This window comes from Novosphingobium indicum, assembly GCF_014645195.1.
Classification (GTDB): domain Bacteria; phylum Pseudomonadota; class Alphaproteobacteria; order Sphingomonadales; family Sphingomonadaceae; genus Novosphingobium; species Novosphingobium indicum.
On record NZ_BMLK01000024.1, the window covers coordinates 1 to 50,725 of the forward strand.

Annotated in this window: 58 protein-coding genes, 1 tRNA gene and 1 pseudogene; 30 read left to right on the forward strand and 30 right to left on the reverse strand. The window is 60.3% G+C overall.

The features are described 5' to 3' along the window. Positions 1-343: 343 nt before the first annotated feature. The 7 genes and pseudogenes from IEX64_RS19455 to IEX64_RS19485 all read right to left on the reverse strand — a co-directional run. A pseudogene (locus tag IEX64_RS19455) lies at positions 344-460 on the reverse strand (DUF736 family protein); the annotation flags it as partial. A gap of 31 nt (positions 461-491) precedes the next feature. After that, positions 492-1,544 carry an NAD(P)H-dependent flavin oxidoreductase gene (locus IEX64_RS19460; RefSeq protein WP_188822396.1) on the reverse strand — a complete coding sequence of 351 codons (1,053 nt, stop codon included), beginning with the start codon at positions 1,542-1,544 and terminating at the stop codon, positions 492-494. Positions 1,545-1,702: 158 nt separating this feature from the next. Then, positions 1,703-2,371 (reverse strand): HPP family protein, encoded by a 669-nt coding sequence (locus tag IEX64_RS19465; protein ID WP_188822398.1) that lies wholly within the window; start codon positions 2,369-2,371, stop codon positions 1,703-1,705. A gap of 104 nt (positions 2,372-2,475) precedes the next feature. Next, on the reverse strand, positions 2,476-2,940 hold the full coding sequence (locus tag IEX64_RS19470; RefSeq protein ID WP_188822400.1) for a hypothetical protein: 465 nt from the start codon (positions 2,938-2,940) through the stop codon (positions 2,476-2,478). Positions 2,941-2,951: 11 nt separating this feature from the next. Continuing rightward, positions 2,952-4,163, reverse strand: coding sequence for an NO-inducible flavohemoprotein (hmpA, locus tag IEX64_RS19475; RefSeq protein ID WP_188822403.1), 1,212 nt, complete (start codon positions 4,161-4,163; stop codon positions 2,952-2,954). A 45-nt stretch (positions 4,164-4,208) separates the two neighbouring features. After that, positions 4,209-4,487, reverse strand: coding sequence for a TehB family protein (locus tag IEX64_RS19480; protein WP_188822494.1), 279 nt, complete (start codon positions 4,485-4,487; stop codon positions 4,209-4,211). 2 nt (positions 4,488-4,489) lie between these two features. Continuing rightward, complete coding sequence (locus IEX64_RS19485; RefSeq protein WP_188822404.1) at positions 4,490-4,894, reverse strand: group III truncated hemoglobin; 405 nt, start codon at positions 4,892-4,894, stop codon at positions 4,490-4,492. A gap of 103 nt (positions 4,895-4,997) precedes the next feature. Between IEX64_RS19485 and IEX64_RS19490 the strand changes: the two genes are divergently transcribed. Beyond that, positions 4,998-5,462 (forward strand): RrF2 family transcriptional regulator, encoded by a 465-nt coding sequence (locus IEX64_RS19490; protein ID WP_188822406.1) that lies wholly within the window; start codon positions 4,998-5,000, stop codon positions 5,460-5,462. A 175-nt stretch (positions 5,463-5,637) separates the two neighbouring features. Here IEX64_RS19490 and IEX64_RS19495 read toward each other — a convergent pair whose 3' ends face one another. Genes IEX64_RS19495 through IEX64_RS19515 form a run of 5 tightly spaced genes read right to left on the reverse strand, consistent with a single transcriptional unit; the run spans position 5,638 to position 8,395 of the window. After that, entirely contained in the window at positions 5,638-6,225 is a 588-nt protein-coding gene (locus IEX64_RS19495; RefSeq protein WP_188822408.1) for an ATPase, read from the reverse strand. Further along, complete coding sequence (locus IEX64_RS19500; RefSeq protein WP_188822410.1) at positions 6,222-6,578, reverse strand: ParD-like family protein; 357 nt, start codon at positions 6,576-6,578, stop codon at positions 6,222-6,224. The genes IEX64_RS19495 and IEX64_RS19500 overlap by 4 nt, the downstream gene beginning before the upstream one ends. A 43-nt stretch (positions 6,579-6,621) precedes the next feature. Further along, positions 6,622-7,167, reverse strand: a complete 546-nt coding sequence (locus tag IEX64_RS19505; protein WP_229710586.1) for an AAA family ATPase — start codon at positions 7,165-7,167, stop codon at positions 6,622-6,624. 8 nt (positions 7,168-7,175) lie between these two features. Next, complete coding sequence (locus IEX64_RS19510) at positions 7,176-7,892, reverse strand: 2OG-Fe dioxygenase family protein (protein WP_188822414.1); 717 nt, start codon at positions 7,890-7,892, stop codon at positions 7,176-7,178. Then, complete coding sequence (locus IEX64_RS19515) at positions 7,889-8,395, reverse strand: cupin domain-containing protein (protein ID WP_188822416.1); 507 nt, start codon at positions 8,393-8,395, stop codon at positions 7,889-7,891. Before IEX64_RS19515 ends, IEX64_RS19510 begins: the two co-directional genes overlap by 4 nt. Before the next feature lie 73 nt (positions 8,396-8,468). On the opposite strand from IEX64_RS19515, the gene IEX64_RS19520 reads away from it, so the two are divergent. Genes IEX64_RS19520 through IEX64_RS19540 form a run of 5 tightly spaced genes read left to right on the forward strand, consistent with a single transcriptional unit; the run spans position 8,469 to position 11,387 of the window. Further along, positions 8,469-9,116 carry a 2-hydroxychromene-2-carboxylate isomerase gene (locus IEX64_RS19520; protein ID WP_188822418.1) on the forward strand — a complete coding sequence of 216 codons (648 nt, stop codon included), beginning with the start codon at positions 8,469-8,471 and terminating at the stop codon, positions 9,114-9,116. Next, complete coding sequence (locus IEX64_RS19525) at positions 9,113-9,553, forward strand: PaaI family thioesterase (RefSeq protein ID WP_188822420.1); 441 nt, start codon at positions 9,113-9,115, stop codon at positions 9,551-9,553. The genes IEX64_RS19520 and IEX64_RS19525 overlap by 4 nt, the downstream gene beginning before the upstream one ends. After that, a complete protein-coding gene (locus IEX64_RS19530) occupies positions 9,550-10,101 on the forward strand; it encodes an RBBP9/YdeN family alpha/beta hydrolase (RefSeq protein WP_188822423.1) in 552 nt (183 codons plus the stop codon). The genes IEX64_RS19525 and IEX64_RS19530 overlap by 4 nt, the downstream gene beginning before the upstream one ends. Then, entirely contained in the window at positions 10,098-10,745 is a 648-nt protein-coding gene (locus tag IEX64_RS19535) for a LysE family translocator (RefSeq protein ID WP_188822425.1), read from the forward strand. Before IEX64_RS19530 ends, IEX64_RS19535 begins: the two co-directional genes overlap by 4 nt. 24 nt (positions 10,746-10,769) lie before the next feature. Then, positions 10,770-11,387, forward strand: coding sequence for a DJ-1/PfpI family protein (locus IEX64_RS19540; protein WP_188822427.1), 618 nt, complete (start codon positions 10,770-10,772; stop codon positions 11,385-11,387). 9 nt (positions 11,388-11,396) lie between these two features. Here IEX64_RS19540 and IEX64_RS19545 read toward each other — a convergent pair whose 3' ends face one another. From IEX64_RS19545 to IEX64_RS19555, 3 genes are read right to left on the reverse strand one after another with little or no spacing between them, the layout of a single operon-like run. After that, on the reverse strand, positions 11,397-11,708 hold the full coding sequence (locus IEX64_RS19545) for a cupin domain-containing protein (protein WP_107125562.1): 312 nt from the start codon (positions 11,706-11,708) through the stop codon (positions 11,397-11,399). Between the two features lie 42 nt (positions 11,709-11,750). Further along, entirely contained in the window at positions 11,751-12,134 is a 384-nt protein-coding gene (locus tag IEX64_RS19550; RefSeq protein WP_229710587.1) for a nuclear transport factor 2 family protein, read from the reverse strand. 11 nt (positions 12,135-12,145) lie between these two features. Continuing rightward, on the reverse strand, positions 12,146-12,739 hold the full coding sequence (locus IEX64_RS19555) for a LysE family translocator (RefSeq protein WP_188822429.1): 594 nt from the start codon (positions 12,737-12,739) through the stop codon (positions 12,146-12,148). An 87-nt stretch (positions 12,740-12,826) separates the two neighbouring features. Between IEX64_RS19555 and IEX64_RS19560 the strand changes: the two genes are divergently transcribed. Next, the gene (locus IEX64_RS19560; RefSeq protein WP_188822431.1) at positions 12,827-14,215 is read left to right on the forward strand and encodes an aminotransferase-like domain-containing protein; all 1,389 of its coding nucleotides are present in this window, start codon (positions 12,827-12,829) and stop codon (positions 14,213-14,215) included. 21 nt (positions 14,216-14,236) lie between these two features. After that, the gene (locus tag IEX64_RS19565) at positions 14,237-15,178 is read left to right on the forward strand and encodes a DMT family transporter (protein WP_188822498.1); all 942 of its coding nucleotides are present in this window, start codon (positions 14,237-14,239) and stop codon (positions 15,176-15,178) included. 148 nt (positions 15,179-15,326) lie between these two features. Here the strand turns inward: IEX64_RS19565 and IEX64_RS19570 are convergent, their stop codons facing one another. After that, positions 15,327-15,944, reverse strand: a complete 618-nt coding sequence (locus tag IEX64_RS19570; RefSeq protein WP_188822433.1) for a LysE family translocator — start codon at positions 15,942-15,944, stop codon at positions 15,327-15,329. Positions 15,945-16,285: 341 nt separating this feature from the next. After that, complete coding sequence (locus IEX64_RS19575) at positions 16,286-17,062, reverse strand: helix-turn-helix transcriptional regulator (RefSeq protein WP_229710588.1); 777 nt, start codon at positions 17,060-17,062, stop codon at positions 16,286-16,288. 80 nt (positions 17,063-17,142) lie between these two features. Between IEX64_RS19575 and IEX64_RS19580 the strand changes: the two genes are divergently transcribed. The 3 genes from IEX64_RS19580 (at position 17,143) to IEX64_RS19590 (ending at position 19,740) form a co-directional block, all read left to right on the forward strand. After that, positions 17,143-17,922, forward strand: a complete 780-nt coding sequence (locus IEX64_RS19580; protein ID WP_188822438.1) for a class I SAM-dependent methyltransferase — start codon at positions 17,143-17,145, stop codon at positions 17,920-17,922. Between the two features lie 274 nt (positions 17,923-18,196). Beyond that, the gene (locus IEX64_RS19585; protein ID WP_229710589.1) at positions 18,197-18,694 is read left to right on the forward strand and encodes a sigma-70 family RNA polymerase sigma factor; all 498 of its coding nucleotides are present in this window, start codon (positions 18,197-18,199) and stop codon (positions 18,692-18,694) included. Further along, on the forward strand, positions 18,691-19,740 hold the full coding sequence (locus IEX64_RS19590) for a FecR family protein (protein WP_188822442.1): 1,050 nt from the start codon (positions 18,691-18,693) through the stop codon (positions 19,738-19,740). Before IEX64_RS19585 ends, IEX64_RS19590 begins: the two co-directional genes overlap by 4 nt. Before the next feature lie 601 nt (positions 19,741-20,341). On the opposite strand, the gene IEX64_RS19595 is transcribed toward IEX64_RS19590, so the two are convergent. The 4 genes from IEX64_RS19595 to IEX64_RS19610 all read right to left on the reverse strand — a co-directional run bounded on the left by IEX64_RS19595 (position 20,342) and on the right by IEX64_RS19610 (position 22,452). Beyond that, positions 20,342-20,512, reverse strand: a complete 171-nt coding sequence (locus IEX64_RS19595) for a hypothetical protein (RefSeq protein ID WP_188822444.1) — start codon at positions 20,510-20,512, stop codon at positions 20,342-20,344. An 80-nt stretch (positions 20,513-20,592) separates the two neighbouring features. Further along, positions 20,593-20,820 (reverse strand): helix-turn-helix transcriptional regulator, encoded by a 228-nt coding sequence (locus tag IEX64_RS24795; RefSeq protein ID WP_188822446.1) that lies wholly within the window; start codon positions 20,818-20,820, stop codon positions 20,593-20,595. Between the two features lie 53 nt (positions 20,821-20,873). Continuing rightward, positions 20,874-22,151, reverse strand: coding sequence for a tyrosine-type recombinase/integrase (locus tag IEX64_RS19605; protein ID WP_188822447.1), 1,278 nt, complete (start codon positions 22,149-22,151; stop codon positions 20,874-20,876). A 219-nt stretch (positions 22,152-22,370) separates the two neighbouring features. Further along, a tRNA-OTHER gene (locus tag IEX64_RS19610) sits at positions 22,371-22,452 on the reverse strand. A 94-nt stretch (positions 22,453-22,546) separates the two neighbouring features. On the opposite strand from IEX64_RS19610, the gene IEX64_RS19615 reads away from it, so the two are divergent. Continuing rightward, positions 22,547-23,821: a tyrosine-type recombinase/integrase gene (locus IEX64_RS19615; protein WP_099185751.1), complete on the forward strand. Its 1,275-nt coding sequence runs from the start codon at positions 22,547-22,549 to the stop codon at positions 23,819-23,821. On the opposite strand, the gene IEX64_RS19620 is transcribed toward IEX64_RS19615, so the two are convergent. Both IEX64_RS19620 and IEX64_RS19625 read right to left on the reverse strand, forming a co-directional pair. After that, the gene (locus IEX64_RS19620) at positions 23,809-24,018 is read right to left on the reverse strand and encodes a DUF5818 domain-containing protein (protein WP_308422618.1); all 210 of its coding nucleotides are present in this window, start codon (positions 24,016-24,018) and stop codon (positions 23,809-23,811) included. The two genes, IEX64_RS19615 and IEX64_RS19620, sit on opposite strands and share 13 nt — an antisense overlap. Before the next feature lie 12 nt (positions 24,019-24,030). Then, entirely contained in the window at positions 24,031-24,600 is a 570-nt protein-coding gene (locus tag IEX64_RS19625; RefSeq protein WP_229710590.1) for a lytic transglycosylase domain-containing protein, read from the reverse strand. Between the two features lie 216 nt (positions 24,601-24,816). Between IEX64_RS19625 and IEX64_RS19630 the strand changes: the two genes are divergently transcribed. From IEX64_RS19630 to IEX64_RS19645, 4 genes are all read left to right on the forward strand, one after another. After that, entirely contained in the window at positions 24,817-25,725 is a 909-nt protein-coding gene (locus tag IEX64_RS19630; RefSeq protein WP_013832719.1) for a DUF7146 domain-containing protein, read from the forward strand. Positions 25,726-25,828: 103 nt separating this feature from the next. Continuing rightward, positions 25,829-30,061 (forward strand): strawberry notch family protein, encoded by a 4,233-nt coding sequence (locus tag IEX64_RS19635; RefSeq protein ID WP_188822452.1) that lies wholly within the window; start codon positions 25,829-25,831, stop codon positions 30,059-30,061. A 61-nt stretch (positions 30,062-30,122) separates the two neighbouring features. Next, entirely contained in the window at positions 30,123-30,536 is a 414-nt protein-coding gene (locus IEX64_RS19640) for an MbcA/ParS/Xre antitoxin family protein (protein ID WP_188822454.1), read from the forward strand. Beyond that, a complete protein-coding gene (locus tag IEX64_RS19645; protein ID WP_188822456.1) occupies positions 30,533-31,252 on the forward strand; it encodes an RES family NAD+ phosphorylase in 720 nt (239 codons plus the stop codon). The genes IEX64_RS19640 and IEX64_RS19645 overlap by 4 nt, the downstream gene beginning before the upstream one ends. Before the next feature lie 39 nt (positions 31,253-31,291). On the opposite strand, the gene IEX64_RS19650 is transcribed toward IEX64_RS19645, so the two are convergent. After that, a complete protein-coding gene (locus IEX64_RS19650) occupies positions 31,292-31,777 on the reverse strand; it encodes a hypothetical protein (RefSeq protein ID WP_188822459.1) in 486 nt (161 codons plus the stop codon). 167 nt (positions 31,778-31,944) lie between these two features. On the opposite strand from IEX64_RS19650, the gene IEX64_RS19655 reads away from it, so the two are divergent. The 7 genes from IEX64_RS19655 to IEX64_RS19685 all read left to right on the forward strand — a co-directional run bounded on the left by IEX64_RS19655 (position 31,945) and on the right by IEX64_RS19685 (position 38,401). Next, on the forward strand, positions 31,945-33,933 hold the full coding sequence (locus IEX64_RS19655) for a ParB/RepB/Spo0J family partition protein (protein ID WP_188822461.1): 1,989 nt from the start codon (positions 31,945-31,947) through the stop codon (positions 33,931-33,933). 155 nt (positions 33,934-34,088) lie between these two features. After that, a complete protein-coding gene (locus IEX64_RS19660) occupies positions 34,089-35,030 on the forward strand; it encodes an ArdC family protein (protein ID WP_188822463.1) in 942 nt (313 codons plus the stop codon). An 11-nt stretch (positions 35,031-35,041) separates the two neighbouring features. Next, positions 35,042-35,464 carry a hypothetical protein gene (locus IEX64_RS19665; protein ID WP_188822465.1) on the forward strand — a complete coding sequence of 141 codons (423 nt, stop codon included), beginning with the start codon at positions 35,042-35,044 and terminating at the stop codon, positions 35,462-35,464. 301 nt (positions 35,465-35,765) lie between these two features. Continuing rightward, positions 35,766-36,719 (forward strand): DUF2493 domain-containing protein, encoded by a 954-nt coding sequence (locus tag IEX64_RS19670; protein WP_188822467.1) that lies wholly within the window; start codon positions 35,766-35,768, stop codon positions 36,717-36,719. A 117-nt stretch (positions 36,720-36,836) separates the two neighbouring features. Next, positions 36,837-37,274: a DUF6878 family protein gene (locus tag IEX64_RS19675; protein WP_188822469.1), complete on the forward strand. Its 438-nt coding sequence runs from the start codon at positions 36,837-36,839 to the stop codon at positions 37,272-37,274. A gap of 10 nt (positions 37,275-37,284) precedes the next feature. Then, positions 37,285-37,713, forward strand: a complete 429-nt coding sequence (locus IEX64_RS19680; RefSeq protein WP_188822471.1) for a DUF6915 family protein — start codon at positions 37,285-37,287, stop codon at positions 37,711-37,713. A 298-nt stretch (positions 37,714-38,011) separates the two neighbouring features. Beyond that, on the forward strand, positions 38,012-38,401 hold the full coding sequence (locus tag IEX64_RS19685) for a single-stranded DNA-binding protein (protein ID WP_054529553.1): 390 nt from the start codon (positions 38,012-38,014) through the stop codon (positions 38,399-38,401). A 116-nt stretch (positions 38,402-38,517) separates the two neighbouring features. Here IEX64_RS19685 and IEX64_RS19690 read toward each other — a convergent pair whose 3' ends face one another. Beyond that, complete coding sequence (locus IEX64_RS19690; RefSeq protein WP_095389254.1) at positions 38,518-38,748, reverse strand: DUF6437 family protein; 231 nt, start codon at positions 38,746-38,748, stop codon at positions 38,518-38,520. Positions 38,749-39,074: 326 nt separating this feature from the next. Here IEX64_RS19690 and IEX64_RS19695 point away from each other — a divergent pair, with 326 nt between their 5' ends. After that, on the forward strand, positions 39,075-39,311 hold the full coding sequence (locus IEX64_RS19695; RefSeq protein WP_188822473.1) for a hypothetical protein: 237 nt from the start codon (positions 39,075-39,077) through the stop codon (positions 39,309-39,311). A gap of 102 nt (positions 39,312-39,413) precedes the next feature. Here the strand turns inward: IEX64_RS19695 and IEX64_RS24800 are convergent, their stop codons facing one another. Further along, positions 39,414-39,947, reverse strand: a complete 534-nt coding sequence (locus tag IEX64_RS24800) for a hypothetical protein (RefSeq protein WP_229710591.1) — start codon at positions 39,945-39,947, stop codon at positions 39,414-39,416. Between the two features lie 102 nt (positions 39,948-40,049). On the opposite strand from IEX64_RS24800, the gene IEX64_RS19705 reads away from it, so the two are divergent. The 4 genes from IEX64_RS19705 to IEX64_RS19720 all read left to right on the forward strand — a co-directional run bounded on the left by IEX64_RS19705 (position 40,050) and on the right by IEX64_RS19720 (position 46,063). Then, positions 40,050-40,382 (forward strand): ribbon-helix-helix protein, CopG family, encoded by a 333-nt coding sequence (locus IEX64_RS19705; RefSeq protein WP_188822475.1) that lies wholly within the window; start codon positions 40,050-40,052, stop codon positions 40,380-40,382. Next, entirely contained in the window at positions 40,372-42,756 is a 2,385-nt protein-coding gene (locus IEX64_RS19710) for a type IV secretion system DNA-binding domain-containing protein (protein ID WP_188822478.1), read from the forward strand. Before IEX64_RS19705 ends, IEX64_RS19710 begins: the two co-directional genes overlap by 11 nt. 37 nt (positions 42,757-42,793) lie before the next feature. Next, on the forward strand, positions 42,794-45,730 hold the full coding sequence (gene mobF, locus IEX64_RS19715; protein ID WP_188822480.1) for a MobF family relaxase: 2,937 nt from the start codon (positions 42,794-42,796) through the stop codon (positions 45,728-45,730). Between the two features lie 72 nt (positions 45,731-45,802). Next, complete coding sequence (locus IEX64_RS19720; protein WP_188822482.1) at positions 45,803-46,063, forward strand: hypothetical protein; 261 nt, start codon at positions 45,803-45,805, stop codon at positions 46,061-46,063. Between the two features lie 12 nt (positions 46,064-46,075). Here IEX64_RS19720 and IEX64_RS19725 read toward each other — a convergent pair whose 3' ends face one another. From IEX64_RS19725 to IEX64_RS19740, 4 genes are read right to left on the reverse strand one after another with little or no spacing between them, the layout of a single operon-like run. After that, entirely contained in the window at positions 46,076-46,273 is a 198-nt protein-coding gene (locus tag IEX64_RS19725) for a DUF6961 family protein (RefSeq protein WP_188822484.1), read from the reverse strand. Then, entirely contained in the window at positions 46,273-46,581 is a 309-nt protein-coding gene (locus IEX64_RS19730; RefSeq protein WP_188822502.1) for a DUF5818 domain-containing protein, read from the reverse strand. Before IEX64_RS19730 ends, IEX64_RS19725 begins: the two co-directional genes overlap by 1 nt. Next, complete coding sequence (locus IEX64_RS19735) at positions 46,572-46,997, reverse strand: thermonuclease family protein (protein WP_188822486.1); 426 nt, start codon at positions 46,995-46,997, stop codon at positions 46,572-46,574. Before IEX64_RS19735 ends, IEX64_RS19730 begins: the two co-directional genes overlap by 10 nt. Before the next feature lie 11 nt (positions 46,998-47,008). Then, complete coding sequence (locus IEX64_RS19740; RefSeq protein WP_007011047.1) at positions 47,009-47,653, reverse strand: S24 family peptidase; 645 nt, start codon at positions 47,651-47,653, stop codon at positions 47,009-47,011. Positions 47,654-48,027: 374 nt separating this feature from the next. On the opposite strand from IEX64_RS19740, the gene IEX64_RS19745 reads away from it, so the two are divergent. Further along, positions 48,028-48,819, forward strand: coding sequence for a hypothetical protein (locus tag IEX64_RS19745; RefSeq protein ID WP_188822488.1), 792 nt, complete (start codon positions 48,028-48,030; stop codon positions 48,817-48,819). 388 nt (positions 48,820-49,207) lie between these two features. Then, positions 49,208-50,707: a helicase HerA-like domain-containing protein gene (locus tag IEX64_RS19750; RefSeq protein ID WP_188822490.1), complete on the forward strand. Its 1,500-nt coding sequence runs from the start codon at positions 49,208-49,210 to the stop codon at positions 50,705-50,707. Positions 50,708-50,725: the final 18 nt, after the last annotated feature.

Genomic DNA, 50,725 nt, shown 5'->3' on the forward strand with positions numbered 1-50,725 from the left:
CCCACGAATGCGCCAACTACTTCAAATCATGCGGGTACGAACCAGAATGATCGAAAACCGCTCTAGAGAGACAGGGCTGGACGGACTGACCTGTATCGCGCGCATCCCGCCAACACCGCGCCGCCTCAACAAGCAATGTACGAGGCGCGGCATCGTCAAGGTGTAGTGGCGGGAAATGACGGGTCAACAATCGGTCCTTTCTGCGCTTCCCCCTCATACCACTTATTGCGATTCACTCGCAAGTGATAACTGCCGATGATAACGACCGCAAGCCGCGAGAGAATCGATTCCTCCGATAACCGATGCGTCCCGCCCAAGGGGGGCCATTCGGCTGTCAACGCGATCAGATGAGGGCATATCCGTCGGTGCCATCGGCTTTGAACACCGTGGCATAGACCGGAGCCGGGAAGTTTAGATCATCCAGCTTCACTGAGATATAATAGCGGTCTTCAAGATTGGTCTTCTTCCATGTAGTTGAAGTTTGCCGCTATTCAATTCCGAGACCGCAATTCCGCATCTAGCAGAGCGATGAATTCGGCGGCCGGCATGGGGCGAGACAATGGCGCACCTTGTCCTGCCCATTGGGCGGCGTAGCCGGTTTCACCTGCTGCCTTCGCCGCCGCGATCAGGGCCTTACCCGCGTCATAAGTCATAGGATAGCCGGGATGCGGCAAGCCGACGAGGTCGCCCCATTGCGTAAAGCGATTAGGCAGCCCCCGTGCGGGCCGTCCAGAAATCGCGGAGGTCATAACCGTGCTCAACGCGGCCGGGCCGGCAAGTGCCTCACGATAGGCGGCATCGGCATTACTTTCGGGACAGGCGACAAATGCAGTGCCCATCTGGGCAGCCATGGCGCCAAGATCGAGAGCGGCGCGGATGCCCCGGCCATCCATGATGCCGCCCGCCGCGATGACCGGCAAACCACATCGCTGCGCCAGCAATCGGGTCAGCGCCAATGTACCAAGGCGACTGTCAGGTGCATCCGGATCGAAGATGCCGCGATGGCCGCCCGCTTCCCATCCCTGAGCCACCACAGCATCGATCCCTGCTTTTGTCGCGGCGAGCGCTTCGTTGAGATTTGTGGCGGTCGCCAGCAGCATGCAACCGGCATCCTTGAGCGCGGTGATCCGTACGGCATCAGGCAGGCCGAAGTGAAAGCTGACAACGGCTGGCGCAGTATCGATCAGCATCGCCAGCATTTCGTCGTCCTCGATGAAGCTTTTGTATATCGGACGAAGCGCTGTCGGAGGCTGAGCACCGTATCTATCGAACAGTGGCACCATCGCCGAGAGCCACGCCTTTTCGCGGGCGACATTCTGCTGCATCGGCTGATGAACGAAGACGTTGACGTTGAACGGCCGGGTACTGAGCGCACGCACGCCGGCGATCATCACCCGTGCGCCGGCAGCATCGGTGGCGGCAACGCCTATCGAACCCAGAGCACCCGCGTTGCTGACGGCAGCGGCCAATTCCGGGGTGGACACGCCCGCCATAGGCGCCTGTATGATTGGGAGCCGAACTCCAAGCTCTTCCAGCAGCGACATTTTTTCTCCTTAGCAGGGTATCCGGTAATTTCGAACGGAAGCAAAAAGGTGATGCTGGCGTCTTCACATGAACCAACGTCGCGTATTGACTCGGGGTGCCGGCAGCTAACAGGTCAGCGATGTTTGCAACATCGAACTCCGCGTGCGATCATCCGAGGTTAGGCCGAGCCCTGGCGCTGGGCCGCGTGATGCTCGGCGCGCGAAAGCAGAGCTTCGAGATCCTCCCTCGTAATGTCGAAGCTCTCGTGCATGTCCTCGAGCGCGGCATCGATGTCCTGCAACTGTACGCCGGTTGTGGGCATTGGAACCGGAGCGATGAGCCGGTGGGGATAGCTGTGGCCGGACATCCGGTGAAACAGCATCGCCGCTACGACCAAAGTGATCGAATTCAGCCCTATGGGTACGAAGGCGAACATGTAACCGGCCATGTGAATGTGCTGACTTCCGATCACGGCGGTGAGCGCGGCTGCTCCACCGGGCGGATGGAGGCAGCCGAGTATCGACATCGCCAATATCGCCGCCCCCACCGCTACACCGGCGGCGATCGTCAAATTGGGAATCGCCTGAAAGACGGCCACGCCAATCAGCGTGGATATGATGTTGCCTCCAATGACAGGCCATGGCTGCGCCAGAGGGCTGGAAGGCACGGCAAAAGCCAGAACCGCCGATGCGCCAAGCGGCGCAACGATGATCGGGAGATCCGCGATCTCGTGCGGAATGCTCGCGCAGACCATCACAGTCACTATGATACCGAGTATCGCGCCGATGCATGCAAGAATTCGATCTTTGCGGTGCGCGCCTGCCAGAATGGGCTTAAAAAACTTCACGTATGAATGGTCCAGATTCTATCGGTGCCGCCCGGAAGGGCGCGACCAATGCTAGTTGTGATTGAGAAACGAGCCTGCGCGGAGCGGTTCGATCCGTTTTGCGATCAGAACAGGCCGTGGCTGCCCGCAGTGGCGCCAAGCACCGTAACCCCCGCGATCAACAGAAGAATGCGGTGCAGCCGCTCCATGCGCCTGAAGTCCTTTGCCGGGTCGGACGAATTCTGCATGCGCCGGAGGAGAAACAGCGGCTCGACCAGGAACAGCATGGCAAAGAAGATCGCCCACAACCCGATCATCGCATGCATCCACCAGAACTGCGGATAGGCAAACCGATCCCACATTTGCGCGCGATGGATCATCCAGAAGCCGCTGGCACCGGCGAGCACAACCCAGACCCGGGCTTGCGGCGCAAAGCACCCCTCGATCCGGTGGAATGCGGCAAGCCTGTCATCCGGGGCGGTTGAGCCGCGAATGGACGGCATCACCACAAGCGTGACGAACGCTACGCCTCCGATCCAGAAGAGGACCGAAAGAATGTGTATGGCGCGTGCTATGATGATGTCGTCCATCTGCCTCTCCTTCAGGCGGCGAGCAGTTCGTCGGCAGGGCCGAAGAATTCGTAATGGATGCGGTCAGACGGGACGCCCGCGAGCGACAGGGTGGAGACGGCGTGGCGCAAAAACGGCCGCGGTCCGCAGATATAATAATCCGCCTCTGCGACAGGCGTATTGGCGGCAAGCCACTCGTCCGTGATGATGCCGGCTTTGTCATAGTCGCGGCCTTCCACTTCGCCGGCAAGCGGGGTTTGATGGAAGTCGGTCACCTGAACCGCTCTGCCTTTTGCCGCAAGGTCGCGAATATGATCGCGCATCGCATGGGTGTCGCGATTATGGGTGCCATGGACATAGTGAACCGGCACATCAGCCTCGGCTTTGACCAGTGCCTCCAGCATCGCGACCAGTGGCGTGAGGCCGACGCCGCCGGACAGTAGCACGACCGGCCTTTCGGCATGTTCACCGAGGAAGAACTCGCCGGCAGGCGCGGCCACTTTCAGGATGGTTCCGGCCTTCACCTCGTCATGCAGCCATCCCGACGCGAGCCCCTGTGGTTCGCGTTTGACCGAAATGCGGTAGCTCTCACCGTTTGGTGCCGAGGAGATGGAATAGTTGCGCTTGACCGGAGGATGGCCCGGAATCTCGAACCAGAAGGTCAGATATTGCCCCGGCTTGTGGTCCATCACCGGTCCACCATCGGCGGGGCGCAGGACGAAGGAACTGATGACGCTGCTTTCGCGCGTTACCTCTTCCACCCGGAAGTCACGCCAACCGTTCCAGCCTCCGGTTGTTTCCTTCTGTTCGGTGTAGATGCGGCCTTCGCGGGCGATGAGGATATTGGCGAGGAACCAGTAGGCTTCGCCCCAGGCTTCCAGAATCTCATCTGTCGCGGCATCACCCAGCACGGCCTTGATCGCACCGAGCAGGGCTTCGCCGACATAGGGATAGTGATCGGGCAGAATCTGCAAGCCGACATGCTTCTGCGCAATCCGCTCGACCGCAGGCGCCAGTGCGCCGAGATTGTCGATATTGCCGGCATAGGCCAGAATGGCACCGGTCAGCGCGCGCGGCTGCGAGCCGGCATCGCCATGATGCGACTGGTTGAACAGGTCGCGGATTTCCGGGTTCTGGAACATGCGCGAATACATCTCGTGCACAATGTCGAGGCCGTGGGCTTCGAGGGCCGGAACGGTCGCCTTGACGAGCGCAATGGTGTGATCGCAGAGAGGCTGCGACATCGAAATCTCCTTTGATTGAATAGGAACGGGAAGCGAGACCGCGCTTCAGCCGTCAGGCGGCGGCTGATCGTAGAAATCGACCTGCATCTTCATCGGGCCGAGCGGGGTCACGAAATGCGACTGTTGCGGAAGGATCAAGCCGGGGTTGCCGGGCGTCAGCACGACTTCCGAGGGCGGTTCGAGATACGTAAGCTTGAGTTCGCCTTCGATGACGCGGATCAGGCCCCAGACGCCCGCCTTGGTATCGTGGCGCGCGCGCAAGGCAGCCGGAAGCGTGTCCTGATCGAACACGGGCGTGGAACGATAGGGTCGGATGTCGGCCATCGTCATGCGACCGCGCGCCCGGCACTTGCGGGCCGACGATCCAGCCGGAAGAACATCGCGAGTTGCAGGCTTTCGGCGATGCGCGCGGCCTTGCCCTTCAGAGCGATGACCGCGTGCGGCGCCATCAGCTCCTCGGTGGTCTGCCTCCACAGGCCAAGCCAGCGGTCGAACAGTTCGGGTGTGATCCTGTCCTTGTGCTTCATATGCGCGGGAACAGGCTGTCCCTTGTAGCGCCCGCTGGTGAGCATGACAGAGGACCAGAAGGCTGTGAGTTTTTCGAGATGGTGGGGCCAATCCTCAATCGCATCGTTGAAGATGGGGCCGAGTTCGGCGTCCGCTCGAACCCGCGCGTAGAACGCTTCTACCAGCGTTTCCAATCCCGCATCGTCCAGTTTCAAGCCGGCCATTGCCGCGACTCCAAATCATGTATCATCAATGCATCTATACGGGCGCGGTAAAACATGCAAGATTATTACATCTTTTGAGGCCGAGGTTTTTGGAGATCAGGCGATGCGCCTCACGCGCTACACCGATTATGCGATGCGGGTGCTGCTCTATCTGGGCCGCCAGCCCAACCGGCTATGTTCCATTGCCGAGATCGCTCAAGCCTATGCGATCTCGCAAAATCATCTGATGAAGATCGTCAACGACCTGGTGAACGCCGGCTATCTGGAAAGCGTGCGCGGGCGCAATGGCGGTATTCGGCTTGCGCGCTCCGCAGAAGAAATCAATGTCGGCGCTCTCATTCGGCATACGGAAGACGATTTCGATCTTGTCGAGTGCGGCTCATGCCTGATCGCGCCAGCCTGCGGTCTGACCAGCGTGCTGGACGAGGCACTTCAGGCTTTCCTCAACATCCTCGATGGATATTCGCTCGCAGATGTGCTGGCAAGACGCGGAGATTTCGCGCATCTGCTCAATCCCACATCTGGTCATCAAGCAACAACCAGTCATGCAAGCCAAGGGCAAAGCTGAACCGATCGAGCGAAGCTGTTTGTTCCTCAAGCGAGACGGTCAAGCAGACGGTTTGGAAACGGATGAATCAACGACAGTTATAGGACGCTGATTCCGACAAATAAAAGTTCGCCCTTGTCGGCCTCATTTCCACCTTTGCCTTGTTGAGCGGGCCGACCATCATTCGCGTATGTCTTTAGATCCCAAGGTCTGTTTCATAAACCGATCTAACCCAGTCAGGGAGCCGCGGTAGTGCGAAGACGAGGCACCCGTTCGCGAATGTCAGGCAATGACTTGGCGGCTGGTTGAGGCGGGAATTGTCGAAGACCATGCCGCGATCTGCTTTGAGGATTGCGGCGCGGATGAACGGCCCGCCACGCACATAGCGGGCACGGATCTTGTCCTCGGGGACGATATGTCCGCCTTCCTCGACGCGCGTACCGACACGCGCGACAGAGAGGGCTGGCGTATCGACGCCGACATGCATCACGATGATCGTGAAACCTTTGGTGCGGGCTTCGTCGATCAGTTCAAGCTTGGAGGGATGGGAGAAGACCGTTTCGGTCACGAAGTCCCGACGACGGGCGAGATAGTCGGCCCGGCGCGAAGAAGCGATCCTGGCCGCTTCATAAGACGCGGCTGGAGAGAGATCGCACAGTTCGTCGCGCTGAATGATGTCGGCGTTGATGAATGGTCCCGCGAAACCTGGCGCGATGCGGGTTTCGTAGAGCGTGGACTTGCCGGCACCGTTCGGCCCGGCAAGCACGACCATCGTCGGCGTCATGCCTTGCGCGTGGCCTTCTCACGTACGAGGTTGCCGGCCGCATCAAGACCGACACCTAGCCCAAGCCGCCGCCGCCGGACAAAGAAAGCGTCTTCCTCTGATCCCGGCTGCGTCATGTTCTCGACAAAGCTGTCGAGCCAGACATCCTTTTCCTCATCAGTGAGGTCGGTAGTCTCAATGTCGCCAGCGAGCGCGGCGGTGATGCGGGCATGATCGAAATTGCCCGATTTCTCGATGGCGCGACCGATGCGCACCCAATGGGCGATTTGGCCAGCAATTGAGCGGCTCTGTAACTCAGACTCACGACGCACGATTTTCATAATGTCGTCAGCAAGTTTGATGGACTGGGCCATGAGACACCTCCAGAGTACGAGGTAGCATTTTGCTACCCGTTTTTCAAGTCCCGAGCTTAGCCATCCAGTGCTGCACGAACGCGGCGCGCTCATTGGGCGCCACACGAGATAGAGATACAAGAGTGTATCCCAGTTGCTGATAGACACGCGCCATCACGTCATAGGTCGCCACCGCCTCGTCCCAGTCCTGCTTGCGCTCGGTATCCTGGGCGTAGATCTCGGCCCAAGGCGGCGCGATGAAGACATGCCGATTGTACCGGTTGCTCTCCGCCGCGCGTGTGAGGTCGCCGGGTATGCCCAGCCCGCACAAGGAGCGGTAGCTGATGATGTCGGGAATGCCTCGGTCGAAGAACAGGACGCCCTCTTTCGTCCGTGCCTCCTCATAAGAGCTGAGGTCATGCGCCAGCATCCTGTCGGCAAAGGCGTCGCGGTCATCCCATGGTAGAGCGGTTCCGCCGGCGGCCACCTCGTCGCGGATCACCGCTCGTCCGGCCTCGGGCATATGCGGCAAGCCTTTTTCGGCCAGCGCCGCGAGGAGCGTGCTTTTGCCTGATCCCGGTCCGCCGGTTACGACGAAGAAGCGATCCATCCCGTCCCTCAACTTTCCCGTGCTTGCGCGAAAGTGAGAACCAGCGTGTCCCGCCATGCGGGGGCGCCCGGTATCGCGGACTCGATCGGCGTTGTGCCATGCCGGACGGTACGGTCATCCAGCAGCAGCGCTTCGCCGGGACGGGTTAGCCGATGTTCGAGGACGCAAGCGCCGGAAGCATCCTCGACGCGACTTTCACCGCCGGCGTATCCGCTGTCGCCGACGAGCAGGATCAGCACCCAGTCGCGCCCGTCATGATGCATGCCCTCCGGCGTTGGGAGGCCGGGCTGTCCCGACAGAGCTGCGATGCGAAATTGATGCGCCTCGACCGCCCAGGAGTTCGGACCTTGTGGGCTTGTATTCGCGATAAGGGAGGCGGTGCCCAGCACCAGCGCCTGAAACAGCGGCGCTCCGCTTTGACCTTCGGCCATCGGCGCGAACCAGCGTTCGACGCCGCCATTCAAGGGATTGTGATCGCGCTCCTGGTAATGTGGGCGATGCGGCAAACGCGTGCATTTCGTGCCTGCCACCTCAAAGGCGGCGTAGCGTCTGCGGCGATAGGTGCCGCCGTCGGCCATCCATGTGTCGCGCGGCAGATCATCCCAACTTCGCGCAAATGCTGTCCATTCGGATCTGTCAGGATCAACCAGCTTGCCCGGTGGCAGGAGCAGGGCGGGCGGCGAGGCGAAGCATTCGCTGGAGGCGATGGCGAGCCGCCCGGTCATGTCTCGCCGTCCCAGTAGCCGACCGCATCGGCATAGCGCCCGACATGGTCCACCGACCGGCTCGCCTTGTCGCCGCCGGGCGCGGCGCCTGCCATGACCGCGAACTTGCCGCTGTCGGGATAGTCGATCACGTCGGGCTCGTTCATCGTGCTGATGGCGAGATAGCGAAGGTCCGTGTCGCCGATGTTGATGATCTGGTGCGCACTTGCCGCGCCATTGGCCGGGCACAGCGCGACATCGCCCGCCCGCAACGCATGATCGCCATCAGCATAGCGCAGGCGGCCGCTGCCGGAGAGGATTACGAACAGTTCCTCATTCGCGTGATGGCCGTGGAACGGCCACGCCCGTTTGCCCGGCGGCACCACGACCAGCCTTCCGCCCAGCATGTGCGCACCCAGCGACGAAGCGAAAGAGGCCATACGCGCTTCGTAGAGTTCGCCGTGCGCCTGTGTTTGCAGGTCGAGGGTATCGAGATGAAGAACGGGGGGTGTGGTTACGGCCATGATTGAACCAATACAATGTATGATTTGATCGACTCATGATTTGATACAATGATGAGGCCCAAGGAGCAACCAGATGAGCACGAAGACCCCGGCCGATTTCTATTTCGATCCCGTCTCGCCCTTCGCCTTCCTGATGTGGAAGCGCCTGCGGGAAGACGATTTCGGACTGGAGATACGCCCGGTCCCGGTGCTTCTGGGCGCGCTGCTAAATCACTGGGGGCTGGTCGGCCCGGCGGAAGTGCCGCCCAAACGGGCGCAGACCTATCGCATGTGCCAATGGCTAGCCGACAGGAACGGTATCGCGCTGCGCTTTCCCGATACGCATCCGTTTCGTTCGGTCGAGGCCCTGCGACTGCTGATTGCGCTCGATGCCCGCGCAAATGCCGTCGATGCCGTGTTCGAGGCGGTTTTTACGCAAGGCCGGGATCTGACCGATGCCGCCGAACTGGAGAGGCTTGGATGCGAACTCGGCCTCTCCAACGTGCAGGACAGGATCGCAAGCGCGGATATAAAGGACGGGCTCCGAGTCAACACCGAGACGGCGATCGCGCGCGGCGTGTTTGGCGTGCCCAGTCTCGCGATCGGGGAGGAACTATTCTGGGGCTTCGATACGCTGGACATGGTGCGCGATTATCTGGCCGATCCCAAAATGTTCCAGACGGCTGAGATGCAACGACTCGGCACTCTCGATTATGGCGTGCCCCGGAGGGCAGGATCATGAGCGAGGCCAATGACCCGCTTCTGCTCGAGCGCGTTCGCGAGAGCTTCTCGCGTCAGAGCTTCATGGGGTTGATCGGGGCTGAGGTGATCCACGCCAGCCATGGCAAGGTGGTTCTCGATCTGCCGTTCCGGGCTGATCTTTGCCAGCAGAACGGCTTCCTTCATGGCGGCGTGGTTGGTGCGATTGCCGACGTGGCGGGCGGCTATGCGGCCTATTCGGTCTTCGGGGATGGCGAGGATGTCCTGACGGTCGAATACAAGCTCAACCTGATCCGCCCGGCGGCGGGAGAACGCCTGCGCGCCACGGGCGAGGTGCTGCGCGCCGGCCGCGCGCTGACAGTCTGCGATCTCAAGGTCCATGCGATACGCGAGGGAGAGGAGGTCCTGTGTGCGTCCGGCCAGCAGACACTCATGCGCATGGAAGCGACACGGCCATGACACTTCCAATCCTTTTGCTTCCCGGCATAGGCGGTTCGGGACCGGACCATTGGCAAAGCCATTGGGGGCGGACCGATCCCGACATGACCCGCTTCGCACCGTCCCATTGGGACCGGCCGGAACTTGCCGACTGGTGCGAGGCGCTGGATCGGGCGGTGGAGGCCCTGGACCGCCCGCCCGTTCTGGTCGCGCATAGCCTGGCCTGCCTGCTGGTGGCGCATTGGGCCGCCGCGCGCGGAGCGCCGGTAGCCGGCGCGATGCTGGTCGCCGTGCCCGACCCGTGCGGACAGGCGTTTCCGGATGAAGCGCGGTCTTTCGCGCAAGTGCCGGAGCAGCCCCTGCCGTTTCCCAGCCTGATCGTCGCCAGCGCGGACGATCCTTATGGGACGGTCGATTACAGCAAACGACGCGCCCGGCAGTGGGGTTCGCGGCTGATCGCGCTGGGTCCGCTCGGCCATATCAACGCGGGCAGCAATCTGGGCGATTGGCCGGAGGGCCGGGATGTCCTCACTTCATTTCTCGCTGAAATCGAAGGGAAAGGCGCATGACCATCTGGACTGCGCTTGCCGGGTTCACGCTGGCCGCCGGGCTTCTTGTCGTCACGCCCGGCCTCGACATGGCACTGGTCCTGCGCACACTCGCCGTCGAAGGGCCGCGTCAGGCTCTCGCGGCGGCGGCAGGCGTGGTTGCGGGCGTTCTTGCCTGGGGGCTGATTGTGGCGCTGGGGCTTGGAGCGCTGCTCGCGCTGTCAGGCACGCTCTACACGATCCTGCAATATGCAGGCGCCGCCTATTTGCTATGGCTGGGGCTGGGCATGGTTCGTGCGGCTCTCAAATCGGGTGCGCCCTCCGATGCAGCAAGTCCGGCATTGCCATCCGCTCCATCACGATCGGGCAACTGGTTCATGAAGGGCCTGCTCACCAATCTGCTCAATCCCAAGATGGGGGTCTTCTATGTGAGCTTCCTGCCGCAGTTCATTCCGGCGGGAGCGTCGGTAATGGGCTTCAGCCTGTTGCTGGCGGCGCTTCACGCCAAGCTCGGCATGGCCTGGTTTGCGCTCTTGATCCTTGGCAGCCGTCCGCTGCGGCACTGGTTCGCGCAAGGGGCCGTAGCGCGCTGGCTCGATGGCCTGACCGGCGGCGTGCTCATCGCGCTGGGCCTGCGCATCGCCTTCCATCCGGCGCACCGATAGCGCCGTTTCCATATCGAGAGAGGCATGCAGATAGCCGTTCTGACTTTCGACGGGTTCAACGAACTGGATTCGTTCATCGCGTCGACGATCCTCAATCGCCTCAGGCCGCTGGGCTGGAATGCCTGGATCACGTCGCCTGCGGACGAAGTGACGTCGATGAACGGTGTCACGATCCGCTGTCAGCGTCCCCTCGAATTTTCGGAAGAAGCAGACGCCGTCCTGATCGGCAGCGGTATCCGCACGCGCGACGTGGCTCGCGATGACGCGCTGCTGGCGCGGCTTGGGCTCGACCCCGAGCGCCAGCTGATCGGTGCGCAGTGCTCAGGCACGCTGCTGCTGGCGAAGCTTGGTTTGACTGGCGATCTGCCTGCCTGCACCGACCTGACGACAAAGCCATGGGTCATCGAGGCTGGCGTGAATGTGATCGACGCGCCTTTCGTCGCGCATGGCAATGTCGCCACAGCGGGCGGCTGCCTGGCCTCGCATTATCTCGCGGCCTGGATGATCGCGCGCGGTGGTTCAGTGGAGCAGGCGCGCGAAGCGATCCACTATGTCGCGCCGGTCGGCGAAAAGGACATGTACGTCGAACGGGCGATGGCTGTCATTGCGCCGTCTTTGGCCGAGGCGGCTGCACCCGCCTGATCCGTCGCCTCAATCGCTTCCCGACCGTTCGATCACCATAATGCGCGCTTCGCCAAGGGGGTGGGCGACATGTTCATCGCCCGGTTCGGCGTGAAAGATGTCCCCTGTTTCAAGATGCAGAACCTGTTCGCCGCCAGCGGTCCGGACATGCATGTCGACACGCCCGTCAAGGACAGCGAAGACTTCCGGGCCATCGTTGATGTGCCAGCGGTAGGGCTGGTCGGTCCAGTGCAGCCGCACCGTCGCGTTGTCGATCCTCTCGATCGACAGCGCGTCCCAGGCTGATCTGCCGGTGAAGTCGCGGGCGCGGATAACCTGCATTTCTATCCTCTTGCTCACCGCTGTTGTGACGGAGATTTGGGATCAGTCACCAGGCGACGTTTCCTGCGCGCTGTAGAAGCTCTCGCCTTCGACCTGCCGGTCGTCCACGAAGCGCATCGTTTCGAGCGCCCGCCTGGCCTTGCCGTTGCGCCGGGCGACATAGTGGACGCCGAGCACCTGGCGTTCGATATCGCAGACCGCAGCGATCAGGGCAAAATGCAGTTCAGACGAAGCCTCCAGCGCCTTTGACCAATAGGCGCGCAAACTGGCCTTGCCTTCGATGATCGGAGAGCCCGTCAGTTCCGCGGCCAATGGGCTGATGAAGCGCGCGTCTTCGGCAAAGTGCGCCAGAATGGCGTCGAGATCGCGCGCGTTCCAGTTGGCGATCCAGTTCGCCGCAAACATCTCCATGTCTTCCCGGTTCATTGCGTTGTCCTTCAGATCAGAAACAGCAGGGCAGTGAGCGCGGTCATAACCGCCATCACGCGCACGAAGACGATCATGCCCTTGCGGCTTTCGAGCAGTTCGCGGGCCCCCGCGCCCATCGCCGCCCAGGTTGCGATGGAAGGCAGGCCGACCAGCACGAAGGCTGCGACGATAACGCCGAGCTGCAGGGCGAACGGTCGGCCGGGCACAGTGAAGCTGGCGATGGCGGGCATGGTGATCGCCCAGGCCTTGGGATTGACGAATTGGAAGGCCGCCGCCTGAAAGAAAGTCAGCGGATGCGCGCCCTCGCGGCGTTCGACGCCTTCCGATTGCCACAGCTTGACCGCCAGCCAGGCGAGATAGACAGCACCGAAGATCCGCATTGCCCAGCGCAGCACCGGCCACGCTTCAAACAGCGCCCCCAGACCCAGCCCACTGAGGACCAGCATGAGGGCGCAACCGAAATTGATCCCGAAGATGTGCGGGATGGTCCGGCGGAATCCGAACACCAGCCCCGACGAGGCGAGCATGATGTTGTTGGGGCCGGGCGTGGCGGTGCAGACGAAACTGTACAGCGCAAGCGGGGCAAGCAGACTCGTATCCATGATGTTCTCCTGCGAAGCTGGATGATCATCATTGAACTATGAGTCAAATGTGATATTGAACCGGTTCAATATAGCGCAAGGATCGTAATGAAGGACTGGCAGCCGGATATCTCGAAGGGCAGTGCGCCGGTGTACGAGCGTCTCGTGACCGCGCTGGAGGACGATGTGCGCGATGGCCGCCTGGCGCCCGGCGACCGTTTGCCACCGCAGCGCGATCTGGCGCACCGCCTGTCCCTGAGTGTCGGCACGGTCAGCCGGGCCTATGTCGAGGCGGAGCGGCGGGGGTTCATTTCCAGCCATGTAGGCCGGGGTTCGTTCGTCGCCGACCGGGCAAGACCGCATGCCGCACCACATGACACCGGCCCGCTCGACATGGCGCATAATGTGCCGCCGCTCGATCCTGCCGAGCGCTGGATCGGGGAGGGGCTGTCCCGCGTGCGCCAGCGCGCGGATCTTGGCACAGCGGTGAACTATGCGCCGCCCGAAGGCCTGGCCTCGATCCGCGAGGCCGGGGCATCCTGGCTCAAGCGCCGTCATGGCGTGACGCGCGCGACGGCGGAGCAGGTTATTCAGTGCAATGGCGGGCAGCATGGCCTTGCACTTGCCTTTGCGGCGCTGGCGCGGCCCGGCGATACGATTCTATGCGAAGCCGCGACTTATCCCGGCATCCGGACATTGGCCGACCACGCTGGCTACCGCCTGCAGGGCGTTGCCATGGATGCACGCGGCATCGATCCCGAAGCGCTAGCGCGCTGTGCCCGCGAAACTGACGCCAAGGTGTTGGTCATAATCCCGACCTTGCAGAACCCGACCACGATCAGCCTCGATGCCGCGCGCCGCGCTGAAATCATCGAGGTCGCCCGTGCCCATGATCTGATGATCGTGGAGGACGATGCCTATCGCGTCTTCGCCGATGCCGGGGCGGCGGACTGCTTTGCGGATCTCGCGCCGGAACGGACGTTGATGGTCGCGGGCGTTTCCAAGGCGGTCGCACCCGGTTTGCGGCTCGGTTTCCTGTTGCCGCCTGATAATGAAGATATTCGCGATCGACTGCTGCTGGGCATCCGGGCCTTTGGCTACAGCCCACCCTCGCTGGGTGGTCTGGTCTTCAGCCAGTGGGAACAGGACGGAACGGCCGACAGGATCGCCGACGAAGTGATCGTGGAAAGCGAGGCGAGGACGCAGTTGGCGTCGTCGATCCTCGGCAAGGCGATGGCAGTGCCGGGGGCAGGGCGCAGCCTCCACGTCTGGATGCCGATGCCCATGCTCGATGCCGAACGGCTGAGTGCCCGCGCCTTGCGCGCCTCCATCGCGCTGACGCCGCCTGACGGGCCGATTGTCGATGCCGTGGCGCCCTCTGGGGTTCGCCTGTGCCTTGGTGGCCTGCGCTCGCGTGATGCTCTTGAACAGGCGCTTCGCGATATCGCTGCCATGCTGACGACTGCCGGGGGCAGCGCCGCACGCGGTCTGGTCTGACATGCGGGGCCAGCCATGCATATGAATCGGTCTCCGGCGAGTAGTACGGATCTCTGGTCTTACGCCACGCTCTGCATCGTGATCCTGTTCTGGTCGGGCAATTTCATTGTCGGGCGCGCAGTGAACGGTGTCATTCCGCCATTCACCCTGGCGCTGGTCAGGTGGAGTGGCGCGCTTGCGATCCTCCTGCCTTTTGCCTGGCGGCATTTGCGCGCCGATCGACAACAGCTCCTGTCGCACTGGAAGGCGGTCCTGCTGCTTGGCCTGACGGGCGTGGCGGCCTTCAATGCCTTCATCTATTCGGGCCTGCAGTTCACCACCGCCAGCAACGGGCTTTTGCTTCAGGCGGCGATCCCGGCACTCGTCCTCCTGTTCAATCGCCTCTTTTTCGGCGACCGGGCGTCGGCTTTGCAGATCGTCGGCGTGACCCTCTCCATGCTGGGCGTGGCGGTCATCGTGCTGCGCGGCGACTTTGCGGCACTGGCGCGGCTGACACTCAATTTCGGGGATTTTCTCGTGCTATGCGGGGTCGTCTGCTGGGCGCTTTACACCGCGTTGCTGCGCCTTCGCCCCGATTGTCATCCGGCCAGTTTCCTGACGGCGACATTTCTTATTGGCGCCGCAGCGGTGGCGCCGTTCGCCGCGATGGAAATGGCTGGCGGTGCCAGCATCCCGCTGCGTGCCGATGTGCTGGGCGCGTTTGCCTACGTTGCTCTCTTCCCGTCCCTGGTCGCCTATGTGCTTTACAACGCGGCTGTGAAAAATCTCGGAGCGGCACCCGCAGGCCAGATGATTACACTGATGCCTTTGTTCGGAGCCGGTCTCGCCGCCCTGCTATTGGGCGAGGCTTTATTCAGGTTTCACATCATCGGAATGGTGCTGATCCTCGGCGGTATCGTTCTGGGCGCGGTGGGCGTGCAGCGCCAACTGCGGCGGATTAATGATTTAAACGCGACTGCCTGAGGCACGTCCGAGAGTCTCGACCCCCATCATCGTCTCGGTAATCAATTCTGCTCGGGGGGGCTGCTCGTGGAAACGCGGCAACAGTATTGCCAGCCCGGTACCATCTCCCCGCGATCGGCATTGAGGAAGACCGTGTGCTTGTCAGCCATTACCCTTTGACCATCAACCAGGAACCTGCGCCGATCATCATACCGCCACCAGCAATGCGAGCGGGCTTGCTTAGCCGAGTTCCGCTCATCCGCTCGGCAATGGCTTGGGCCGCACCCGCATAGACGATCTTGACGCCACCCACGGACAGAAGCGTGATGACCGCGATCAGGGTCAGGTCGGTCACAGTGAGCGCCCGCATATTGACGAGGTTCGGAAACAGCGCTGCGTAGAATATGATCGCCTTCACATCGCTCAGGGTGAGGGCAACCCCGGTGAGAAAGCTCACTGCCATGCCGCCCTTGCGTGGTGCACCGGCCCATACCTGGATCGAGGAACCTTGTCGCAGTAGACTGGCACCAAGCCAAATGAGATAAGCTGCGCCGACATAGCGCAGCAACGCGAACAGTGTGCCGATCAATTCGGATAAGACCGTAAGACCGCCTATCGCAAGGGCGACAAAGATGAGATCGCCCGCGGCGATTCCCAGAGCGGCGGCAACGCCGCTGCGAAAGCCGCGCGCCTTAGATTGGACCACGACCAGCGCGACGCTGGCACTCGGCATGGCCGCCAGGGCGGCCATCATGAGAAAAAGTGAGAGTGTGGCGGTGACGCTCAAGAATGGTTCCTACGGACCGCAAGATGGCTGTCCTAACTTGAGTCTGCCAACTTGTGTAGATCGATCTCGATCGCAACAGAATCGATATGCGTTTGGGCTAGCCTCCAATCTGGGTTTGTGAGAACGCGAAGGCGCCTGACTGGATTGGCAATCCATGCGGCAATATGCGAGAGCGCAGCGCAATTTGCATATCCTCTTCTTAAGCAAATTGACCAAGCCCACGAATTCCGCGATCATCTGATCTATGTCATGCCGGCGAATGTCGTGAGAGCCTTGGTCCTGACTGCGCGCGCGGCCATGAGTATCGGTACTGGACTTGAGTAATACACACGTGATTGACGTCATCCCTCGTTCGGCATCAATGCGACAACTTTGAATTCTGGTCGTTCCGCCGGGGCGAAGGTGTGCTGCATATAGCTGATCATGCCATCTGCTGGGTGCCGGAAAGTTCTTTCGCCACCTTCTCGCGCCATGACCGTCTGCATATCCCATTCCTCAGCGAAGAGATCTGACTCGTCGCGCAACGATTCGATCAATTCATCCAGCGCGATATCATCCAGCATCCGCGCGCTGGCAGCACGAAATTCCGCCAGCAGGCGCCTTGCGCGCTGTTCCCAGTCCGGCAGCAATATTCGCGCTTGGGATGAGGTAAAGGTGTAGCGTAACAGATTGCGCTGCTCGCTATTTCCGAGCCAGCCCGCGAAGAGATGTGCTGCCGGTTCGTTCCAGCAGCAGGCATTCCACAGAGGGTCGAGCCCGTAGGCCGGGCAGGGGAGCGCCTGAACGATGGCGGATACACCCTCCGGCGCCTCGGATGTCGGAAAACCTTGCGGAGCGTCGGGGTCACGCCGACCGGCCAATTCGAACATATAAGCGCGCTCGGCCGGAGTAAGCGCAAGAGCTCTCGCAAGCCGGCCGAGCGCATCAGGCGAAACGCTGATCTCCCGTCCCTGTTCGATCCAGGCGCACCATGTGACGCCGATCCCGGCCCGTGCCGCCAGTTCCTCGCGCCGCAAGCCGGGTGTCCGGCGGCGACGGACAACTGTGTCCGGTTTCGTGCGCTCGCGGTGCGAACGGACGAAATGGCCCAACATCTTGCGTCTCTCATCGCTGTTCATAGGCCATTTTATAACAGGATAATTGGACATCTTGTAACAGGGTATGAAAACTTCTTCAGAGGTCGTGAAGGAGAACAACCATGACCCGTTCACACAATACCGTCGTCGACGAACAATATGGCGCCAAAGCCAGGGACTATGTCGAAAGCGCCGTTCACGCCGGCGGTGACGATCTCGATGCCCTGGAGATGATTGCCGAGCGCGAGCGGCCGGACCGGGCTGCCGATCTCGGAGCGGGCGGCGGTCACGTAGCCTATAGGCTGGCTCGCCGTTCCGGCACCGTCACCGCCATCGATCTTTCCGCAGCGATGCTCGACGCGGTCCGTGAAGCGGGAGCGCAACGCGGCATCTCGAACTTGGAGACCTGCGTTGCGTCAGTTGAGGCTCTGCCGTTCGACGATGGCTGTTTCGATATGTTGGCCTGCCGCTTTTCCGCGCACCACTGGGGCGACTTCGAAAGCGGAATCCGGGAGGCACGACGTGTACTGGCACCCGGTGCAACTGCTGTATTCATCGACGTCATCTCGCCGGGGCATGCTCTGTTCGACACCCATTTGCAGGCGATCGAACTGCTGCGCGATCCATCCCACGTGCGCAATTATAGCGAAGCCGAATGGACATCAGCGCTGGCGCGCAGCGGCTTCCGCGTGCGCGCCACGCAGAAACGCCGGTTGCGGATGGAATGGGAATCATGGGTCGACCGGATGCAGACGCCTGAAACACACCGCGAAGCCATGCGTTCACTTCAAGATCGGGCATCCGCTGAAACGAGAACCTATTTTGCTATTGAGCCCGACGGGTCGTTCACGATCGATACGTTGCAGATTGAGGCCACGGCTTGCCGCACACGTTCATTTTGATGACTGGTGTCAATCTCAGTCAAGTGCCGAGCACTCTGGAGTAGACGCTTCAAAAGCCGCTCTTTCCAAATCAACCCCCTTGGGAATTGTCGTCCGGCGAAAGCCCAGCGTCGTGAACGAGGCAGAATTGCCAATAAAATCTTCGATAGATCAGACTGCAATAATTGATAATCGTTCGCAACAAAGCTAGCTTGCTGTTTTGGTAACAACTCGCTGGCGTCGTCATGGCGCATAGACCGGAACGGATATGGGATCGGAGCAGCACAGCCGAAAATTGAACCTTTATCTGCGTCACCGCGCGGAATTGATCGACTATGCCACACCGATCGTAGGCGACCGGGCGCTCGCCGAGGACGTGGTTCAGGATGCCTGGTTGCGCTTCTCCGAAGCCGGTTCGCATGATTCCAAAACGCGCCTGATCCGACAGCCGGTTGGTTATCTCTACCGTATCGTCCGCAACCTGGCCCTCGACATCTCTCGCCGTAAGATTGCGGAGAACTTGGCGGACGAAGCGCGCTTGCCAGAGGTGCCGGATCTTGCGGTGGACGCTGGCCGCGCGATGGAGGGTCGCGAAAAGCTGAAGGCTCTTCATCGCGCTCTGGCCGAACTGCCCGAGCGCGAGCGCTTGGTTTTCGACATGCATCGCATGCAGGGACTGACCTATGCCGAGATCGGCGTGGCAATGGGCCTTTCGCAGACGCGTGCTTATGAGCTCGTTCGCGCTGCGCTCGAACATTGCATGATGACGCTGATGGATGGCGGCCATTTATGAATTCGGCTGCGACACCGAAGATTTTCCCGGCAGTTTCGTCTAGTCCAAAAGGGAAATCGGACGATCTGATGCGCGATGAGTTGAAACATCACGAAGGCGGCATGTCACGCAATGCACTGGTGCGCGAGGCGGCCGACTTATGGCTACGGCTACAGGCCGATCCCGAACTGCAAAGCGAAGTCGACGAATGGTGCGCACAAAGCGCCGATCACGAGCGCGCTTTTTCCGCCGCCAGAGAGAGCTGGACGCTCGCCGGACAATTGGCACCGTCTTCGTCCATCCCGCCGGTCAGACACCGGAGCAGGGCGAGCCGATGGCATTTTCGTCCGAGGCGAGCAATCACCGCCATGGTCGGTGCCGCTGCCGCCGCATGTCTTGCCGTCGTCAGTGCTCCTACCTTGTTGCTGATGTGGCAGTCCGATTATCGCACTGGTACCGGCGAGATACGTAATGTGACGCTGTCCGATGGATCGTCAGTGACGCTTGATGCCGGCAGTGCGATTGCCCTGAATTATGGAGATGGCCAGCGTGGTGTGCGTCTGCTCGCAGGGCACGCCTGGTTCGATGTCGCGCATAACGAGAAGAACCCCTTCACGGTCTCGGCTGCCAACGCACGGGTTAGGGTGACGGGCACCGCCTTCGATGTCGGTCTTGACGATGACTCGATCGATGTGACGCTCGCACGGGGCGGTGTCCAGGTAGCCTGGGATGACAAAGCGCCCATTACGCTGAGGCCCGGCGATCGGATCCATCTTGCTCGACCGTCCCACTCGGTAGACCGGAGCCGTATGGCCATTTCCTCTATGGGGAGCTGGAGGCACGGGCGGCTGATAATCGAAGACGTGCCACTCTCGGAAGGTATCGACCAACTGCGTCGCTATTATTCGGGAGCGATCGTCCTGACCAGTTCAGAGCTTGGGCAGCGCAGGGTCACAGGCGTGTTTGACGTTCATGCTCCCGAAGAGGCGTTGCGCCTGATGGTCCGGCAGCACGGAGCCAGTGTCCGCTCCGTCACGCCTTGGCTCCTGATTGTATCTGCCGACTAAAATTCTCGGCGTCTTTTCAATCTTCTAACGAGTGCTCGAAAAAATTTCGCGATCCGACCGAAGATCGCGCGATCCATTTCGTCTCATCCTTGTACGCAGTTTATGCGATTAACTCGCAAGAGCAATAAGGATGGAAGGACGGTTTTGTGAAAGCATCGGGGGGCACCACATATGGCGCAAGGATTTCAGTACGGACACTGGCTGGGAGCACGGCTTTAGCGCTCGCGTTGGTTGCAGTGCCGTGCATGGCGCAGCAGGTTTCTTCGGTTGCCCCCACGCCCGAGCGGCGTGGGGGCTGTCGCGGTGTTCTCCTCCCGTTCCCTAACGATTTTGCAGATCGCGAAAATCGAGCGCTCACACCCCGCTTGTCTGCGCGCATCGTCGCTTCGTCACGCGGTCGTTTGCCCCCTTCGGCCGCGTGACACCCCAAGGTGATCCTGGCGGGAGACGGGCGATGGACGATGCGAGAGAAGCGCGGGCGGGAATGCGTTTCGCTCGTAGAGCGTGACCACGGTTGCGGTCATCCATCGCCTCACGACCTCTTTGCACGCGGTTGATCTGCGAAGCTTGCGATACTCGATCTCGAAGTAGTGCAGCGGCGTCATGAAGCGTTGGTTTGGCTCGTGATCTGCGTTAGAAGTGCGCGGGCATCTTCGATCAATAGAGCGGCCTGCAAGGCTACCATGAGACGCGATGCAGCGAGGTCATCGCCGCGCGCCTCTGCCTCTTTGATGGCCTCGATAGCGGCGGCTGATGTCAGTTGGTCATCCATGCCTGTATTTAGCCGATCTGGCAGATTTTCGCGGTTTAGTGGACCAAAACGAAAAGAGCCGGGCGGACCCGGCTCTTGTATCACAGTGCAGATATCCAGCCTCTCACCGATGAGAGTTTCCAGAACGTCCGTGATCCTACTGAAACGGGTTGCGGGAACTTCCCATTTCGCACGGCAGACCATAACCAAGTTCGACCAAGGCTGATCATCGAACAGACTTCCTTGGTCGTTAGTAACCGGTCCTCGTTACTGCGGTTGATGTTGAATGCTGCATACTCTTCGTCATTGGTGGTAGCGGTGTTCGTCACATTTCTTACTCGTTCGTGGTGACGTCACCACTACCGATTCGCGTTCTGCCGATTCAATATCTTTCGAACATTTCGTCTCCAACGATGCGGCGGACCTCGTCTTCCCATATCCGCCACGCGCGGCGCTTGTCCGCGAAATACTGGTTGTGGTTGTAGACGCCAGCGATACCGGGAATCTTGTGTGCCATGCACTGTTCAACGGTACCGGGATCGAGCAACGCGCGTTCATCCTCATCCCGCAGGCCGTTCGCGAGTGTCGAGAACGTGTGACGCAGGCTATGTGTGGACCAAGGCTCGATGGTCTTTCCCTGTTTTGCTGCGAGGGCAGCCATCGTCTCGCGAAGTTTCTTGACGACGTACGAGTAACCGGAGATCGGCGCATCCTTGAGCCGGTGGGCTGATCGGAAGACAAACTCGGAATTGTGCCTCCTGAGCCGCTCAGAGACGATCTTCCACGTCTTGTGGCCAACCGGGGCAAGGAAGCGTGTCTTCCCCTTCATACGCTCCGCAGCGATGTCAAAACACGTGTCAGCGCGCATGACCTCTGCCCGTCGCAATTCGCTGATCTCGGTTCGCCGCATACCGGTCAACAGGACGCAGATGTAGTAGTCGCGCCAAACCGGGGTAAGGTCATCAAGCGCTGTCCAGAACCAGCGTATTTCCTCATGAGAGAAGTAGCGGTCGCGCTTGGTAACGGAACCACGGTCGATACCGTCGGTTGGCAGCGTTTGGCCCATCCCGGTTTTCAGCCGGTTGGTTCGGCACCATTTGAGAAACTTCGAAAGATACGCGATTGCGTTTCTGCGTGCGGATGGGCGATCGCTGAGGTTGTCCGTGACTTCATAGACGTCCTCGAACGTGAGGTCCGCGACCATCATATCCGCGATCTCATCCTTCCAGTAGCGACGCCAATACCCTTCCTTGTCGTCCTTGGTGCTGTCTGCGTTCGCTTTGGTCGTCCCGGTGCCATTCGAGATTTCCGCAATGTATGCGTCCCACGCCTCTTGGCAGGTCATCTGGCCACGTTTGCGACGTCCTGTTTCCTCCGGTGCGATACCGGCACCATGTTTGACATAGACGTCCACGCCAGCCGCGAGGTCTTCATTGATCTCCGCAGCCTTCGCACGCGCATCCGCAAGGCCAAAGTCTGGACCGAACGTCCCTAGCTTTATCGTGCGAGGAGTTCCGTTTACGCGGCGCTGCCATTCGAAGACGGCACCACGGGCACCGAACCGGATGGCGAGGCCCTTGCGGACAGGGCAGGTTTCACGGCCACGGTATTGCTTCGCGAGTAGCCCCTTTATCGATTGTTGGTTCCAAGTTTCCAGCACTGCTGATTTTTTCCTTCTGAATCGAAGGAACCACATACTGATTCGGATTCGGCGAAATCCATAAACTCGTGATTCGCGAATCGAGCATGTTCGCTCTTGTTCGTGCCAATCCGCCCCAACGTATGGAAAAACGTATGGAAGTGGCGATCGGCAAGAGCGCTGGCCCCTAAGGGCCACTGGTAAAAACGGCGGTTTTCTGGGGTTTTTCTGCCGGAAGGCTGGTGGACGCACTAGGGCTCGAACCTAGGACCCGCTGATTAAGAGCTGAAATCAGAGGGTCCTTATGCTTCCGCATGCGTCCAAAAACGGCAGAATTCTGCGAATCATTGTCCGCATTGTTCTTGATATGTTCTCCAGTATCCACTACAAAAAGCTACCTAAGGTAGCAGGAACATATGGCGAACAAAGTTGGTTTGACAGATGCTCGGATCGCAGGTTTGAAAGCGCCTGCAAGCGGGCAAATTGAGGTCGCTGATGGCATCGTGACCGGTCTGCGGCTCCGAATGGGAGCGAGTGGCACCAAAACTTACATCTTGCGTAAGCGCGTTCAAGGTAAATGGTTGAACGTGACTATCGGGCGGCACGGCCCGAATTTCACTCTTGCCCACGCCCGTCGCAAGGCGCGGGATCTACTCGTCGACGTTGAGCAAGGCAAAAGCATCGCCCGAAAGCCGGGAGCGAAGAGGAAGGGATCGAAGGGTGTCGGCACTGTCGCTGAGCTATACGAGACATATCTGGCTCAACAGATCGTCGGCAAAAAGCGGAGCGCGAAAGAGTTCGATCGGGTTTTCCGCAAGTACATTGAACCTGAGCTAGGCGACCGCCTTGCCGATTCGATCACCCGAAGCGACGTCAGCCGCTTTGTCGAAAAGATTGCATTCGAGCGGGGCAAGGAGACCCTCACGATGGCGCGCATCGTTTATCGCCATCTCTCGACTTTCTACACTTGGGCACTCACCAGATTAGAGCATTTGCCAGCCAATCCGTGCCGGGACGCCTGGCGCCCAAAAAGGAGCGAGCCTCGCGACCGGGTGCTCAGCGATCGAGAGGTCGCTGCACTGTGGCAAGCCGCCGTCGAGGATGGCTATCCGTTTGGTCATCTTGTGCAGATGTTGATTCTCACAGCCCAGCGCCGGGGAGAGGTGCTCGACGCCACTAGCGACGAGTTCGACTTCAAGGGGAAAGTTTGGACAGTACCAGGAGACAGAGCGAAAAATGGCAAGGCAAACGTGGTGCCTTTATCCGCACAGTCCCTCGAGGTCGTCACGGACATCTTCGCGGCCGGCGGGATCGCGCCTGAAGACGCTCACAAACAATCCCAAATTCTACTGGCATCCAAGGTCAACAGCACCAACAGTGTCAGTGGGTTGTCAAAGGCCTGGAAGCGGATAAGGGCAAGTGTAGACGAGAAGCTCGGCTATGAAGCCGCTCATTTCACCATGCATGACATTCGCCGGACGGTGGCGACCGGACTGCAGAGGATTGGAATACCGCTGGTCGTTTCAGAGGCCGTTCTCAATCATCAGTCGGGCTCGGCAATGGCTGGTGTCGCCGGGGTCTATCATCGGCATCAGTACACGAATGAAAAACGCGAAGCTCTCGCGCTGTGGGGCAGGGAGGTTCTACTGCTCGTCGCTAAACATCCGCCACAGGACAGTCAGGAAGAATGACTCTCCACCCCGAGCCAGTCGGCGCGTATCCGATCCATGCCCGCGGCAACGCCCTCGACGGTCACTGTAGATCCGATGAAGTCCTCACGGACATCATCGCATTCGACAATCCAGACATCGTCAGCAGATGTAGTCAGGATCATTCCGCGTCTACCGCTGCCTAACGTCCCCGACACGCGTATTCGACCCGCACTCACAATGCCCCCCGCTCAAAAGCGCCAATGGCGCAGCACTTCGCGCACATAGGCCGGCGTCTCGCCATTGCGTGGAACACCGCCGGCGCGCTCGACGGCACCGGGACCTGCATTGTAGGCGGCAAGGGCCAGATGAACTACCCCGAACTTGTCGAGCATCTGGCGCAAGTATCGCGCCGCACCCAAGATGTTCGCCTTGGGATCGAAGCGATTTGAAACGCCAAGGTCCCGCGCTGTCCCTGGCATCAATTGGCCCAAACCTGCGGCGCCGGCCTTGCTGATGGCTAAGGGATTATATCGTGATTCCGTCCATACAAGAGCGTCGAGAAGGCCCCTTGGTAGCGAGTATTGAGCCTCAGCAGCGTAAACATGAGGAAGGTAGCTTGCCCGACGGAAGCCCGATGGCGCGCTGCCCTCGGACTTTGGATATCGGTAGGGCAGATAGGTTCGACCCGCTTCTGCAGCCGGCGGCTCGGACGAGGCCGTTGGAGGCTTACTCCAGATGCCATGTTCGACGAGAAGAAATCCATCGGTCCCTTCCGCAACGCGGAAGCCATCGGTCGTCAATTCCGAAGCAACGGTCATCTGAGGGGACCCAAGATCCTGCGCGTGAGCGGGGAGGACGAACCCAAATCCTGCCGTTGCCACTGCGGCGAATGCCCATTTCAGTCTCATTCCCGAATCCTTTAATGGTCGAATCGAGAAAGAACATATATAGAACATATGATGTAGGAAAATGAAACCTCAGCGATGCAGAGCGGAGGCTGCGCGGGTGGAGGCACGTTACGATGGAGATGCCCCATGCACCAACACCGATCATCCCAATTCCAAGGTCTGCAACTGGAAAACCGCGCGCGCAAGATAGTCGAGCAGCTGGGCGGTGCCTGGTCGCGTTCGCGCGGAATGTGCTGCTGCCCGGCCCACGACGATCGCACTCCTTCGCTAAGCATCACACTCGGAAAGCGCGCAATTCTTGTTCATTGCTTTGCCGGCTGCACGAACGAGGCGGTGATAGAAGCCATGGCCGGGCTCGGAATACGAATTGCGGACCTGTTCGATGGCACGAGTGGTCCGATCGTGGCCGAACCGCGCGAGGAAGTCGCCAATCGCAATGCGCTGAGGCTCTGGCGTGAGGCATCGACCATCGCTGGCAGCCCCGCCGAGAAGTACCTCGTGTCCAGAGGCATCACGATTTCTTCGCCGGAGCTGCGTTTCCACCCGCATATGCCGCTGGGGCCAAAGGGTGCTGTCCGGTTTCTACCCGCGATGGTGGCGGCCGTGCGCAATGATGCAGGAATTCTGGCGCTGCACCGCTCCTTCCTTGACCTCGACAAAACCAGCTTGGCTTCTTTCGATCAGCCCAGGCGTGCGTTAGGCAGCCCCGGTTCTGGGGCGGTGCGTTTCGCGTACCCGAATGGGGGACGCCTTGGCCTCGCAGAGGGAAACGAAACGGCCCTCTCAGCGATGCAAATGTTCAAGGTTCCCTGCTGGGCGACGCTAGGAAACGAACGCTTCGGCTTGGCCACAATCCCGGAATCGGTGCACCAGCTGTATCTCTTTGTCGACAATGATGCGGGCGGGCACCTTGCTGAAGAGCGTGCGCGAGAGGCCTACGCTTGTGAAGGGCGGCTGATTGTCACCAGGCGTCCGGAGCTAACCGGCGACGACTGGAATGATGTGCTCATGCGCTCAGTCCGAGCTACGGTCTGAATGTCGGTGAGAGGAAAGCGGGCTTGGGGCCTTGTGAGGCCCCCGGGCGGATCCATCCGAACGGACACCCGGACAAACCCCGGGCCTCTTCAGGAGGTCTCTCATGTCACACGCAAATACCGCTTTCGCATTCTCCGATCCCGCCGAGCCGCAAGTGCTGGCAGCCGCGAGGGCGCTGGCCGCGCGGCTCGCTGCAGATCAAGCGATTTCACGGCTCACTGTGAATGCAACAATGGCCGATCACTTCGACGGTAGCGACGCCGAAGGACGCTGGTCCGTACGCGATGCCCATGCCGCACTTGAATTGGCGCAGGTGTTGTTCCTGGCGCAGGCAACTGAATTCTCACCTGCAATGTCTTCCAGCTTCGCCGATGAGGCATTCACGCACCTCGAACGTCTGGTCCCGACCCAGTCCAACCGGAGCGATGAGCAGATCGAGTGGCAACAATTCGCGACGCCGCCCCGTCTGGCCTGGATGGCTGCAAAGGCATGCGCGATTTCTGCCGCTGAACTGGTTCTCGAGCCGTCGGCCGGGACCGGGATGCTGGGCGTATGGGCAGCAAAGGCAACTGCGCGTCTTGCTCTCAACGAGATTTCGCCGCTGCGCCGCGAATGCCTAGGCGTTGTGTTTCCGGAGGCGACAGTCACGGGGTTTGACGGGGAACTGATCGACGAACTTCTCACGCCCGACGTGGGTCCGAGCGTGGTGCTGATGAACCCGCCATATTCACACGGTATCGAGAGGGGCCACGATAGCCGCACTGGCGACCGGCACTTACGTTCTGCCTGGAAGCGCCTCCTGCCCGGTGGCCGCCTGGTCGCAGTGATGCCCGAATGGTTCGAGCTTCCGAAATTCCTCGCCGGGATCGCTGGTCCCCTCTCGTTGCGCCTCAACGCGACGATCGAGCGCGGTTTCATCAAGCAGGGCACCTCAATCTCAACCCGGCTCCTGATTCTCGACAAGGCTGAGGATGGTACCAGCCCGATCATCGCCCAGCCGGCAAACTTTGCCGAGCTTCATCTGCTGATCGATATGCTCCCTGACCGGGTAAGCCTGCCCGCGGGACCCAGCATCGGCATCAAGCCAGCATTGCCGCTTCGGCTGGTTGCGAACAAGACGAAACCAGTTCCACTTAAGGTCCATCCAACCGATGCGGCGCCGTCGATCCTGCCGCTTGATTTTACTCCGCTCGAAGCACCTGCGCCGATCGAAAGCCAGGTTGGGCATTATTTGCCCTACCGGCCGAGCCGGATCTCGATTGCAGATGCTGTCCCGCATCCGACCCCCCTAGTCGAATCCGTTGCGATGGGTTCGATAACCGCACCCGTGCCCGAAGTGGTGCCTCAGCTTCCGTCGAGCCTCATTGCTGGGGGCGCCCTATCCGCTGCGCAGGCCGAGACCCTGATCTATGCCGCAAGCGCGCATGCCCGCGATCTGCCGGGACGGTTTGAGCCCGACGACAAGGGCTGCGCCTTGAAGGCGAGCGCCGAGGGGCACGCCTACCGCATGGGCTACTTTCTTGGTGACGGAACTGGTGCAGGGAAAGGACGGCAGGTCGCTTCCGTCATCCTCGATCGGTGGGTGAGGGGCGAACGGCGCCACATCTGGATTTCCAAGAACGAAGCTTTGCTCGAAGATGCCCGCCGCGACTGGAGCGCGCTCGGCGGCCTTCCCATCGACGTCCAGCCCCTTGGCCAATGGAAGCTCGGTGTCCCGATCGGGATGCGCGAGGGCATACTCTTCGTGACTTATCCGACACTCCGTTCGGGTCGAAGCGACGCGACCCGCCTCGATCAGATTCTCGAATGGGCAGGGGAGGACTTCGACGGGCTCATCGTCTTCGACGAAGCCCATGCGATGGCCAACGCCGCAGGCGGGGAGGGCTCACGTGGTAAGGTCAAAGGATCGGAACAGGGCATTGCCGGTGTTCGCATCCAGAATCTGTTGCCGCGCGCTCGCGTGCTCTACGCATCGGCGACCGGGGCATCCGACGTCAATAATCTCGCCTATGCCACCCGTCTTGGCCTGTGGGGTCCCGAGACGGCTTTTGCCAATCGTGAAGCCTTCGTCGCAGACATCCGCGATGGCGGTATCGCTGCAATGGAACTGGTCGCGCGCGATCTGAAGGCACTCGGACTGTACGCGGCGAGGGCACTTTCATTCGCCGGAGTTGAGTACGAGATTCTCGAGCATTGCCTGACCCCCGACCAGGTAGCGGTTTATGACGCCTATGCAGACGCCTGGGCAATCATTCATGCCAACCTGCGCGAAGCACTCGAGGCAACCCGGATCGTCGACACTGACAGTGGCGATACCCTGAATTCAGGTGCCAAATCGGCTGCGCTTTCGGTGTTTGAAGGCACCAAGCAGCGCTTCTTCGCGCAGCTCCTTCTATCGATGAAGCTGCCGAGCCTGCTGCCTGCGATTGATACGGCACTTGCCGACGGCAACGCTGTTGTAGTGCAACTCGTCTCGACCGCCGAAGCCATGCTCAACCGCCGCCTCGCCGATCTCTCCGATGCGGAACGTGAAGCACTCGAAATCGATCTCTCCCCCCGCGAATACGTGGTCGATTACCTCACCAAATGCTTTCCGGTGCGGTTGATGGCCGTGTTTACGGACGAGAATGGCAATGCCCGGTCCGAACCGATGAGTGACGAGAACGGTGCTCCTGTTCTCTGTCGTTCGGCGCTTGCCGCGCGCGATCGCATGATCGAGCAGCTCTGTGCCTTGCCGCCGATCGCAACGGCGCTCGATGCAATCATCGAACGGTTCGGTGTCGATCAGGTCGCCGAAGTCACCGGCCGGACCCGCCGCCTGATCGTCGGACGCGATGGACGCCAGGTGCTCCAGTCGCGCTCTCCGCGCGCCAATGTCGCCGAGACGCGAGATTTTATGGACGGGACAAAGCGAATTCTGGTTTTCTCCGATGCCGGTGGCACTGGCCGCAGTTATCATGCCGACCTTGCGGCAAAGAACCAGATGCGCCGGGTCCACTTTCTGCTTGAGCCGGGCTGGCGGGCCGATGCCGCAATTCAGGGCCTTGGCCGTACCAACCGCACCAATCAGGCGTCGGCCCCGCTGTTCCGCCCGGTGACCACCGATGTGCGTGGCGAACGTCGGTTTATATCGACCATTGCACGTCGGCTCGACAGCCTCGGGGCACTGACCCGAGGGCAGCGCCAGACAGGTGGGCAGAACCTCTTCGATCCTGCCGACAATCTCGAGAGCACCTACGCCAAGGAGGCGCTTCATCGCTGGTTCGGCCTGTTGTTCGCAGGCAAGCTGGAAGCCGTTACGCTTTCTCGGTTTGAGGAATTGAGCGGGCTCAGGGTCGAAGGGCCCGACGGCGAAATGGTCGATGACCTGCCAACAATCCAGCGCTGGCTCAATCGCATCCTCGCGTTGCCTATTGCTCTGCAAAACGGGATATTTGACGAGTTTCTCGGCCTCGTCGAAGCGCGGATCGATGCAGCACGCCAGGCCGGCACGCTCGACATAGGGGTCGAGACCATTGCGGTCGAGCATTTCGAGGTGCTGACCGATACGCTACTGCGCACAGATGCGCTGTCAGGTGCGACTACGCATCTCCTGGAACTAGAGATCGCCCGCGCGTTCAAGCCTTTGCGTCTCGAACGGCTCGAGGAACTCTACGGCTTTTCAGGTGCGCGTCAGCAACTTCTGCGTAATGCGCGCTCAGGCCGGATCGGGCTGCTTGTCCCGACGCGTAGTCTGCTCACCGACGAAGGTATGCGTGTGGCCCGCTTCGAGCTTGTCCGTCCCTTGAAGAATGGGCACATCACCGCCGATCAACTCGAGGAGAGCAACTGGGAAACGGTGGATCCAACCGAATTTCGCCGCCTGTGGCAGGTGGAGGTCGATGACGCCGCCTCAAATCACAAGCGCGAGCGCCTGCATCTTGCAACCGGCCTACTGCTTCCGGTGTGGGACAAACTACCTTCCGACTATGTTCGGGTCAGCCGGATCTCGGCGCGAGACGGACGCTCGCTGTTAGGCCGGGAGGTTCCGCTCCATTGCGTGCCCGAACTGTGCCAGGCGCTTGGGCTTGAAGACGAACATGCCTTTTCGGCAGAGCAAATCGTTGATGCGGTGCTCGGCACAGGACGTCCGATGCAAATCAAAAGCCGCGAAGCGCTTACGCTCAAGCGCAGCCTCGTCAATGGCGCGAAGCGGCTCGAACTGGCTGGTTGGTCGGCGTCGCGCCTCGACTGGTACAAGGCACATGGGTGCTTCACCGAGATCATCCGCTATCAGACGCGACTTTTTGTCCCGACGACGAGCGCGGTGGCAGTCTTGGCGGGACTTGTCGGATAAGGCAATCCAATATTGCCAATTGGCATTCAAAGTTATATATGATGCCATATGGAGAATGCTCATGTTGGCACTGCAACCCGTTGATACCGTCCCCCATGCCTTCCGGCCCGATCCTGTAACCCAGGAGGAAGCAGCGGCGATGTTCCGCGCCGTTCTGAACCTGTTTGGGAAATGGGGAGTAACGGACGAACAGGCAGCGACTCTGCTCGACATGCCGGTTCGCTCCTACCGGCGGTGGAAGGCTGAGGGTGCGGGCCGTGTCTCGCGCGATGGTGCGGCGCGGCTCTCCAACCTGATGGGTATCCACAAGGCGCTGAGGATCATCTTTTCCGAAGCCCAACGTGGCTACGCCTGGATCAAGGCAGGTAACGCCGCCTTTGCCGGATTGAGTGCGCTCGACGTCATGCTTGGCGGCGAGCTGACCGACATCATGCGGGTGCGTCGCTATCTTGATGCCGAACGTGGTGCCTGGTGATTGATTCCGAGGCGATTCCGGTTGCCCAGGTCGAGTGGAAAGGTGCTGTACGGATTATCCGCAGTGCCTTTCCACCGATCGACCTGTTCGAAGATATCGCGGACCCTGCAGATTGGCCACTGCTGATCTCTGCCGAGCAAAAAACCAATCCTCGCATCATGGCGACGATCGGCAATCTCGATCTGGTTCCTGCTGACCGCCGGGTAGGGGGCAACGGCGCATCGTATCTGATGGCCCCGTTCACGCATGTCAGCACTGACCGACCAAGTCGCTTCACCGATGGGACCTACGGCGTCCTATACGCGGGGGATGCATTCGAAACTGCGCTGTTCGAAACAATCCATCACCATGCCCGCTTCATGGCTCGCACTGTAGAAGCGCCAGGCTGGACCTCAGAGTTCCGTGAGATTATCCTTTCGGTAAGCGCTGATCTTCACGATCTCAGGAGCCTTGCGACAGGCGATCCCGCGCTAGATCCCGACAACTATGCTGCATCGCAAGCCCTCGCTGTTGAACTCAAAGGGGGCGGGGCCGAAGGTCTTGTCTATCCGAGCATCCGGCATCCGGGTGGTGAATGTGTCGGCTTGTTCTACCCGGATTGTGCATCCGACCCCACTCAGGGACGTCACCTCGACTACCACTGGGACGGAATGGGTGTCGATCTGGTTCGAGACGCTGGTACAGGGGCAGTGTTTCGGGTGGTGGGTTCTGCTTAAGCGAAAGATCCACGGCACGCATGCCAAAAGGCAATCCAGCTATGAAACGACATCCGCCCAACTTAATTTCAACGAGGTGCCCTTCACCTTCGGCAGGGCTTTTCGGTCGATCAGCTTGCTCTGCACCTCAAAGTCAGAATCAATCTTCACGATCAGGACCTTGCTAAAGTTGCGCTTGAGATTGAGCGTAATTGTGTCGTTGCTCTTGAAGGGCGTAATCGTCTTCACTTCAACGAAGTGATTGCCAATTTTGCCGTCCGACCCTTGTGCGTAATTCCGGTGCAGTTTGAGCCCGTGAGTGATGGCCCCATAGAGTTCACCGAGATCGCCATACACCTGAAGGTGGCTGCCCGTGAGCTCGTAATAGTTCTGCGCAACAGCGAGCAAGTCTTGAAATATCGGAACCAGATCGACGTCGACGTTCGGGAACCGGGCTTCGAACTCCAAACGCGCCAGATGTGTGTTGATCTCAGTCCAGGTAATCCATTCACCATCGTCGTAAATGGCGTTGTCTTCGTTCCACATGTCTGTTGGGCCGTGCATCATATTGGCGTGACATGCCATATTACCAGTAAATGACTGGTTTCCCTATCAACGACTGCGCCCATAGAAGAGGAAAGGAAGCTTGCTTCTGACTGAGCCGAAGGAGCGTCGATGGTCGATGCTTGTGCTCGCAATCAGGAGTAAGTCCCATGATCAAGTCGATCCCGCTGACCAAGTTGGTCCAGTCCCCTCGCAATGTGCGCCGTCACGGTGACCCAGCCGCAGATTCCGAACTGAAAGCGAGCATTGCAGCCCACGGATTGTTGCAGAACCTCATCGTTCGGCCAGCAGCTCGTGGCAAATTCGAGGTCGAAGCCGGAGAGCGCCGCCGTTGCGCCTTGCTGGCGCTTGCCGAAGAGAAAGTCCTGCCGAAGGGCTACGAGGTTACCTGCCTCGTGCTTGAGGACGATGCGGAAATCGCAGTCGAAACGAGCCTGGCCGAGAACTTCCATCGCCTCGCGATGAACCCCGCCGACGAAGCGCAGGCGTTCGCTGCCCTTATTGATGCTGGTGCCTCGACGGAAGATGTCGCGCGCCGCTTCGGGCTGACGGTCCGCTTCGTAGAAGGCCGTTTGCGTCTCGCGACCCTCGCGCCTGTCGTCTTCGATGCTCTGGCATCCGGTGAAATCACTCTCGATCTCGCCAAAGCTTTCGGCGCGACCTCCGACCAGGAAATTCAGGCTCGCGTCTATGATCAGGCGTCTTCGGGCTATTATGCGCCCAGCGCCGACAGTATCCGGCGCATGGTGCTCTCCGGCACGGTTCGCGGCAGCGATGCTCGGGCCCGCCTTGTAGGTCGCGAAGTCTATATCGCTGCAGGTGGCCGGATCGAACGCGAACTCTTCGACGACGATGACAGCGAGTCCTGGGTCGATGTCGCGCTTCTCGAAACGCTCGCCGCGGAGGAGATGGAAAAGCGCGCCAAGGCGCTCGCAGCAGAGCAGGGTCTCGCCTGGGTCAAGCCGACGCTTGATGCCTATGCCAGTCACGATCTCGTCGAAGGCCTCATTCGACTTCCAGCCGAGCCGGCTCCGTTGACTGACGCCGAACTGGCTCGCCTTGACGAGCTCGATGCCTCGTACGACGAGCATGCGGCCATTCTTGAGGACGAAGACAGCGCCGAAGAAGCAATTGCTGCGGCCGAGGCGACGATCGAAGCGATCGAGCGCGAATGCCAGGACATTCGGGCAAAGCCCCCGGAGCTGGCACCCGAACTGAAGGCCGATGCCGGAATGATCCTCGTTCTTTCGCGCGACGGCACACCGGTTCTCCAGCCGGTGTTCTACGGCGAGCGCGACATCGAAGTCGTTGGTGACGAAAATGTCGTCGAAGTCGTTGCGAGTGTCGGCAGTGATGGCAAACGCCGTGCAGCGCTTTCCAAGCGGCTGGTCGACGAACTTGCGATGCAACGTCGTGACGTGCTCGCGCTCCACGTGGCATCGGATCCCGGCCTTTCGCTCGACATCATGGTCTTCACCCTCGCGGATGCCGACACCCACGACTGGCGGTCACGCGTGGCCACGACCCTGCGTGGCGGCGTCCCCGCGGGTCCGATTGTCGGGTTCGAAGCGAAGGATGCGCCGGCAAGCGCATCCCTTGCGGACCTGCGCTCGGGTCTCGATGAGAGTTGGCGATCTGGCGAAGACGCTTCGTCGCGCTTCAAGATGTTTCGGGCACTCACTGATGAAAGTCGCGCAGCATGGCTTGGCTTCGTCGTCGCTCGCACGCTCGAGGCGAGCCTCAACATGGCAGGCGAACGTCAGATCACGTTCCAGGATCATCTGGGCAGCACGATCGGCATCGACATGGCACAATGGTGGCGTCCGACCGCGGCAAACTACTTTGACCGCGTCTCGAAGCAGGTCATCCTTGATGCGCTCACCGATATTGGCGGTTTGGAACTGTCTTCGCGCTTCGCATCGGTGAAAAAGGGCGATCTCGCGATGAGCGCCGAGCGCGTCTTCGCGGGGACCTACATCACCGAGGTCGAAGTTCGGGAAAGGGCGCTTGCCTGGGTGCCCGAAGTCATGCGCTTTGCCGAGCAGCCGGAAATTCCTGCCGATAACGAAGCGCAAAGTCCCGACGCGGATTTCGTCGCCAACGACGACAATCAGCCCCCGAGCGAGCTGGCCGCCTGACCTCCTCCTGACAGGAACGGCTTCTCGCCACCGTGAAGCGGTCCTCCGGCACATGCCGGGGGGCCGCTTCCTTCATGGAAAGAGAGCGGAGGGGGCTCCGGGATCTCCGGCACTGACCGACGGAACTGTCGTCAGGCCATTTCAGGAGATCCAACATGGCCTATCGCAAGGGACAAAGCGGCGGAGTGTCGCCTGCTACCCGTATCACCGAGGAAATCATCGCTCGCCTCGAGTCCGGCACGAAGCCGTGGATCAAACCATGGCGCGGTGTGCCAGTCTCGCGGCCCTTGCGGGCGTGCGGCGTCCCTTATCGCGGCATGAATGTATTCTGGCTCTGGATGGTTGCCGACATGTGCGGTTACGCCTCGCCGTTCTGGATGACCTACAATCAGGCCAGAGAACTGGGCGCGCAGGTGCGCAAGGGTGAAAAATCCACCATCGCGATCTTCTACAAGAGCTACACTAAGGAAGTTGAAGCACCCGACACCGGCGAAAAAACCGACGAAAGTCGCCGCGTTTTGAAGGCCTATCCGGTTTTCAATGCCGATCAGGTCGAAGGTCTTCCGGAACGTTTCCATCCCGCCGCGACGCTTGAGGTGGTGGAACCCGAGGGCCGTCAGGCTGAACTCGACTCATTCTTTGCCAATATTCCGGCCGTCCTGCGGCATCAGGGCGACGAAGCCTATTATGAACCGGTGGCTGACCGGGTGACAATGCCGCGTGCGCATCTCTTCTCGGGCTTCGACCACTATTACGCGACGCTCGCGCACGAGCTGTCGCATTGGACCGGCCATGCCAGCCGCCTCGATCGCAATCTCAAGAATCGATTTGGTTCTGCAGCTTATGCCGCCGAGGAACTCATCGCCGAACTTTCGAGCGCCATGCTTGGCGCTGAACTCGGTCTGCCAGTCACTCACCTGGATAGCCATGCGAGCTATATCGAGCACTGGCTCAAGCTCCTGAAGCAGGATGACCGTGCCATTCTCACCGCTGCCGCAAAGGCGGAGGAAGCATCAAGGCTTCTGCTCAACCTCGGAGGACGGATCTCTGCCGATGATACCGACGAAGCGTCTGCCGACGCTGCGTTGGCCGCCTGAAGGAGGGTGTCATGGGCCGATCGGTTAGCTACCCCAGCGGGGCCATCGTGGCCTTCACGGTGCTCGAAGTCGAAAACGACGACGACTGGGACTTCGAATATGAATGGCTCCGCGAGGATCTGCGTGAGCGCGCCGGCCGGGCTTTCCCTTCCCTGATCGCGCACGACGGTTGGCGAGGCCGCGAAGACCGAATCCTCATGCGTAATGCCTATGCGGATTTCGGCGTGTCGGTTTACGCCGGCCTGGTTGCAGTGTGGATCGTCGAGCGTAACGATGGCGCCTATTGGGATGCCGATTGGCGCACGGCCAGATCGCCGAGGGCACAACGCTGGCTCTCTCAGATCGCCTCGCGCTTTGAAGCGTTGTTCGGCGATTACGTCTGCCTCGGTCACATGTCGAACGGGGAGGGCGTCTACGTCAAACGGGTGGCCTGAATGCGCAGCTCACTTGTGAGCGTACACATGAGCCTGTCCATTCTGATGGAGCCTGCATGTGCACTCATGGTCTGAAGCCATGCGAGAGAGGCCCTGGGCCAGCCGCCAGTCTGCCGCAACCCGGCTTGCGCAGGCCCGAGTTGGCCCGGCCCTGTGGGCCGTTGGCCTGCCCGCGCCAGCCTGCCCAAGCGGGTTTCCCCTGTCGGGTGCGGATCCTGCCTGAAGCTGGCCCTGACGGGCTCTCGCTGGCGCAGCCATGAGCGGGTGCGTCAGCCTCACGCCAGTCAGGAGGACAATACCCATGCACTCATCATTTTCCGAGCAACTTGCCGGCCTCGACCTTTCCGGTTTTTCGATTGGTCCTGCCCCGGTTTCCACCAATGATTTTCCGGGCCACGATGCGGTTGTACAAACTCTCGAAGCGGTCTGGTCCGATCTCTTTGCGATGGTCTCTGGGACTGCGCTCGAGGCCGATGCCGAGGACCTCGGCTGGGCGTTCGTCAACATCTTCCACCGTTCCGCGACCCGCAAATCGACCGCAGTCGATCGCGCAACCGACGAAGTCCGAGCGCTCGTCGCCACTGCCGATGGATCTGAAATTCACACCCATGAACTCGAGACCCAAGTTGAGCGTGCGCAGTGTGCCGAAGGAGCTATGCTCGCTCTCGAAGAGATGCGCGAAGTGGCCGCTGCCCTCTATCTCAACGAGTTCGGCTCCTCGTGGAAGCCCGTGTCGAGTTCGCGCTTCAATCACAGCGCCATGCTGACTTCCGCGCTTGTCGAGGGCCGCGAGTTCGTCCGAGCCCGGTCCGAAGCGAAACGCCGCGCCGCCATGCCTGAAGGCACGCCGGTGATCTTTGCAGGGGGGCGCACACGCCATCCCAACGAGCAGGACGCTCTCACTCTCGCCAACAACGTCTGGGCTACTCTGGACAAAGTCCACGATCGGGTTCCTGACATGGTTCTTGTCCATGGCGGTGATACCAAGGGCGTTGACCGTCTGGCATCCTCATGGGCGGAACGACGCAACATCCCCCAAATCAGCTTCTCCCTCGACATGCGCCTCGGGGCACGCGCAGGCTTCAAGCGCAACGAGCGTATGCTCTCGCTCGACCCCCGCTATGTCGTCGCCTTTCCCGGAAACGGGGTCCTGGAGCGCCTCGTTATCGAAGCCAAATCCCGTCGGATTACGGTCGTCGATCGCCGGGGTCCGCTTGGAACTTCTCCAAAGCGCGCGGCGCAGGATACCGACTGATGCGTCGGGCATCGCGCCAGCGCTATCGGCGCTGGCGCAGCCCGTCAGAGGAAAGAGATCGCCTGTTATCGTGGGCAAGACCATTGGTGCTTGCCCGCACATATCAGGAGATATCTCATGACTGATTTTCAGGCAATTATGGCGGACTTTGCTGTCCGCCAGGCCGAACGCGCGGCGCAGGCACAAAGTGAAATCCAACGGCTCAAGGCAGCTATCATTGACCCGCTGCTCAATGCCGAAATTGCCCGCGTAGAAATCCGCTTCGATGGGTGCGGCGACAGCGGTGCGGTCGAAGAATGCGTCTTCTTAGACGCCGTCGGGGCGAGTGTTCCGTGTCCCGAAGTGACGATTGATTGTGCTGGAGAAAACGACGACCAGAGCCTCAATTCCGCCCTCGAGCAACTGACTTACCTTGCTCTCGAACGCCATCATCCCGGATGGGAAATCAATGATGGTGCCTGCGGCGAACTGGTCATTGACGTGACTACGCCGAGTTTCGTTCTGGACTGCCAGCTACGTTACACGGCGACCGACGACCATTCGACTGATCTCTAGGAGAAGTGCTATGGCTCATTGCTATTATCACGCCCTATCGTCGGTCCGGAAATGGGGAGGGAGGGTGGAAGATTACCTGCCGCTCCACCAATGGTTTGACCAGTCGAAGGCGATCTTTGCTGATCCGCGGCACCGGGCCCTTCGGCATCATACCGAAGGCATTTTCATGCTCGAAACGCTGTTCGGGCCTACCATCGTCAACGCCGACAGCCGTGTCGTGCCCGTTCGTCTTGTAGGCGAGCAGCACGTCCGCGAGGACTTGGGTGCGATTCCTTCCTTTGCGGATTGGGGGCGCCTCATCACGCCCCAAGACTGGATGTTGCGGGGGCATCGTCTGGACGAGCCTATGCCGCTTGGCACTGTGGAGAATGGTGCTAGCGGTGCGTTTTTAGGTGGTCATTCGTCGGCTTCGGGAGGAGCTTTCGTAGTCGAGATATGATGTCGCCTTGAAGGCGGGCGAGGTCGGGGGGCACGTCGCAGCCCGTTAATGCGAAAAGTCATGGCTTAGCCTGTGCAAGGCACTCGGGACCAACCCGGCCTGTAAGCAAACCTTTCCTGAAGCGCCCCCGTCGAGACGCGCAACCCCGATCAGGTCCGGCCGAGTTGCCGGGCTGCGCCCGGCTGCCCGCACCACCCGAACCAGATCGAGGTTTCCCTTCGGTGCGCTTCGCCGTGGCCGCTTCCTAGTCGGGTTTGCAGCCGGGATGGACCCGGAATGCTCGATCAGGAGAAAGACCATGACCAATCTCGTTATCCTCGTTGGCCGCATCGCTCGCGATCCCGAAACCCGCACCACCCAGGGCGGCACCAGCATCACCTCGATCTCGGTCGTCACCGACCGTCCCGCCCGCAAGGACGGCAAGACCTACAAGGACGAAAACGGCTACACCGCCAAGGACAGCGAATTCCACCGCGTGACCTGCTTCAACGGTCTCGGCCAGAACGTCGCCAAGTACTGCACCAAGGGCCAGCTCGTGACGGTCGAGGGGCGCATCCACTATACGCAATGGGAAGACCAGGACGGCACCAAGCGCTACGGCTGCGAGATCATCGCCGACAAGGTGGACTTCCTCACCAAGGGCCGGGCGTCGAACAATGAGGGTGCGCCCGACATCGATGAGGACTGAGTGCCTCCCGCAAACCACAAGGCTCCGATGGTTCGCGCCATCGGGGCCTTTTTTGTGCTCGCTGTCGTGAACGGCGGGGCGGGGCATCGAACCCACGCCCCGCCGCGGTTGAAGTGTCAGGCGGGGGAGAGCCGCTTGAGAGCATCGTCGATCCCGATGGTGAGCGATGCGCGGATGAGCTGCTTCAGTTGCGCAGGCTCGATAGTCTCGGCTCCGCATTCAAGAAGAACCTTGCCCAGTTCGCCGGCCGCTTCATCACGGAGCCTGGCCTCCTGTGCATCGAGTTCTTCGCGCTGCTCGCGCAGCTTCTTGAGCGCATTACGCGCGCTCGGTTTGGACCTGGCCATCAGATTGTCCTTTCGCTGGCCGTTGGTCCCCTCCACGCGCGACAGTGCCAGCATGGGGCCATGTAGGAAAACGGTTTTTGCCGCGATGCCAGTGCTTTTCACGCTGACGTTGGAGAGGTCTCTCTCGCAGAAAGACCAAGTGTGATGCGGGCTTTGGGGCCGCGTCAAGGACGACGGGGCCCCACCATTTTTACCGGGCAAGCCCGGCAAAAATCGTTTCCCCCATCGCCGCTTCGCGGCCGCGCTATGCGCGGTCCCTGACCCGGCCCGTCACCCACATCCTCGCAGCTCCTGATGCGACGCATCGAACATCAGGAGGAAAGATCATGTACGCTTCACTGAATATCGCGCAGGGTTCATTCCAGGCAAATCAGGCAGCTTTCGTTGCCGCACTCGACAAGGCTCATGCCCGGTCCCTTCACAGCTACTTCACCCAATATGTCCTGACCGATGGTGAGGCAGGTTACATCGCGGTCGATGAGGGCGATTACGGCGCACTGCCCAAGGCCATGCTGGACCGGGTCATCGACACAGTGCCCGGAAAGTTTAGCGATGAATTCTGATGCCACACACAAGGAGGAAGTCCGTCAGGGCTTCCTCCTATCTTTTTGCTCGGGTCCCGTATTATCGCTCCCGTAGATGTCGCGCGAGCATTCCCTGCAGCATCAGCCCTCGGCGTTAGACGCATCGAATTCCTCCAGCCGATCGGGCATGTCGAGTACCTTCATGGCCGCTGCTGCAATGGCCTCGGCCTTCGTCGGAAAGGCTTCTGCCGAACTGATCGACACGCCGCTCGAATAGGTAGCGGTTGCCTGGAATCCGTTGCCTTTGGGTGTCGCGCTCAGTGTAACGTCCGCCATATCCATGCTCCCGGTGGGATGCCCGCGACACCATTCTTCCTGCCGCCGGACTCGATCGATCTTTAACACAATCGGCAATCGAGCGGCATCGTCTTCATCCCTTGGTCTTGGGATTTCAAAACCGTCGATCCCGTGCAGGTCATGACACTGGGATCTACCCTCTAAGCTGGGGACGGAAGAGCACACCGTACGCGACAAATCGCAGGCGGGCGGCAATAAAAAAGACAGTAAAGACAGCGTGTTGATGGATTTTCGCAAAAATGGCAGCTTCTCAATCAGAAATGAATGGTCACCAATTCGCCAATCGGATTTGATTGAATGCAGCCAAAAATGGCGCATTCCTGCGCATCTCGCGTGTTCTTGACATGTTCTCGTTTCTGATTTAGACAATAACAGCCTTTCGCAGTGCGTTCCGGGCTCCTGACCACAAGGAGTCCGTGTATGACACGGCCAAAATCTCTCCAGGTACATGTCACCATCGAGCTCGCTGAGCGGGTTCGTGCTGCAGCCAAGCGGCGCGATATCAGCGTCAGCGAATGGATCCGGTCGCTGCTTTCGCAGGCATGCGAAAATGATGACCTTGCATCGAAGCTCGAAACATCAGTCGACCGCGTCAGCCGTCAATCGGTGTTCACGATGGTCGGCGTCGATGCCCTTCTCGCAGGACATGCCGATCACGGTCTGCGTGAGCGAGCCCATCAGGCCTACGCGCGCAAATGCAAGGAACTGGGGCTCACCGCAAACGCCGGCGAGGGAGGTTCCGATGAAGCGTAACCTCGTCAACTTCACGCGCGGAAGTCAGCTGCTCGGGCACTTCAGTTTCATGTTTGCAGCAGGTCTCAAGGGCCCGCTGATCATCGCCGCGATCGGCATTTCCTGGACCAGCTGGTGGACCGTTTCTGCCGGGCTAACCGATCACGAAACCTACCTTGTCTGGATGCGAGTTTATGCTGCCATCTACGGCTTCATGGAGTTCGATCCAGCCAAACAGGTAGCACTCGAGACGGGGTTCGGAGGAACTGTCCAGATCCCCATCATCATGCTCGATGCCTATCCGCCGGTGATCCGTGCGTGGGATCATCTGCTGGACTTGCTGGGCGATGCTCTGGTGCGTTCGGCCTTGCTTCTCGTGCCGGCCTTCGTGCTGTTCTACTGGTTCGCAGCGCGCTTCGGCAGCCGTTCGAAAGAGCGCAAGCATGAGCGCGGTGCCATGCTCGTTACGCTACCGGAACTGGTCGATGAGCTGCGCGGGCACAACCAGCGCGAGCGCGCCCGAGAGCTTTCGAGCGCCATGGGTTGGAAATGGCATCTGTGTTCGCCCAAGGAACTGTCCTCGGCATTTCCCTACCGACCCTCGCATCTTGCAACGGTTGTCTATCCCTGGCGGCTCGAACAGAGCCACGCCATGCTCATCGGGACCACCGGCATGGGCAAGACAGTAGCCATGTCGGACATGATTGCCGAAGCGCGCGCCAAGGGACAGCGCTGCGTCGTCTTCGACCTCACCGGCGCATTCATCGAACACTTCTATCAGGCCGACCGGGACATCATTCTGAACCCGCTCGACGCGCGCTGTCCCCAATGGAGCCTCTTCGACGAATGCCGCACCGAAGGTGAATTCTGGGCGGCAGCGGAAGCCCTCGTACCCCATGACGGGGGCGGGGAGGCGCAGTTCTGGGTCATCGCGGCGCGTGCGCTGTTCGTCGAATTCTGCCTCAAACTGGTGGCCGAAGGACGGGGCACCAATGCTGCGCTTGCCCGCGAACTCATGACGGCCGATCTCTCGCGGGTCCACGCCATGATGCGAGGCACGATCGCCGATCCCCTGACCGCTCCTGAAGCCGCGCGCATGGCGGAATCGATCCGGGCAGTGTTCAACGTGAACGCCAAGGCGCTGAAGCTCCTGCCCACTTCCGGGCGCCGCTTTTCGGTCCGTGATTGGATCGAGGAGGGTGCCCATGAAGACGAAGGCACTAATGCCAAAAAAAGTGGCTCGATGGTCTTCATCTCCGCGCGCTACGTCGACATGAGCGTGTGCGCGCAGCTGCTCACGCTGTGGCTCGATACGGCAATGAATACGCTGATGACGATGCCGCGCACCAAGGACCTCAAATGCTGGTTCTTCATCGACGAGCTGGGCGCGCTTCACCGGCTCCCCGCTCTCGAGAAAGGCCTGCAGACGGCGCGCAATTTCGGTGGCGCAATCGTCACTGGCATCCACGCCTACGCCAAGCTCAAAGAGATCTATGGCGAGAACATGGCGATGACGCTTGCATCGCTTGCCCGGACAAAATTGATCCTCGGTACGGCAGACCGCGAGACCGCCACCTGGTGTTCCGACTTCATCGGCCATCGCCAGGTTCGCGACATGGAAGAAGGCTACACCTATGGTTACAACAATGCTCGCGACGCCGTCAGCCTGACGCCGCGCAAGCATATCGAGCCTTTGCTGCTGCCCGACCAGTTGATGAACCTGCCGCGCCTGTCGGGCTTCATCAAATTCCCGGACGGCTTTCCCGCAGCACCGGTTCGCCTGAAACCAATAGACCGGGAAAGAATCGCGCACGTCTTCGTCGGCCGGGCCAAGGATCGAGAGCCCATCCGGCTGGTTGAAGGCAAACCTGAGGACGGCCTGGCAGCTGCCAATCCGCCCGCAAATCAGAGCGAACATCCCTCGTCGAACGATGACGGGGCGGGCAAGCCCGTCGTACCAAAGCAAGGTACTCTTCCACTAGAGTCGGCAGTGGAGGTCGATGCCAAGCAATCACGCCAGAGGGTGACGAAACAGGAGGAAAAGGACGTTCTTGACGACACCAGGAAGGTGTCAGGTAAGTCCAGTCTTCCGCGACGACCGTCGCCCGAAGAGCGCGCGGCAGCGCTGCGCAATTCCCGTCCGTTGCTGCCCACGAATGCGACGCTCCGCAAAGGCGATCATCCCGATGAAAAGGATCCATCGAATAGCGTGAAGGAGGGACGCCGAAGCGACTTGCCACGGGCCAATCCGCCCTCGGATAAGCCGCAAGCCGTCGATCGGACAGCCCAGCGCCAACGAGATGCGGATGCACGCAAGCTCATGCTCGAAGACGGCGTTCCCGAGCAGGATCAGCCATCGCACGAGGGGCCTGACCTCGGCGATTTTGAACTGTGACGCACGAGGCAGACGCCGCCTGACGGAGTGAGAACTCATGCTCTCTGTAGCCAATGTCCGCACTGCTGGCGGCGCTGCCAACTACTTTGCCGCCGACAATTACTATACCCGCGCCGATGCCGAGAGATCTGGTCAATGGCTTGGCAAGGGCGCGGAAACGCTTGGGCTGCGAGGTGCTATCCAAGCCTCGCAGTTCGAGGCTGTGCTCAAGGGCATGCTGCCCGATGGCAGCCGTGTCGGGACCGATAACAGGGCGCATCGCGCCGGTACCGACCTCACATTCTCGATGCCCAAGAGCTGGTCCTTCCTTGCCCTCGTCGGCGGCGACAGACGTATCCTCGATGCCTATGGCGCGGCCGTCCGCGAGACGCTGGCCTGGGCCGAGAAGAATCTCGCCGAAGCCCGCATGGAGGTCCGAGGCAAGGAACGGGTGGTCGCGACGCGCAATCTCGTGATCGGACTTTTCCAGCACGATACGAATCGTAATCAGGAGCCCAACGCGCACTTTCACGCCGTGGTTGCCAATGTCACTCAGGGACCCGATGGCAAGTGGCGAGCACTGAGGAATGACAAACTCTGGGAGCACAACACGCTACTCAATGCCATGACCATGGCGCGTTTCCGCCTGGCGGTCGAAAAGCTCGGCTACCAGGTTGGCGAATACGGCAAGCATGGCAATTTCGAAGCGGTAGGCGTCCCAAAATCCGTTCGTGACGCCTTCAGTTCGCGCCGCATCGAGATCCTCGACAAGCTTTCGACGATGGAGAGCAAGGGCATCGCGGCGCGCAACGCGGCCAATCTGATGACCCGCGCCGACAAAGGGCCAGTGGCAGACCGCCAGGCTCTGGTGAGCCAATGGCGTGAGGCAGCCGCGCAGCTGGACTTTGATCCGAGACTTGTCATTGCGCAGGCCAATGCACGGGCCGCCACCGACATTGGCTCCGTCTCCGGAATTGGAAATTCGGTGCGATCGATCGGCCAGCGGGCGCGCCTTCTGGCTGCGACCTTCGCGGAGCGTCTGGGGCTACGTGAGGGGGACCCGCTTGTGCCTCGCGACATGGGGCGCCGGACGCCCGAGCAGATCGCGGCGGTTCATGCGGTTGCATCGGCGATCCGGCACTTGGGCGAACGCGAGGCGGCATTCTCGCGGACCGAGATTTATCGCTCAGCGCTTGGCTTTGCCTTGCCCACCACGCTCACCGACATCGAACACCGCGTCGACCAATTGCTGCGCCAAGGCCACCTGCAAAAAGGCAGGGGCACAGATCGGAATCTTGTCACAACCCGCGATGCGATCGGGCTCGAACAGCGCATCATTGCGGCCGTCGAAAGCGGACGGGGACATGGCACAGCCGTGGTCCAAGCTGATGTAGCCGGAGAGCGCCTTCAGGCGCTCTCCCAGATCAAATATGGCCTGACCTTGAACCACGGCCAGGAAGGGGCAGGGCGCCTGCTTCTCGCCTCGCACAACCGGATTGTCGCCATTCAAGGCGTAGCTGGCGCAGGCAAGAGTACCGTTCTCAAACCCGTTGCAGACATCTTGCGCGAGGAAGGCAAGTCCGTGCTCGGGCTCGCAGTCCAGAACACGCTGGTGCAGATGCTCGAGCGTGACACCGGCATACCCTCGATGACGGTTGCGCGCTTTTTACGCCAACATCAGGGCCTTCTGGAAGGAGCGGACCAAGCGAGGCTTGCCGAAGCCCGCGCGTCTCTGCGCGGTACCACGGTGCTACTCGACGAAGCCTCGATGGTCGGCAATGCCGACAAGGAAAAGCTGGTGCGCCTCGCCAACCTGCTTCAGCTCGACCGCTTCGCCAGCATAGGGGACAGGAAGCAATTGGGCGCTGTCGATGCGGGCAAACCCTTCGACGTCATGCAGCAGGCAGGCGTCGAAACGGCCACCATGAACACCAATCTCCGGGCCCGCGATAAGGCGTTGCGCGACGCTCAATATGCAGCGCAGGGCGGAAATATCGACGAGGCCTTGCGACATATTGGCCCGCATGTCGTCACGTCGGGACAAACAGCTGCCGTCAACGCGGCGGCGGCCTGGCTATCGCTTTCGCCTGCAGAGCGGGAGGTGACCGCTATCTATGCTTCGGGTCGCAACTTGCGCGGACAGGTGAATGACGCCGTCCAGATTGGGCTCAAAGCCAATGGCGAATTGGGACTGGGTTCCTTGGCTCTCACTGTGCTGTCGCGCGTCAACCTTACGCGTGAGGAAATGCGCTATTCGCGCAGCTATGCGGCCGGCATGGTGCTCGAAGTCGACCGCCGGCAAAGGGGGCAGGGGCTACAGAAGGGCCGCTATGATGTGATCGAAACCGATCCCACCCGCGAACGCGTGACGCTGCAAAACGAGCGGGGCAAGCGCTTTGAATTCCGGCCGGGCCAAATGCGACCGCAAGGTGAGCAGGATCCGCTGCGTCTGTTTGAGGCTCGCCCGCTAGAAATCCACGATGGCGACCGCATTCGCTGGACGGCGACGGATCACAAGCGCGGACTGCTCAACGCCGATCAGGCGCGCATCGTGGCGGTTGATGCCAAGGGCGTCACGGTGAAAACCTCGCTTGGCGCCGAGCACCGGCTGGGGCCGGGCGACCCCATGCTCGAGCGTCTTGACCTCGCCTACGCGCTCAACGCGCATATGGCGCAGGGCCTGACCTCCGACCGCGGTATTGCCGTCATGGACAGCCGCGAACGCAATCTTGCGAACCAGCAGACATTCCTCGTGACGATAACCCGTTTGCGCGATGGTCTGACCCTGTTTGTCGACAATGCGGGCAAGCTCGAAGCTTCGGTTGACCGCAATCCGGGCATGAAACGCTCAGCACTCGAAACGGTCGACCAACTGCGCGATGCGGCAGCAATGGGCCAGGCGAAGGGCAAAGCGAGGGACAAGGCGCCGGAACCCCGTCGCGAGCCGCCCGAACTCGATCGTTCGATCACCAAACCCTTCGAAATTGGGATCTGACGCAGCGTCGATCCGCATGGGTTCATATGGTACCGGTTGACTGCGAGTTCTGTTTTTGTTCTCATAGCGGCTATGTCCCGAATCGCCGATGAGATCCTGTTTACGCACATCGAGGTCGCGCTTGCGGTTGCGTCCGAAGCAACGCTTGTCGGGCTCGGCGCTGACGATCCGCGAACCCAGCGCAATGCTCGCGTCGATCTCGCGCGCCATCTGGTCGAACGCATGCAGAGCTTGGAGATCGAAGGCGAGGGGAATGCCGGCAGGAGCTCTCAGCCTACTCTTTTTCCGGGCGATCTTTCGCCGATGGGCTGCCCAGCATTGAGACCCGGTTGAGGCAGTTTTGGCTTATTGCAGACGCGTAGGGCTATCTTTGCCCATCAGCTCCGCCACGCGTTTGGCGATGCCCTGCCAGGTGGCGATGCCCGCCTCGTCCTGGGCCAGTGCGAGCGCGCCGATCTGCTCGGCGACATGAAGCGGAGCATTCTCTCGGTGGGTCTTCAGGACCTGGTTGGCACAGGCCCAGAGTTCCCAATCGTTCAACATCAGCCGAGACGTCCAACAAGGCCGAGGAAGAACGCGATCAAACCATAGCCCACGACACTGCACGCCAAGAAAAGTTCAATATTGAATTTGGAACGAGGAGGGCGGGGGTGTCCTACTGGCCAGATCTGATCGCAGATGAGTTCGTTGAACCCGGCGCGGCGTCCGCAGACTTCCACCTCGCGTCCGAGCAGCCGGCGTGCTCCACGCCCGGTGTCGAGCTCCCACACGCCGCCTCCCGAATGGAGTTCAAGTCCGAAGGGGCCTTCGGCAAGACGGCCTGTCAGATAGAGTTCCGGGCCTAGCGGCATGCGGGCCCTTTCCAGTAGCGATCCCAACGCAGTACTGTGCGTGTCTGGATCATCGAGCAGGAGAGATCGGCACCGCTCGGCAATCGGCACCAGGCAGCCGTCCGGTTGCCACCTGCCGAACCTTCCGACCGGCACGTCAATCTCGGTCCACGAACCACGACGTGCCCTGTCGAGATGGTACCGCGAGGGCCGCCAAGAAGATCGACGAGCGCGTCGCGCGCTTCGATAGCCGACGCGTCGGGGCAGGGCTGGTTGGTCCGGCATGTCCCGTCCATTTCGCGCGCGGCGATCCCGGCGATGCGAACATGAGCGCCTTCGGCGCACCATATGGGCCCGTCGCCATCCCAGACATGCGTGGGCGTGCAGGTAAAGGTCTGGCCGGCAGCGATGATCGAGGCAGCAAGAAGCGCAAGCATGGGTTCGCTACCTAGCGCAGCGCGCGGCCGAACCAAAGAACGCGGCCGACGATATTGATCGTCCGCTTCTCCAGACCGCGCCAGCTAGGATAGGCCGGATTGTCGCTGAGTACCGAGACCCGCTTGCCTTGCGGCTCGATAGCAACCCGCTTGACGCTGAGCATGTCATCCATGCGCAGCACATAGATCCCGTCGCGTAGCCGCGACTGTCCATCATTCAGGTCAACCATGACTTCATCGCCGTCATGCAACGTCGGCTCCATCGAATCCCCGTGCACGGCGATGATCGAAAGGCTCGTCGCTTTGCTTGCTGTCAGGCGACGCAGCCACTTCTCGTCGAAGCCGAACTGGGCGCATTTGGATTCCATTTCGGCCAATGCGCCATGCCCTGCCGAGGCTTCGACATCGAGAACCGGCACATGGACCAGTTCGACGACCGGGCCGGATCGCCGCTCGGGCGCGCCGAGGATCTTCTCGTCTACTCCGAAGAAGCGGGCGAGCACGGAGCGGTCCTGCTCGTCCAACTGCCGGGGACTCCCGCGACGGATGTATTGCTGGATGTAGGCCGCGTTGCGTCCAAGAAGGCGAGAGATCGAGGAGTAATTACATCCTCGTTGCTGGATCAGATCGTCCAGGGCTTTGCGTGCATCTTCCATCGCTGCGGGTCCTATCGCATCCGTCTAGGAAATTCGATCCTAGACTCTAGGAAGCCTTCCTAATAAGAACAAACCAAGAACACAAGCGGAAAGCGAGTCGAAGGCGATGGAGATCCTGGACCAGATTGAGGGCTATTTGGCGCGAACCGGTACCAAGGCCAGCATGTTTGGTAGAGTTGCCGTCGGGGACCCACGGTTTGTGCGGGACCTTCGCGACGGTCGTCGGCCGAGGCAAAAGACAAAGCAACGCGTCATTTGCTTTCTGGCTTCGGCAGACGCAGAAACACGGGAAGAATCTGAGAATGTTGGATCAATAGACCTGAGATCTAACGAAGGATTGACCGACGCAACAGGACAGGCAATTTATAATTCGGATGGGGATTCTGATAAGTAAGGCTTTTGTGCGGCAGGTCATTCAGGACCGCTGGGGCGCTGTCGGCGAACTTGAACAGGGGTGGGCGGAGCGCGTCGCGACCGGCCTTCAGAAGGTCGGAGAGTTTAGGGATCGGAAGACAATCTATCGATGGCTGTCTCGCGGGCTCCCGAATGATCGCGATTCGATCTTTGGCTTTGCAGCGACACTCGGCGTCGACCCGTTGGTGATGTTGGACATTGAGAACCCCAAATTTCAGCAACTATTGCAAGTCGAATGGTTCTTCTTCCTCGCCAATTTGGCGAACTCAGGAAAGCTCTCGGCGTTTTGGCCATTGGTGCGGCCAGCTGTAGATTGGCCAAATCCCGAGATCAGCCATGACTTCTACGACAGTACATGGGCTACGATCGAGTTCAGGCACACTGCAGATCAGGTGCGTAATGTGTTTGCACAGTTGCGAATCACTGGAGATGCCGAAGAAGCAGAATTCACCGCACATCGCGTCTACTACCTTGCATACAGGCGACAGGGCGCACGCGACGGTCTGTGGCGTCCTTACGGGATCGTGCGGAAGCGCGGTCGTAGAGCTATATGCCTCGCGCATAATGGTGACATGTGGGAGGATGAAAACGGCAAGCCAACCGAGGTGATTGTCGATGATGGCGGTTCCCTCGATATTGAAACGTTTTTCGGTCCCGGGCCATGCGAGTTCAAAGTTGCTTGCCTGCACCCATTCGCGCTCGACGTGGTCGCGCCATCGAGAGCAGGAAAGGCGCTGAGGTTCAGCGCCTGACCATCAGGAGTCTTTTCGAACGACTTCCACGGCACGTGACAGTGAGACGTAGTCGCCTTTCCACCGTGAGCCATCGCGATAGATTATGAACTTTCTCGCCATGAACGTCTCTGACACTCTAATCTCGTACCTGTGACGCTTGCCGTAGATTGTTTCGACTAGCTTGCCAGACACTGCCGTCCCCTTGTGGTAACCGCCAGGACCTCGTCTCCAGCGGGCACATGTAATTCTCAAAAACCCCTTGTAGAGCTTTGATGCGAAGTGTGTCTCACCGCACTCACGCCGAATGAGACGGCCATCTGGTGTAGAGCCCCGAAGTCAATAGAAATTGAAGCTGTCGGAGGCTCCCGTCTCCGCCAACAAAATTTCACTCGGACGAAAGGCGGCTATGGGAAAATTGAAAGAACGCTTCCTCGCACTCGAGGATTCCGAATGCTGGCACGAAATTGAGGAGGGTGCCCTCCTTTGCTTGCCAGATTCTGCCCAACTGGATCGCACATCCCTTGAAGCCATTGCCGCTTTGCCGCCCGGTACAGCAATCTCGTCAAAAATTTCTATCACTCCGGACGGCAGCTTGACCGTTCTCCTGAAACAAATGAGTCGCGGCAGGGACGAAACTTCACTCGTACCACTCCTAGAGATGATGGTACCGTCGATCGCGCCAGGAAGCAGAATTGTGCTCGGACAGCGGGTTCGATCGCCTGAGCGCAAAATTTCTATCGTTCCCGAATGGAGAACCGTTCACAATGTTGTGACATCGCCAGGACCGTTCATGCGCGAAGAGGAGCGGCATTTCAGACTGCCTAAGCCTCCATCGACTTGGCCATGGGACATCAGGCGCGCATTGGCGACTCTGGCGGCAGCTGGCAACGGCAGTCTATTCCTGACCGCGGAAAAGGTAGAGCGCAACGCACGCACATTGAAGGAACTATCTCAATTTCATGAGGAGTTGATAGCGGCTAGCTATATTTTTCCTGAGGACCGAGCTGTTATTGCAGGCCTGTTGAACTGCAAAGCTATGCTTGAAAACCAAGCACTACTCCGCTTTGAGGTAGCGATTCTTGCGACGAGGGAAAGTGAAACCCTGCGTAGTCTAATCGCGATGTCGCTCTTTGGCACATTGGCTTCAAATGTTGCTGCTGCCTCTGAAGTTGATCTGCGTCTCCTGGCAGCGTCGCGTTTTGCCCCCGCGCGCATCCTCCCCTCAAAGGAAGAAGCGACTGATTTGCTCGTTACCCAACCTCTCAGGAAGGCCAAGGAGGGAAAGCTGTGGCGCATTGCAAGTAGCGCTGAAGGAATTGAGGTAACACTTTCTGACCGAGATCGCGCCCGTCACATGTATGTCATTGGCGGCACCGGCACGGGCAAAACGACCCTCCTGTGCTCGACCATCTTACAGGACATCCGCGCGGGCGAGACAGTAGTCGTTGTTGATTGTCATGGCGACCTCGCCAAGATGGTATCCGCCGGGGTTCCGTCAGAGCGTGTAGGTGACGTCATATACGCCGACGCAGCGAATATTGGCGGGAGATTTGCAATCGAGCTGGTGCCTAGTTGCGCGGACAGTAGCTCATTCGAGATAGCCGCGGATACGCTTTCCGGAATATTCAAGGGAGCCATGTACAGTGATACGCCGGAAGGGTTTGGCCCAATGTGGGAAAGCTACTTCCGCAATAGTTTCGCCTTGTTGGCAGGCGCATCGGAATCCGAACGTTGCCTCGCCAGCCTTCCTCGGGTCTTCAACGATCCGGCGTTTCGTAGGCAATTGATCGAGGCTTGCGCAATTCCTTCTGTGAAGGAATTCTGGACCTCAGCAAAGCGTGCTGGCGGCGAGGCCGCACTAGGCTGTAGTGACATTTTAGGGATTCACGGGTGCGAGGATTTGTGATTCAACACTGGCTTTTGG

Coding starts and splice junctions, on each gene's coding strand:
- IEX64_RS19460 (WP_188822396.1), bottom strand. CDS start 1,544: ATGTCGCTGCTGGAAGAGCTTGGAGTTCGGCTCCCAATCATACAGGCG.
- IEX64_RS19470 (WP_188822400.1), bottom strand. CDS start 2,940: ATGGACGACATCATCATAGCACGCGCCATACACATTCTTTCGGTCCTC.
- hmpA (WP_188822403.1), bottom strand. CDS start 4,163: ATGTCGCAGCCTCTCTGCGATCACACCATTGCGCTCGTCAAGGCGACC.
- IEX64_RS19480 (WP_188822494.1), bottom strand. CDS start 4,487: ATGGCCGACATCCGACCCTATCGTTCCACGCCCGTGTTCGATCAGGAC.
- IEX64_RS19485 (WP_188822404.1), bottom strand. CDS start 4,894: ATGGCCGGCTTGAAACTGGACGATGCGGGATTGGAAACGCTGGTAGAA.
- IEX64_RS19490 (WP_188822406.1), top strand. CDS start 4,998: ATGCGCCTCACGCGCTACACCGATTATGCGATGCGGGTGCTGCTCTAT.
- IEX64_RS19495 (WP_188822408.1), bottom strand. CDS start 6,225: ATGACGCCGACGATGGTCGTGCTTGCCGGGCCGAACGGTGCCGGCAAG.
- IEX64_RS19500 (WP_188822410.1), bottom strand. CDS start 6,578: ATGGCCCAGTCCATCAAACTTGCTGACGACATTATGAAAATCGTGCGT.
- IEX64_RS19505 (WP_229710586.1), bottom strand. CDS start 7,167: ATGGATCGCTTCTTCGTCGTAACCGGCGGACCGGGATCAGGCAAAAGC.
- IEX64_RS19510 (WP_188822414.1), bottom strand. CDS start 7,892: ATGACCGGGCGGCTCGCCATCGCCTCCAGCGAATGCTTCGCCTCGCCG.
- IEX64_RS19515 (WP_188822416.1), bottom strand. CDS start 8,395: ATGGCCGTAACCACACCCCCCGTTCTTCATCTCGATACCCTCGACCTG.
- IEX64_RS19520 (WP_188822418.1), top strand. CDS start 8,469: ATGAGCACGAAGACCCCGGCCGATTTCTATTTCGATCCCGTCTCGCCC.
- IEX64_RS19525 (WP_188822420.1), top strand. CDS start 9,113: ATGAGCGAGGCCAATGACCCGCTTCTGCTCGAGCGCGTTCGCGAGAGC.
- IEX64_RS19530 (WP_188822423.1), top strand. CDS start 9,550: ATGACACTTCCAATCCTTTTGCTTCCCGGCATAGGCGGTTCGGGACCG.
- IEX64_RS19535 (WP_188822425.1), top strand. CDS start 10,098: ATGACCATCTGGACTGCGCTTGCCGGGTTCACGCTGGCCGCCGGGCTT.
- IEX64_RS19540 (WP_188822427.1), top strand. CDS start 10,770: ATGCAGATAGCCGTTCTGACTTTCGACGGGTTCAACGAACTGGATTCG.
- IEX64_RS19545 (WP_107125562.1), bottom strand. CDS start 11,708: ATGCAGGTTATCCGCGCCCGCGACTTCACCGGCAGATCAGCCTGGGAC.
- IEX64_RS19550 (WP_229710587.1), bottom strand. CDS start 12,134: ATGAACCGGGAAGACATGGAGATGTTTGCGGCGAACTGGATCGCCAAC.
- IEX64_RS19555 (WP_188822429.1), bottom strand. CDS start 12,739: ATGGATACGAGTCTGCTTGCCCCGCTTGCGCTGTACAGTTTCGTCTGC.
- IEX64_RS19560 (WP_188822431.1), top strand. CDS start 12,827: ATGAAGGACTGGCAGCCGGATATCTCGAAGGGCAGTGCGCCGGTGTAC.
- IEX64_RS19565 (WP_188822498.1), top strand. CDS start 14,237: ATGAATCGGTCTCCGGCGAGTAGTACGGATCTCTGGTCTTACGCCACG.
- IEX64_RS19575 (WP_229710588.1), bottom strand. CDS start 17,062: ATGAACAGCGATGAGAGACGCAAGATGTTGGGCCATTTCGTCCGTTCG.
- IEX64_RS19580 (WP_188822438.1), top strand. CDS start 17,143: ATGACCCGTTCACACAATACCGTCGTCGACGAACAATATGGCGCCAAA.
- IEX64_RS19590 (WP_188822442.1), top strand. CDS start 18,691: ATGAATTCGGCTGCGACACCGAAGATTTTCCCGGCAGTTTCGTCTAGT.
- IEX64_RS19595 (WP_188822444.1), bottom strand. CDS start 20,512: ATGGATGACCAACTGACATCAGCCGCCGCTATCGAGGCCATCAAAGAG.
- IEX64_RS19615 (WP_099185751.1), top strand. CDS start 22,547: ATGGCGAACAAAGTTGGTTTGACAGATGCTCGGATCGCAGGTTTGAAA.
- IEX64_RS19625 (WP_229710590.1), bottom strand. CDS start 24,600: ATGACCGTTGCTTCGGAATTGACGACCGATGGCTTCCGCGTTGCGGAA.
- IEX64_RS19630 (WP_013832719.1), top strand. CDS start 24,817: ATGCACCAACACCGATCATCCCAATTCCAAGGTCTGCAACTGGAAAAC.
- IEX64_RS19635 (WP_188822452.1), top strand. CDS start 25,829: ATGTCACACGCAAATACCGCTTTCGCATTCTCCGATCCCGCCGAGCCG.
- IEX64_RS19640 (WP_188822454.1), top strand. CDS start 30,123: ATGTTGGCACTGCAACCCGTTGATACCGTCCCCCATGCCTTCCGGCCC.
- IEX64_RS19650 (WP_188822459.1), bottom strand. CDS start 31,777: ATGTGGAACGAAGACAACGCCATTTACGACGATGGTGAATGGATTACC.
- IEX64_RS19655 (WP_188822461.1), top strand. CDS start 31,945: ATGATCAAGTCGATCCCGCTGACCAAGTTGGTCCAGTCCCCTCGCAAT.
- IEX64_RS19660 (WP_188822463.1), top strand. CDS start 34,089: ATGGCCTATCGCAAGGGACAAAGCGGCGGAGTGTCGCCTGCTACCCGT.
- IEX64_RS19665 (WP_188822465.1), top strand. CDS start 35,042: ATGGGCCGATCGGTTAGCTACCCCAGCGGGGCCATCGTGGCCTTCACG.
- IEX64_RS19670 (WP_188822467.1), top strand. CDS start 35,766: ATGCACTCATCATTTTCCGAGCAACTTGCCGGCCTCGACCTTTCCGGT.
- IEX64_RS19675 (WP_188822469.1), top strand. CDS start 36,837: ATGACTGATTTTCAGGCAATTATGGCGGACTTTGCTGTCCGCCAGGCC.
- IEX64_RS19680 (WP_188822471.1), top strand. CDS start 37,285: ATGGCTCATTGCTATTATCACGCCCTATCGTCGGTCCGGAAATGGGGA.
- IEX64_RS19685 (WP_054529553.1), top strand. CDS start 38,012: ATGACCAATCTCGTTATCCTCGTTGGCCGCATCGCTCGCGATCCCGAA.
- IEX64_RS19690 (WP_095389254.1), bottom strand. CDS start 38,748: ATGGCCAGGTCCAAACCGAGCGCGCGTAATGCGCTCAAGAAGCTGCGC.
- IEX64_RS19695 (WP_188822473.1), top strand. CDS start 39,075: ATGTACGCTTCACTGAATATCGCGCAGGGTTCATTCCAGGCAAATCAG.
- IEX64_RS24800 (WP_229710591.1), bottom strand. CDS start 39,947: ATGCGCCATTTTTGGCTGCATTCAATCAAATCCGATTGGCGAATTGGT.
- IEX64_RS19705 (WP_188822475.1), top strand. CDS start 40,050: ATGACACGGCCAAAATCTCTCCAGGTACATGTCACCATCGAGCTCGCT.
- IEX64_RS19710 (WP_188822478.1), top strand. CDS start 40,372: ATGAAGCGTAACCTCGTCAACTTCACGCGCGGAAGTCAGCTGCTCGGG.
- mobF (WP_188822480.1), top strand. CDS start 42,794: ATGCTCTCTGTAGCCAATGTCCGCACTGCTGGCGGCGCTGCCAACTAC.
- IEX64_RS19720 (WP_188822482.1), top strand. CDS start 45,803: ATGTCCCGAATCGCCGATGAGATCCTGTTTACGCACATCGAGGTCGCG.
- IEX64_RS19725 (WP_188822484.1), bottom strand. CDS start 46,273: ATGTTGAACGATTGGGAACTCTGGGCCTGTGCCAACCAGGTCCTGAAG.
- IEX64_RS19730 (WP_188822502.1), bottom strand. CDS start 46,581: ATGCCGCTAGGCCCGGAACTCTATCTGACAGGCCGTCTTGCCGAAGGC.
- IEX64_RS19735 (WP_188822486.1), bottom strand. CDS start 46,997: ATGCTTGCGCTTCTTGCTGCCTCGATCATCGCTGCCGGCCAGACCTTT.
- IEX64_RS19740 (WP_007011047.1), bottom strand. CDS start 47,653: ATGGAAGATGCACGCAAAGCCCTGGACGATCTGATCCAGCAACGAGGA.
- IEX64_RS19745 (WP_188822488.1), top strand. CDS start 48,028: ATGGGGATTCTGATAAGTAAGGCTTTTGTGCGGCAGGTCATTCAGGAC.
- IEX64_RS19750 (WP_188822490.1), top strand. CDS start 49,208: ATGGGAAAATTGAAAGAACGCTTCCTCGCACTCGAGGATTCCGAATGC.